General features: G+C 66.0%; 49 protein-coding genes (2 of these 49 only partly in view). 24 read left to right on the forward strand and 25 right to left on the reverse strand.

What is annotated here, in order from left to right:
* On the forward strand, positions 1-172 hold the 3' portion of the coding sequence (locus JFY56_RS12270) for a hypothetical protein (protein ID WP_208314033.1). 29 nt of this gene lie to the left of the window's left edge; the window shows 172 of its 201 coding nt (coding positions 30-201); its start codon lies off the left edge, out of view; it ends in the stop codon at positions 170-172.
* A gap of 46 nt (positions 173-218) precedes the next feature.
* Here the strand turns inward: JFY56_RS12270 and JFY56_RS12275 are convergent, their stop codons facing one another.
* Positions 219-500, reverse strand: a complete 282-nt coding sequence (locus JFY56_RS12275) for a hypothetical protein (protein WP_208314034.1) — start codon at positions 498-500, stop codon at positions 219-221.
* A 408-nt stretch (positions 501-908) separates the two neighbouring features.
* Here JFY56_RS12275 and JFY56_RS12280 point away from each other — a divergent pair, with 408 nt between their 5' ends.
* A complete protein-coding gene (locus JFY56_RS12280; RefSeq protein ID WP_208314035.1) occupies positions 909-1787 on the forward strand; it encodes an alpha/beta fold hydrolase in 879 nt (292 codons plus the stop codon).
* 226 nt (positions 1788-2013) lie between these two features.
* On the opposite strand, the gene JFY56_RS12285 is transcribed toward JFY56_RS12280, so the two are convergent.
* Positions 2014-2448 carry a DUF3301 domain-containing protein gene (locus tag JFY56_RS12285; protein WP_236032652.1) on the reverse strand — a complete coding sequence of 145 codons (435 nt, stop codon included), beginning with the start codon at positions 2446-2448 and terminating at the stop codon, positions 2014-2016.
* A gap of 152 nt (positions 2449-2600) precedes the next feature.
* Between JFY56_RS12285 and pdxY the strand changes: the two genes are divergently transcribed.
* Positions 2601-3467 (forward strand): pyridoxal kinase PdxY, encoded by an 867-nt coding sequence (pdxY, locus tag JFY56_RS12290; protein WP_208314037.1) that lies wholly within the window; start codon positions 2601-2603, stop codon positions 3465-3467.
* A gap of 75 nt (positions 3468-3542) precedes the next feature.
* Here pdxY and ybaL read toward each other — a convergent pair whose 3' ends face one another.
* From ybaL to JFY56_RS12330, 8 genes are all read right to left on the reverse strand, one after another.
* Positions 3543-5231, reverse strand: coding sequence for a YbaL family putative K(+) efflux transporter (ybaL, locus tag JFY56_RS12295; protein WP_208314038.1), 1689 nt, complete (start codon positions 5229-5231; stop codon positions 3543-3545).
* A gap of 431 nt (positions 5232-5662) precedes the next feature.
* On the reverse strand, positions 5663-6166 hold the full coding sequence (locus JFY56_RS12300) for an acyl-CoA thioesterase (protein ID WP_208314039.1): 504 nt from the start codon (positions 6164-6166) through the stop codon (positions 5663-5665).
* Between the two features lie 316 nt (positions 6167-6482).
* The gene (locus JFY56_RS12305) at positions 6483-7241 is read right to left on the reverse strand and encodes an SDR family NAD(P)-dependent oxidoreductase (protein ID WP_208314040.1); all 759 of its coding nucleotides are present in this window, start codon (positions 7239-7241) and stop codon (positions 6483-6485) included.
* A 263-nt stretch (positions 7242-7504) separates the two neighbouring features.
* The gene (locus JFY56_RS12310; protein WP_208314041.1) at positions 7505-8872 is read right to left on the reverse strand and encodes a glutamine synthetase family protein; all 1368 of its coding nucleotides are present in this window, start codon (positions 8870-8872) and stop codon (positions 7505-7507) included.
* A gap of 121 nt (positions 8873-8993) precedes the next feature.
* Positions 8994-10388, reverse strand: coding sequence for an aspartate aminotransferase family protein (locus JFY56_RS12315; RefSeq protein ID WP_208314042.1), 1395 nt, complete (start codon positions 10386-10388; stop codon positions 8994-8996).
* A 189-nt stretch (positions 10389-10577) separates the two neighbouring features.
* Positions 10578-10790 carry a YgdI/YgdR family lipoprotein gene (locus JFY56_RS12320; RefSeq protein ID WP_208314043.1) on the reverse strand — a complete coding sequence of 71 codons (213 nt, stop codon included), beginning with the start codon at positions 10788-10790 and terminating at the stop codon, positions 10578-10580.
* 99 nt (positions 10791-10889) lie between these two features.
* Positions 10890-11291 (reverse strand): SMI1/KNR4 family protein, encoded by a 402-nt coding sequence (locus tag JFY56_RS12325; protein ID WP_208314044.1) that lies wholly within the window; start codon positions 11289-11291, stop codon positions 10890-10892.
* Between the two features lie 420 nt (positions 11292-11711).
* The gene (locus JFY56_RS12330) at positions 11712-12569 is read right to left on the reverse strand and encodes a Tim44 domain-containing protein (RefSeq protein WP_208314045.1); all 858 of its coding nucleotides are present in this window, start codon (positions 12567-12569) and stop codon (positions 11712-11714) included.
* 180 nt (positions 12570-12749) lie between these two features.
* Between JFY56_RS12330 and JFY56_RS12335 the strand changes: the two genes are divergently transcribed.
* Together JFY56_RS12335 and JFY56_RS12340 are read left to right on the forward strand one after the other, a co-directional pair.
* Positions 12750-13385 carry an FMN-binding negative transcriptional regulator gene (locus JFY56_RS12335; RefSeq protein WP_208314046.1) on the forward strand — a complete coding sequence of 212 codons (636 nt, stop codon included), beginning with the start codon at positions 12750-12752 and terminating at the stop codon, positions 13383-13385.
* A gap of 141 nt (positions 13386-13526) precedes the next feature.
* On the forward strand, positions 13527-15284 hold the full coding sequence (locus JFY56_RS12340; protein WP_208314047.1) for a cation:proton antiporter: 1758 nt from the start codon (positions 13527-13529) through the stop codon (positions 15282-15284).
* Positions 15285-15492: 208 nt separating this feature from the next.
* Here the strand turns inward: JFY56_RS12340 and uvrD are convergent, their stop codons facing one another.
* On the reverse strand, positions 15493-17673 hold the full coding sequence (uvrD, locus tag JFY56_RS12345; RefSeq protein ID WP_208314048.1) for a DNA helicase II: 2181 nt from the start codon (positions 17671-17673) through the stop codon (positions 15493-15495).
* 172 nt (positions 17674-17845) lie between these two features.
* Between uvrD and JFY56_RS12350 the strand changes: the two genes are divergently transcribed.
* Complete coding sequence (locus JFY56_RS12350; RefSeq protein ID WP_208314049.1) at positions 17846-20020, forward strand: tetratricopeptide repeat protein; 2175 nt, start codon at positions 17846-17848, stop codon at positions 20018-20020.
* Positions 20021-20025: 5 nt separating this feature from the next.
* On the forward strand, positions 20026-20733 hold the full coding sequence (locus tag JFY56_RS12355; RefSeq protein ID WP_208314050.1) for a DUF3142 domain-containing protein: 708 nt from the start codon (positions 20026-20028) through the stop codon (positions 20731-20733).
* A 107-nt stretch (positions 20734-20840) separates the two neighbouring features.
* On the opposite strand, the gene trhP is transcribed toward JFY56_RS12355, so the two are convergent.
* On the reverse strand, positions 20841-22175 hold the full coding sequence (trhP, locus tag JFY56_RS12360; protein ID WP_208314051.1) for a prephenate-dependent tRNA uridine(34) hydroxylase TrhP: 1335 nt from the start codon (positions 22173-22175) through the stop codon (positions 20841-20843).
* Positions 22176-22541: 366 nt separating this feature from the next.
* Complete coding sequence (gene zwf, locus JFY56_RS12365; RefSeq protein ID WP_208314052.1) at positions 22542-24017, reverse strand: glucose-6-phosphate dehydrogenase; 1476 nt, start codon at positions 24015-24017, stop codon at positions 22542-22544.
* 100 nt (positions 24018-24117) lie between these two features.
* On the opposite strand from zwf, the gene hexR reads away from it, so the two are divergent.
* From hexR to JFY56_RS12380, 3 genes are all read left to right on the forward strand, one after another.
* A complete protein-coding gene (gene hexR / locus JFY56_RS12370; RefSeq protein ID WP_208314053.1) occupies positions 24118-25005 on the forward strand; it encodes a transcriptional regulator HexR in 888 nt (295 codons plus the stop codon).
* A 298-nt stretch (positions 25006-25303) separates the two neighbouring features.
* Complete coding sequence (locus tag JFY56_RS12375; protein ID WP_208314054.1) at positions 25304-25858, forward strand: DUF4240 domain-containing protein; 555 nt, start codon at positions 25304-25306, stop codon at positions 25856-25858.
* A gap of 70 nt (positions 25859-25928) precedes the next feature.
* The gene (locus JFY56_RS12380) at positions 25929-26141 is read left to right on the forward strand and encodes a PA3496 family putative envelope integrity protein (protein ID WP_208314055.1); all 213 of its coding nucleotides are present in this window, start codon (positions 25929-25931) and stop codon (positions 26139-26141) included.
* On the opposite strand, the gene JFY56_RS12385 is transcribed toward JFY56_RS12380, so the two are convergent.
* Positions 26086-27030 (reverse strand): LysR family transcriptional regulator, encoded by a 945-nt coding sequence (locus tag JFY56_RS12385; RefSeq protein ID WP_208314276.1) that lies wholly within the window; start codon positions 27028-27030, stop codon positions 26086-26088. The genes JFY56_RS12380 and JFY56_RS12385 overlap by 56 nt on opposite strands.
* Positions 27031-27268: 238 nt before the next feature.
* On the opposite strand from JFY56_RS12385, the gene JFY56_RS12390 reads away from it, so the two are divergent.
* The 4 genes from JFY56_RS12390 to JFY56_RS12405 all read left to right on the forward strand — a co-directional run bounded on the left by JFY56_RS12390 (position 27269) and on the right by JFY56_RS12405 (position 31682).
* The gene (locus tag JFY56_RS12390; protein ID WP_208314056.1) at positions 27269-28684 is read left to right on the forward strand and encodes an acetyl-CoA carboxylase biotin carboxylase subunit; all 1416 of its coding nucleotides are present in this window, start codon (positions 27269-27271) and stop codon (positions 28682-28684) included.
* 10 nt (positions 28685-28694) lie between these two features.
* Positions 28695-30503 (forward strand): sodium-extruding oxaloacetate decarboxylase subunit alpha, encoded by a 1809-nt coding sequence (oadA, locus tag JFY56_RS12395; protein WP_208314057.1) that lies wholly within the window; start codon positions 28695-28697, stop codon positions 30501-30503.
* 137 nt (positions 30504-30640) lie between these two features.
* On the forward strand, positions 30641-31264 hold the full coding sequence (locus tag JFY56_RS12400; RefSeq protein WP_208314058.1) for a c-type cytochrome: 624 nt from the start codon (positions 30641-30643) through the stop codon (positions 31262-31264).
* Between the two features lie 76 nt (positions 31265-31340).
* Entirely contained in the window at positions 31341-31682 is a 342-nt protein-coding gene (locus JFY56_RS12405) for a zinc ribbon domain-containing protein YjdM (protein ID WP_208314059.1), read from the forward strand.
* A 151-nt stretch (positions 31683-31833) separates the two neighbouring features.
* On the opposite strand, the gene JFY56_RS12410 is transcribed toward JFY56_RS12405, so the two are convergent.
* On the reverse strand, positions 31834-32862 hold the full coding sequence (locus JFY56_RS12410) for a DUF5924 family protein (RefSeq protein ID WP_208314060.1): 1029 nt from the start codon (positions 32860-32862) through the stop codon (positions 31834-31836).
* Between the two features lie 576 nt (positions 32863-33438).
* A complete protein-coding gene (gene aspA / locus JFY56_RS12415) occupies positions 33439-34863 on the reverse strand; it encodes an aspartate ammonia-lyase (RefSeq protein WP_208314061.1) in 1425 nt (474 codons plus the stop codon).
* A 179-nt stretch (positions 34864-35042) separates the two neighbouring features.
* Here aspA and JFY56_RS12420 point away from each other — a divergent pair, with 179 nt between their 5' ends.
* The 5 genes from JFY56_RS12420 (at position 35043) to JFY56_RS12440 (ending at position 38943) form a co-directional block, all read left to right on the forward strand.
* A complete protein-coding gene (locus JFY56_RS12420; RefSeq protein WP_208314062.1) occupies positions 35043-35948 on the forward strand; it encodes a LysR substrate-binding domain-containing protein in 906 nt (301 codons plus the stop codon).
* A gap of 401 nt (positions 35949-36349) precedes the next feature.
* The gene (gene purE / locus JFY56_RS12425; RefSeq protein ID WP_208314063.1) at positions 36350-36841 is read left to right on the forward strand and encodes a 5-(carboxyamino)imidazole ribonucleotide mutase; all 492 of its coding nucleotides are present in this window, start codon (positions 36350-36352) and stop codon (positions 36839-36841) included.
* An 8-nt stretch (positions 36842-36849) separates the two neighbouring features.
* A complete protein-coding gene (locus JFY56_RS12430) occupies positions 36850-37935 on the forward strand; it encodes a 5-(carboxyamino)imidazole ribonucleotide synthase (protein WP_208314064.1) in 1086 nt (361 codons plus the stop codon).
* Between the two features lie 98 nt (positions 37936-38033).
* Positions 38034-38279: a GlsB/YeaQ/YmgE family stress response membrane protein gene (locus JFY56_RS12435; protein WP_208314065.1), complete on the forward strand. Its 246-nt coding sequence runs from the start codon at positions 38034-38036 to the stop codon at positions 38277-38279.
* Positions 38280-38394: 115 nt separating this feature from the next.
* On the forward strand, positions 38395-38943 hold the full coding sequence (locus JFY56_RS12440) for a DUF3299 domain-containing protein (RefSeq protein WP_208314277.1): 549 nt from the start codon (positions 38395-38397) through the stop codon (positions 38941-38943).
* 88 nt (positions 38944-39031) lie between these two features.
* On the opposite strand, the gene JFY56_RS12445 is transcribed toward JFY56_RS12440, so the two are convergent.
* The gene (locus tag JFY56_RS12445) at positions 39032-39946 is read right to left on the reverse strand and encodes a LysR substrate-binding domain-containing protein (RefSeq protein ID WP_208314066.1); all 915 of its coding nucleotides are present in this window, start codon (positions 39944-39946) and stop codon (positions 39032-39034) included.
* A gap of 392 nt (positions 39947-40338) precedes the next feature.
* Here JFY56_RS12445 and JFY56_RS12450 point away from each other — a divergent pair, with 392 nt between their 5' ends.
* The 4 genes from JFY56_RS12450 (at position 40339) to JFY56_RS12465 (ending at position 45927) form a co-directional block, all read left to right on the forward strand.
* Positions 40339-41829, forward strand: coding sequence for an aldehyde dehydrogenase (locus JFY56_RS12450; protein WP_208314067.1), 1491 nt, complete (start codon positions 40339-40341; stop codon positions 41827-41829).
* Positions 41830-41870: 41 nt separating this feature from the next.
* Positions 41871-43289, forward strand: a complete 1419-nt coding sequence (locus JFY56_RS12455; protein WP_208314068.1) for an APC family permease — start codon at positions 41871-41873, stop codon at positions 43287-43289.
* Positions 43290-43318: 29 nt separating this feature from the next.
* Positions 43319-44701, forward strand: a complete 1383-nt coding sequence (locus JFY56_RS12460; protein ID WP_208314069.1) for an aspartate aminotransferase family protein — start codon at positions 43319-43321, stop codon at positions 44699-44701.
* Positions 44702-44886: 185 nt separating this feature from the next.
* Positions 44887-45927: an ABC transporter substrate-binding protein gene (locus tag JFY56_RS12465; RefSeq protein ID WP_208314070.1), complete on the forward strand. Its 1041-nt coding sequence runs from the start codon at positions 44887-44889 to the stop codon at positions 45925-45927.
* Between the two features lie 267 nt (positions 45928-46194).
* Here the strand turns inward: JFY56_RS12465 and fdhA are convergent, their stop codons facing one another.
* From fdhA to glyA, 7 genes are all read right to left on the reverse strand, one after another.
* Positions 46195-47394, reverse strand: a complete 1200-nt coding sequence (gene fdhA, locus JFY56_RS12470; protein ID WP_208314071.1) for a formaldehyde dehydrogenase, glutathione-independent — start codon at positions 47392-47394, stop codon at positions 46195-46197.
* A 272-nt stretch (positions 47395-47666) separates the two neighbouring features.
* Positions 47667-48524: a formyltetrahydrofolate deformylase gene (locus JFY56_RS12475; protein ID WP_208314072.1), complete on the reverse strand. Its 858-nt coding sequence runs from the start codon at positions 48522-48524 to the stop codon at positions 47667-47669.
* Between the two features lie 134 nt (positions 48525-48658).
* A complete protein-coding gene (locus JFY56_RS12480) occupies positions 48659-49294 on the reverse strand; it encodes a sarcosine oxidase subunit gamma (RefSeq protein ID WP_208314073.1) in 636 nt (211 codons plus the stop codon).
* 170 nt (positions 49295-49464) lie between these two features.
* Positions 49465-52485 (reverse strand): sarcosine oxidase subunit alpha, encoded by a 3021-nt coding sequence (locus tag JFY56_RS12485; protein ID WP_208314074.1) that lies wholly within the window; start codon positions 52483-52485, stop codon positions 49465-49467.
* 4 nt (positions 52486-52489) lie between these two features.
* Entirely contained in the window at positions 52490-52816 is a 327-nt protein-coding gene (locus JFY56_RS12490) for a sarcosine oxidase subunit delta (RefSeq protein WP_208314075.1), read from the reverse strand.
* A gap of 13 nt (positions 52817-52829) precedes the next feature.
* Positions 52830-54080, reverse strand: a complete 1251-nt coding sequence (locus tag JFY56_RS12495; protein WP_208314076.1) for a sarcosine oxidase subunit beta — start codon at positions 54078-54080, stop codon at positions 52830-52832.
* 115 nt (positions 54081-54195) lie between these two features.
* Positions 54196-55449: a serine hydroxymethyltransferase gene (gene glyA, locus JFY56_RS12500; RefSeq protein ID WP_208314077.1), complete on the reverse strand. Its 1254-nt coding sequence runs from the start codon at positions 55447-55449 to the stop codon at positions 54196-54198.
* 376 nt (positions 55450-55825) lie between these two features.
* Between glyA and JFY56_RS12505 the strand changes: the two genes are divergently transcribed.
* Positions 55826-56779, forward strand: a complete 954-nt coding sequence (locus tag JFY56_RS12505; RefSeq protein ID WP_208314278.1) for a GlxA family transcriptional regulator — start codon at positions 55826-55828, stop codon at positions 56777-56779.
* Positions 56780-56990: 211 nt separating this feature from the next.
* Here JFY56_RS12505 and gabP read toward each other — a convergent pair whose 3' ends face one another.
* Positions 56991-57400 carry the end of a GABA permease gene (gene gabP, locus JFY56_RS12510; protein WP_208314078.1) on the reverse strand. It continues 997 nt past the right edge of the window, so only the last 410 of its 1407 coding nucleotides appear in the window; the start codon falls outside the window, past its right edge; it ends in the stop codon at positions 56991-56993.

The raw sequence follows: 57400 nt of genomic DNA on the forward strand, positions 1-57400 counted from the left end.
GCTTGCCCTGTGCTCGTTTTCTTTCGCTCAACTGAGCTTCGCCGAAGAGTCGCCGCTGATGGCCGACAAGCTGGTCAAGGCCAACCACGAAGCCCTCGCCGCCCAGCAGACCGGCGCCGCCGCCGAACGCACCGCCGGCCAGACCGTTGGCGACAGCCGCGCCGATTCCTGATCGCTCCTGGTTCCCCCGGGAAGTCCGGAGCGTGAGCCGGATTTCCCTAGTCTTGCGCCGCACATGATCTGCGGCGCTTTTTTTGTGCGGGCGATTTTTGTCGGAAGATTATTGCGAACGATGAGATAGTGTTTCGCCAATAGGCGGCTTTATCGACATCGATATCATCAATACCATGAGAACCCTGCACTGATGTTGCTGCCGTAACAGCAAACGGCCAGTTTTTCACCAACTGTTCTGCTGAGTTATCCACAGCCCCCTCCCCGAATGCCGGCGCGGCATTCGCAACACCATCGATTTCTACGACGCCGATTCCCGATTGCTCCATATCGACGTCTTTCTCCGGCCGCTGTTACCTCCAGCGGCTTTTTTTTGAAAGGAGCTTTTGCAGGAGCGCGCCATGGGCGCGAATCGCGGGCATGGCCCGCTCCTACGGATACTCCGGCGTTGCGATCCCCTCACCCCAACCCTCTCCCGGAGGGAGAGGGGGCGCGACGGTGTGAGGTGGTACACCGTGCCAGCCGGCGACTCCGAACAGTCCCCTCTCCCTTGAGGGAGAGGGCTAGGGCTAGGGTGAGGGGGTAGCTTCGCGACAATGCAAAGACAGCTGCTCTTACCGTCCTTCCTGACTTCCCGATAATCCCCGAAGAGCCTTTTTTGCTCCTGGCGCAGCCTGCCGGACTGGTCCGGCATCGCCGCTGATCGCTACACTGCGCGGCCAACAAGGAGAAAATCGATGCACTTGCTGCCCTGGTCCCATGCGAGTTCCGCCGGCTTCACCCTGCGCGGCTGGCACAGCGAGCCGTCCGGCAAACCCCTGCTGCACTTCATCCACGGCAATGGTTTCTGCACCCGCGCCTACGAGCCGATGCTCAAGCGCCTGGCCGAAGAGTTCGACCTGTGGATGTGCGACATGCAGGGCCACGGCGAGAGCGACCACGGCGGCCGCTTCCACGGCTGGAACCGCAACGCGGAAATGGCGGTGGAGGCCTTCGAGGCCGGGCGCGGAATCTTTGGCGAGGTCCCGCGCATGGCCTGCGGGCACAGTTTCGGCGGGGTGCTGACCAGCCTGATCCTGTCCCGTCATCCGCAGCTGTTCCAGCGCGCCGTGCTGCTCGATCCGGTGTTGTTCACCCCGGCGATGATCGGCGTGATGGCGCTCTCCGAAGTGCTCGGCCTGCACAAGCGCCGCACCATGGTGCAGAAGGCGCGCGCCCGGCGCAGCCAGTGGCCGGACCGCGCCGCCGCCTACGCCGGCCTGCACGGGCGCGGCATCTTCAAGGGCTGGACCGATGCGGCGCTGTGGGCCTACGTGGAACACGCGATGAAGGCAGTGGACAGCGGCGTCGAACTGAAATGCCGGCCGAGCCGCGAAGCGGAAATCTTCAGTTCGTTCCCCAAGCGCCTGTGGCCGTCGCTGGGCAAGGTGGTGACGCCGACGCAGGTGCTGTTCGGCGAACACACCTACCCGTTCGTGCCCAAGGCGGTGGCGCGCTGGTGTGCGCAGAACTCGCAGATCAGCGCCCATTGCGTACCGGGCGGGCACTGCTTCATGCAGGAATTCCCGGACGACAGCGCCGAGCGCACCATGCGCTTCCTGCTCGGGCACGAGTGACTGGAGGATGGATCGGAGTTAACGGAAGTGGTGGATGGAAGAGCGCCATCCACCCTGCGCGGGGTGATATCGGAAGGTGGGTAGGGCGGAGCATCTTCCGTAGGATGGGTTGAGCGCAGCGATACCCATGAATGCCGCAAATGATGGGTATCGCAAGCTCAACCCATCCTACGCGGGCATCGGTGCCAGGAAATGGTGGATGGAAGGGTGCCATCCACCCTACGTGTCAGTCGCCGAACTTCTTTGTCTGGTGGGCGCGCCGCCATTCGTCGAGGTGCACCACTTCGGCGCTGCGCTGCGGCGGGCGCGGCTCGTCGAATACCGCATCCACTATCGTATCGTCGACCGGGGCCTGCGCCGGAGCCTGTGGTTGCGGCTCGAAGCGGAACGGCGCCAGTTCGATCCGCCCGGGTTGCTGGCCGAGCATGACGATGCTGCCGGCGTAGCGTTCCTGGCCGGTGGAGGTGAATTCGAATCCGTACTCCCGGGCCAGGCGCAACTGGCCGCGCTGGTCGCGGCGCAGGCGCAGCCGGCGCAGGGCGACGTTCTCATCCAGCAGCTCGACGCCCTGCCGCGTGCAATGCTGCTTCACCAGCATCAATGCGCGCTCGCGGATGCCATGGGCACGCCACCACCAGGCAGCGACTGTGGCCAGCAGCATGAATGCGAAAAGGTTGCCCAAAGTCACTTCCAAGGCTCCGCTCCGGGGTAGGCATTCCAGCTTACCCACTCTACCGACCCGCGGCGAGTGGCGGTTGTTTTCAGCGTGCGAATTGCGCCCCATACTGCGGCATTCTGCAGTAGGACACCGCCATGCCGCGCACTCCGCACATCCTCACCATCCAGTCCCACGTCGTCTTCGGCCATGCCGGCAACAGCGCCGCCGAGTTTCCCATGCGCCGCATCGGCGTGAATGTCTGGCCGCTGAACACCGTGCAGTTCTCCAATCACACCCAGTATGGCCACTGGACCGGACAGGTGCTGCCGCCGGAGCAGATTCCGGCGCTGGTGGACGGCATCGCCGCGATCGGCGAGCTGGGCAACTGCGATGCGGTGCTCTCCGGCTATCTCGGCAGCGCGGCGCAGGGGCGGGCGATTCTCGACGTGGTGGCGCGCATCCGCGAGGCCAATCCGCGGGCGGTGTACGTCTGCGACCCGGTGATGGGGCATCCGGAGAAGGGCTGCATCGTCGCCCCGGAGGTCAGCCAGTTCCTTCTCGACGAGGCCGCCGCGGTGGCCGACTACCTGTGTCCGAACCAGCTCGAACTGGACAGCTTCTGCGACCGCAATCCGACCTCCCTGGAAGACTGCGTGGAAATGGCGCGCGGCCTGCTGGCGTACGGACCGAAGGCGATCCTGGTGAAGCACCTGAACTACCCGGGCAAGCCGGCCGACGTGTTCGAGATGCTGCTGGTTTCGGCGAATGAGACCTGGCACCTGCGCCGCCCGCTGCTGGCCTTCCCGCGCCAGCCGGTGGGTGTCGGCGACCTCATGTCCGGCCTGTTCCTCGCCCGCCTGCTGCTCGGCGACACGCCGCGCGCGGCCTTCGAATTCAGCGCCGCGGCGGTGCATGAAGTGCTGCTGGAAACCCAGGCCTGCGGCAGCTACGAGCTGGAACTGGTCCGCGCCCAGGACCGCATTGCCCACCCGCGCATCAGGTTCGAAGCACAGCTCCTGTAGGTTGGTGCTGAGCGCAGCGAAGCCCAACGTTGCCATGCCCACCAGATGTTGGGCTTCACTGCGTTCAGCACCAACCTACGCGGCGGTGGCGCTGGCTCCTTGGTCTTCATCCAGCCCCAGGCGCTGGAACATTCCGCGGGCGATTTCGCGTTCGCCCATGATCACCAGGTCGGCGCCGTTCTGCTCCAGGTAGTCCACCTCGGCGTCGAAGTGCGCGCGGGCGATGATGTCCAGTTGCGGGTTGATCGCGCGGGCGTGGCTGGCGATCTGGCCGGCCTCGAAGCCGTTGGGGATGGCGATCAGCAGCCAGCGCGCCGAGGTGATGTTGGCGTAGGCCAGCACGTCCGGATTGGCGGCGTTGCCGACCACCACGCAGAGGCCCGTCTCGCGCAGCTCGGCGGCCTTCTCGCGCTTGTCCTCGATCACCACCAGCGGCACCCCGGCCTTGCGCAGCCGAGCGCTGACCAGGCTGCCGACGCGGCCGTGGCCGATGAGGATCGCGTGGTCGTGCTCGCGCACCGGCGGCGGCAGGTCCAGGTCCACCGGTGCTGCGGCTCCTGAAGCGGCCTCGGCCTTGCGCTCCTGGCGTGCCTCCAGGCGGCCGATGGCGATGAACAGCAGCGGGTTGACCAGGATCGACAGGATCGCCCCGGCCAGCACCAGGTCGCGGCCCTGTTCCGGCAGCAGTTCCAGGCTGACGCCCAGGCCGATCAGGATGAAGGAGAACTCGCCGATCTGCGCCAGGCTGGCGGCGATGGTCAGCGCGGTGTTGTTCGGATGGCCGAAGGCGCGAACGATGACATAGGCCGCCACCGACTTGCCGAACACGATGACCAGGAAGGTGGCCAGTACCGGCAGCGGCTCCTGGATCAGGATCGCCGGGTTGAACAGCATGCCCACCGAGACGAAGAACAGCACGGCGAAGGCATCGCGCAGCGGCAGCGAGTTTTCCGCCGCCTCATGGCTGAGTTCCGATTCGTTGAGAATCATCCCGGCGAAGAACGCGCCGAGGGCGAAGGACACGCCGAACAGCACCGCCGAGCCGTAGGCGATGCCGAGGGCGATGGCCAGCACGGCAAGGGTGAACAGCTCGCGCGAGCCGGTCGCGGCGATGCGCTCCAGCACCCAGGGCACCAGGCGCCGGCCGCCGAAGATCATCAGCGCTACGAAGGCGGCGACCTTGCCGAGGGTCAGCAGCAGCGGCAGCAGCAGGCCGCCGTCGCTGCCGTCGGACTTGCCGCCCAGCGAGCCGGCCAGCGCCGGCAGCAGCACGAGGGTGAGGACCATCGCCAGATCCTCGACGATCAGCCAGCCGATGGCGATGCGTCCGCGCTTGGTATCGATGATCCCGCGCTGTTCGAGGGCGCGCAGCAGCACCACGGTACTGGCTACCGACAGCGCCAGGCCGAACACCAGCCCGCCGCCGAGCTCCCAGTCCATGAACCAGGCGAGGCCCATGCCGAGCAGGGTGGCGACGCCGATCTGCACCACCGCGCCGGGAATGGCGATGGCCTTCACCGACAGCAGGTCTTTCAGGGAGAAGTGCAGGCCGACACCGAACATCAGCAAGATGACGCCAAGTTCGGCGATCTCCTGGGAAAGTGCCTGGTCAGCGACGTAGCCGGGGGTGAACGGGCCGGCCAGTACGCCGGCCAGCAGGTAGCCGACCAGCGGCGAGATACGCAGCCGGTTGGCCAGCGCGCCGAGGATGAAGGCCAGTACGAAGCCGGCGGCAAGGGTGGTCAGTAGCGGGGTGTGATGCATCTGGGCTCCGGGCTCACAGGGAGCGGCCGCCGGTGCTGCCGGCCGCTCGATGGTGGGTCACGGGGGATAACCCGCGCAGGGAAGGAGTGTAGGCGTCGATTCGCCAGAGATTAGGGTCTGTTGCCGTTTCGTTCGCGAGCCGCGTTGCTGCGCCAAATGGCGCCAGGCAAGGCGCGGGATGCAGGTAATGGTCATTCCCTTGCCAAGTCCCGCAACGCAGCATGGCGCCATTTGGCGCGCAACCCGGAGGGCCGGGCCGGTTTTTACGCGGTGCTGCGTTATTCGTCGTTCATTGGGAATGCCAAACTACTCTCCTCATGCCTTGCCCCGCGTAAAAACCGGCTCCGGCGCGGCCACGAACGAAACGGTAACAGACCCTAGGTTAACCTGTTGATGCGCGGTGTTTTTTCATCCGGTGCCAGGATTTCTTATCAAGACATGTCATCGCCGCTCAGATGCTCCTCGCGAATCGCCTGGTAGCGCTGTTCCAGCTCCTGGCGCAACTGCCGGCGGTGCTGGGCCTGCAGGTAGCGGCGCTTCTCCTCGCGGGTCTGCGGTTGCAGTGGCGGCACGGCGATGGGTGTGCGCTGGTCGTCCAGCGCGACCATGGTGAAGAAGCAGCTGTTGGTGTGGCGCACCGACTTCTCGCGGATGTTCTCGGTGATCACCTTCACGCCGATCTCCATCGAGGTGCGCCCGGTGTAGTTGACCGAGGCGAGGAAGGTGACCAGTTCGCCGACGTGGATCGGCTCGCGGAAGGTCACCTGGTCCACCGACAGGGTCACCACGTAGTGGCCGGCATAGCGGCTGGCGCAGGCGTAGGCGACTTCGTCGAGGTACTTGAGCAGGGTGCCGCCGTGGACATTGCCGGAGAAGTTGGCCATGTCCGGGGTCATCAGCACGGTCATGCTGAGCTGGTTGTTGCCGGGTTCCATAACTGCTGCCTCGCGATCACGGTTCAGGACTGTAGGTTGGTGCTGAGCGCAGCGAAGCCCAACATCCGCCGGGCAGCGGCACCGTTGGGCTTCGCAAGCTCAGCGCCAACCTACGTGGAGTCAGTTCGTAGGGTGGACAACGCGAAGCTTGTCCACCGCCCCGTCGCACCGCGCTTGATGGTGGAAAGGCGGGGCGGCCATCCGCTTCGCCGTTTTCCACCCTACGTTCTACAAGGCATTGCCCCGGCCGACCGTAGGAGCGGGCCATCGCGGCCATGGGCCGCTCCTACAACGGCAACCGTGCGGGGAGTCCTTTTCAGCGGCCGGCGGAGAGGCCGAAGTCGATGGCCAGGTCGGCGCCGGTGATCGCCTCGGACTGCGGGCTGCACAGGTACCAGACCAGTTCGGCGACCTCTTCCGGGCGGATGAAGCGCGATGCCTTGCCCTGTGGATAATCCTTCAGCAGGGCGCGCTTGTAGCTGTCCGGGTTGCCCTGGCCGTAGCGTTCGGCCTGGTAGTCGAGCATCGGCGTGGCGATGTCGGCCGGCGAGATGGCGTTGACCCGCACGCCCTGCTCGGCCAGTTCCAGCGCCAGGGTGCGGGTGAGCATGGTCAGCGCCGACTTGCTCGCGCAGTACGCCGCCGAGCCGCGATAGGCCTGGCGGCCGGAATCGCTGGAGATGTTGACGATGCAGCCGTGGTTTTCCTTCAGGTAGGGAATCGCCGCCTGGCACATGTAGAACGCCGCCTTCAGGTTGACCCCCAGCACGAGGTCGAAGTCGTCCTCGTTGAAGCTTTCCACCGGCCCTTCGCGCCACACCCCGGCGGCGTTGATCAGCGCATCCAGGCGTCCCGTTCGGGCGAGGATGTCGGATACCAGGCTCTGGCAATGGTCGGCGCGGCGCAGGTCGGCGACCGCGCTGGCGTCCAGCGGCACCTGCGCGTTGAGGGCGTGCAGCCCGCTCCTGTCGACATCGGTCGCGGCGATGCGCCAGTGGCTCTGGGCGAAACGCTGGGCGATGGCCTTGCCCAGGCCTCCGGCGGCGCCGGTGATCAGAACTACGGGGGTGCTCATTGTCTGTGCAGTCTCCCTGCCTGAGAGGGAACGGCAGGCCGGCAGGCAGTACCGGCGCGTTGCCGTCGTGACCGGGCGGAGCGGACGCGCCGCCCGTATTTACTGACCAAGCAAAGACCAGAAGTTTCGCTTTGCCAGCGGTTTTTTTTCATTGCCGATGGTCGGGCCGGACGTAGGTTGGCGCTGAGCTTGCGAAGCCCAACATCTGCTGAGCTGTGGCACCGTTGGGCTTCACTGCGTTCAGCGCCAACCTACGAAGAGCCTTATGCGTGGGTGAGATACCAGCGCCAGTCCTGCTCGCCGACCTCGCCCATGAACTGGCGGTATTCCTCCCACTTGATCGCCAGGAACACCTTGAGGAATTCCTCGCCCAGCGCATCGCGGGCCCATGCGGACTGTTCCAGCGCGCGCAGGGCGGTGAGCCAGTCGGTGGGCAGGAATTCCTTGGCCTGCTCGTAGCCGTTGCCGGTGATCGCCGCGCCCGGGTCGATCTGCTCGCGAATACCCTTGTGGATGCCGGCGAGGATCGCGGCGGCCGCCAGATAGGGGTTGGCGTCGGCGCCGCAGATGCGGTGCTCGATGTGCCGGCTCTTCGCCGGGCCGCCGGGCACGCGGAACGACACGGTGCGGTTGTTCACGCCCCAGCTCTTGGCCAGCGGCGCGTAGCTGTTGGCCTGGAAGCGGCGGAACGAGTTGGCGTTGGGGCAGAAGATCGCCAGCGAGTCGAGCAGGGTCGCCATCATGCCGCCGATGGAGTGGCGCAGCAGTGGCGTGCCCTGTGGGTCTTCGCTGGCATAGAGGTTGTTGCCGTCCGCATCGGCCAGGCTGACGTGCATGTGCAGCCCGCTGCCGGCGCGGTCGCCGAACGGCTTGGCCATGAAGCAGGCCTGCAGCCCGTGCCTGTTCGCCACGCCCTTGACCAGGCGCTTGTAGCGCACGCCCTCGTCGATGGCCTGGAGCACGTCGAAGCGGTGTTCCAGGGTCAGCTCGACCTGCCCCGGCGCGTATTCGGAGATCGCCGTGCGCACCGGCAGGCCCTGCACTTCGCAGGCGGCGTAGAGATCGTCGAGGAACGGCTGCAGCTGTTCCAGTTCGTAGACGCCGTAGACCTGCGGCGCTTCCGGGCGCACGCCGTTCATCTGCAGCGCCGGCTGCGGACGGCCATGGGCGTCGCGCTGCTTGTCCAGCAGGTAGAACTCCAGCTCGACGGCCATCACCGGATGGAAACCGTCGGCCTTCAGCCGGTCGACCACGCGTACCAGCGCCTGCCGGGGATCGGCCGGAGTGGCGGGCAGGCCCTGGGTCGGGTGCATGCTCACCTGCAACTGGCCGGTGGGCGTGGCGCGCCAGGGTTGCAGGGTCAGGCTGCCGGGCAGTGGATAAGTCCAGCAGTCGGCGTCGGCGACTTCCCAGACCAGCCCGGTGCCTTCGACGTCCTCGCCCTGGATGGTCAGCGCGAGGATCGAGCTCGGCAGCGGCCGGCCGGTGTCGTAGATGGCCAGCAGCTCGTCGCGGTGCAGCAGCTTGCCGCGCGGTACGCCATTGGCGTCGATGATGAACAGTTCGATGCTGCGCACTTCCGGGTGCGCGGCGAGGAAGGCTTCGGCTTCCTTTCTATCGGCGAATTGCATGGTGGTCCTCGATGGCGCACGGCGCCGGAATTTCTTTTGTAGGAGCGGGCCATGCCCGCGAACCGCCGCTTGCGGCGAAAGAAATCGCGGACATGGTCCGCCTACAGGTCAGGTGTTTCGATCAGGCTTCGCGGGCGCCGGGAATGGCCAGCAGCTCGGTCAATGCATCGTCGAGGGTGGCGATCAGGCGGTCGACGTCCGCGGCGCTGGTGTCCGGGCAGCACAGGGTCATGTTGTGGAACGGCGTTATCAGGATGCCGCGGTTGATCAGGTACAGGTGCAGGGCCATCTGCAGTTCGTCGTGGAACGCGGCCTCGGCTTCGGCGCCGGTGCGCGGTGAGACCAGGCAGAACTGGAATTCGCTGCGCGCGCCCAGCTCGGTCACCGACCATTTCAGGCCGTGCTTGTGGATAAGTCCGCGGAAGCCCTCAGCCAGACGCTTGGCCAGCGGCAGCATGTGGTCGTAGGCGGCCTGGGTCATCACCTGTTCCAGGTTGGCGCGCATGCAGTGCATGGCCAGGGCGTTGGCCGAGAGCGTGGTGCCCATGCCGCTGTGGCCGTGACCGTGGCTGTCTTCCTGGGCCTGCTTGCGCGAGGCGAGCATCTTTTCGGCCATCTCCGCGCTGCAGCCGAAGATGCCGCAGGGCACGCCGCCGGCGATCGGCTTGCCGACCACGAAGAAGTCCGGGTCGAGGTTCCACAGTTTCGTGCAGCCACCGATATCGGTGGAGATGGTGTGGGTTTCGTCGATGATCAGCAGCGTGCCGTACTTGCGCGTCAGTTCGCGGCATTTCTGCATGAAGCCCGGATCGGGCAGGACCATGCCGATGTTGGTCATCGCCGGCTCGCAGAGCAGGGCGCAGACGTCGCCCTTGGCGAGCGCGGCTTCCAGCGCCTCGATGTCGTTGAACGGGATGGAGCGGCTGTACTGGGTCAGGTCGTAGGCCTGGCCGACCAGCCCGGAGCGGTGCACGGTCTCGCCGTCGCGGCAGCGCACCATCACATCGTCCACGGTGCCGTGGTAGCAGCCGTCGAACACCAGCAGGGTCTTGCGTCCGGTAATGGCGCGTGCCCAGCGCAGCACGTAGCGGTTGGAGTCGGTGGCGGTGGCGGTCACCTGCCAGAACGGCAGGCCGAAGCGCGCGGCCAGCAGTTCGCCGCAGACCACGGCATCCTCGCCCGGCAGCATGGTGGTCAGGCCGTTGTTGGCCTGTTCGGCGATGGCGCGGGCGACCGGGTCCGGCGAGTGGCCGAACATGGTGCCGGTGTCGCCCAGGCAGAAGTCGATGTACTCGTGGCCGTCGACGTCATGGAAGCGCGCACCCTTGGCGCGTTCGACGAACAGCGGGCAGGGGGTCGACCAGTCGGCCATCCAGTGCATCGGCACGCCGGCGTACAGCGACTTGTGCGCGCGCTCGGCGAGGGCGACGGATTTCGGATTGCGCTCCAGGAAGCGCTGCCGCTCGCGGGCGGTGAAGGTTTCGACGGCCTGTTGGGCGATACCGCTGGCGGTCATGTTGCACACCTCGTTCGTTTTTTTGCACATCTTCCATTTGCGATCGCAAAACTGTCAATTGATCCGATGGACGCCGTGGGTTCTGGCGTAAACGAACGCTTGCGATCACAGAAGATGCCGCGGATGAACGGCGAGGATTTCGCGCTGCTGCGCGAGTGCACCGACACGCAGCAGGGCCGGGACAGGTTCTTACAGCGACTTGATGAAGCGCACGTTGTCCTTCTTGATCAGGATCGTGTCGCCGGTGAGCTGCTCGAACTCGTAGTAGTCGGTGTACTTGTCAAAATCGGCATGATCCTTCACCAGGACTTCGCTGCCGTCCTGCAGCGTCACCACCGCCTTGTCGGCGCAACCGGCAAGGCCGAGCAGCAGGGCGCTGAGGAAAAGGGCTTTCAACTTCATAGGGTCTCCACAAGACGTCGCGGCGGCCCTTGCCTGAGGCAAGGTTCGCCGGGTTGCCTGTCTGACCACCGAAGTACCGGGAAATTCCGAACCGTTCGCTCAGCTGTCCAGCCATACGTCGCGTGCCCAGGTCCACACCGAATCCCAGGTTTCGTCGGTGAGTTCGCCGTCCGCCCAGAGCACGACTTCGCCGTCGTCGGCTACCGCGTAGTAGTCGTCACCATCGGCGCAGAGCGGGATCAGCTCGCGCGGCAGGCCCTGCGACCAGGCCAGCGCGGCGACATCCGGAAGGTAGGTGTGCGAGTGCGAATCGGTCACCGTGACCGGCTCCAGGCGGCCATAAACCACGTCGCTGACCTTGAGCAGGAACTCGCGAAATTCCGACGGAATGCCTATCAGCAGCTCCTCCTCGATCTCCACCAGCAGTTCCTCGTCTGGCAGCTCCAGCGGGACCGGGATGTCTTCGTTGAGTTCACGGAGTTTTTCGATCACATCTTCCATGTCGGGGCCTCGTGCAGTGGATGCCGCGCTTTATACAGTAGTAGCCGGCCTTCTGCGCTAGACCACGGCTGGAGCGTTGTCCGGACGGGCGGCAGTGGGGTGTTGCGGTGGTGTAACACCCTCTCCCGGCCATCGTTCCCGCGCTCCCGCGTGGGAATGCATCCCTGGACGCTCCTGCGTCCGGACGCGGAGCGTCCCAGGCGGCGCTACCACGCGGGAGCGTGGGAGCGATGAACACCGTACCGCTCTTCGTAGGAGCCAGCTTGCTGGCGATCCCCAAATTACCGGCAACGCCAGAGCCGCCGGTTGCCACGGTTGATCGCCAGCAAGCTGGCTCCTACAGGTTCCGGCGCGCAGGTAATCCTTCGTGCAAAAAAAGAAGCCCGGCATCTCTGCCGGGCTTCTTCGTAACGCTGCGGATCAGTTCTGGCGGATACCGGCCACCAGCCACGGCTGGTTCTCGCCCGTCACGCGCTCCATGCGCCAGCTTTCGCTGAAGGCTTCGCCCTGGTCGAAGCGCGAGGTCTTCGACACACCACGGAAGGTCAGGGTGGCGACGGTCTTGTCGGTCTGGTCGTCGACGCCGTCGAGTTGTACGTCGAGGTTGTCGATATAGGTCGACTGGTACGCATCACCGATCTCGGCGCGCTCCTGCTTGAGGAACTGCAGCATCTGCGGAGTGACGAACTCGGCGATCTTGTCCATCTCGTTGGCGTCCCAGTGCTGCTGCAGGGACAGGAAGTGCTCGCGGGCAACGCCGACGAAGCGTTCTTCATTGAACCAGGACGGCGCGTTGATCACCGGACGAACCGCGGCCGCCTGGGCGGCGCCACCGAAGATCGACGGTTGGGCCGGCATTTCGCGCTGCATCGGTGCGTGACCGGCCATCGCCGGCTGGGCCTGCTGGCGGCGGCGCGAGGCGATGAAACGGAAGGCCACGAAGGCGATCAGCGCGATGATCAGGATGTCGAGGAACTGCATGCCATCGAAGCCGTCGCCCATGAACATCGAGGCGAGCAGGCCACCGGCGGCGAGGCCGGCCAGCGGGCCGAGCCAGCGCGAGGCGCCACTGGCGGGGGCGGCGGCACCCGGGCGGCCGGCCATCGGTGCGGCGGCATTGGCGCCGGGAGCGCCAGCGTTCGGTTGCATATCGCGGGTCTGGTGGCTGGGCGCCGAGCCCATGCTTTTTCCGCCACCGAATCGCTTGGCGGCGTTGACGTCAAGGCTGAGCGTCACGGCAACGCAGAAGGCCATGGCAAGGCTGAGAAAGCGCTTCATCGTGTGGTGTTCTCTTGGTTGGAATACGACGCGCGTCATCTTGCCACGCCCGGCGCGAGGGACCAGCCGGATTTTGTTTCCGGCTATTGCCCTCAGCGAAGTGTTTTCCGCGACTGTGTCTGGCGCGCCGGCGTGCGGCGGAGTAAACCGGGAGGACCGCCCATCGAGAGGACCACCGCCGTGTACCTGCCCAGCGCCTTCCGCCAGGACGATCCCGCCGAGATGCTGCGGCTGATCGCCGAAACCCGCCTGGCCACCCTGGTCACTTCTGGCGAGCAGGGCCTGCAGGCCAGCCACCTGCCGCTGTTGCTGGAGCCCGGCGAGGGCGAGCGCGGCACGCTCTATGGCCATCTGGCGCGCGGCAACCCGCAGTGGCGCGAGCTGGCCGCCAGCGCCGAGGCGCTGCTGATCTTCCAGGGCCCGGACGCCTACGTCAGTCCTGCCTTCTATCCGGCCAAGGCCGAGCACGGCAAGGTGGTGCCGACCTGGAACTACATCGCCGTGCATGCCTACGGCCAGGCCGAGGTGATCGAGGATGCGCCGCGCCTGCTGGACATCGTCAGCCGCCTGACCCGCCTGCACGAGGCGGATCGCGAGCAGCCCTGGGCGGTCAGCGATGCGCCGGACGACTATATTGCCGGGATGCTGCGTGCCATCGTCGGCTTCCGCCTGCCGATCGGGCGCCTGGAAGGCAAGTGGAAGCTCAGCCAGAATCGTTCCCAGGCCGATCTGCAAGGTGTGCGCCAGGGGCTTGCCGAGTCCGGGCGGGAGGGCGAGCGGCAACTGGCGGAGCGCATTCCGGAGGCCTCCTCCTGAGCGCGTCATTCCTTTGCCAATCAGTCTGTTACTGATTCTTTCAAAGCCACCGGGGCGTACGCTGCAGACTGTATAGTCTGCGCGGAGCGAGGCCCATGGCCGCGCGATCCCCCCAGACTGCACCGCGCGAGGACCGCCACCATGCACGCCATCGACTTTATCCAGGACCTCGCGGTGATCATGCTGGTGGCAGGGATGGTCACGATCCTCTGCCATCGCTTCAAGCAGCCGGTGGTGCTCGGCTACATCATCGCCGGGCTGATCATCGGCCCGCACACCCCGCCTTTTGGCCTGGTCCACGACGAACAGACGATCAAGACCCTGGCCGAGCTGGGGGTGATCTTCCTGATGTTCTGCCTGGGGCTGGAATTCAGCCTGCGCAAGCTGTTCCAGGTCGGCGCCACGGCGTTCCTCGCCGCGTTCCTGGAAATCACCCTGATGATCTGGGCCGGCTTCGAGATCGGCCGGCTGTTCGACTGGAACACCATGGATTCGCTGTTCCTCGGCGCGATCCTGGCGATGTCCTCGACCACCATCATCATCAAGGTCCTCACCGACCTGAAGATGAAGAACGAACACTTCGCCCAGCTGATCTTCGGTGTGCTGATCATCGAGGACATCCTCGGCATCGGCATCATCGCGCTGTTCTCCGGCATCGCCGTGAGCGGCACGGTGGAGACCGACCAGGTGTTCGCCACCGTCGGCAAGCTGAGCCTGTTCATGATCGTCGCGCTGGTCATCGGCATCCTGCTGGTGCCGCGCCTGCTGGCCTACGTGGCGAAGTTCGAAAGCAACGAGATGCTGCTGGTCACGGTGCTCGGCCTGTGTTTCGGCTTCTGCCTGCTGGTGGTCAAGCTGGAGTACAGCATGATCCTCGGCGCCTTCCTGATCGGCGCGATCATGGCCGAGTCGCGCCAGTTGCTGCAGATCGAGCGGCTGATGGAGCCGGTGCGCGACATGTTCAGCGCGATCTTCTTCGTCGCCATCGGCCTGACCATCGACCCGCGCGTGCTGGTGGACTACGCCGTGCCGATCCTGGTGATCACCGCCGTGGTGGTGCTCGGCAAGCTGGTGTCGTGCGGCACCGGCGCCTTCATCGCCGGCAACGACGGGCGTACCTCGATGCGCGTCGGCATGGGGCTTTCGCAGATCGGCGAGTTCTCCTTCATCATCGCCGCGCTGGGCATGAGCCTCGGCGTGACCAGCGACTTCCTCTATCCGGTGGTGGTCGGCGTGTCGGCGATCACCACGCTGCTGACGCCGTACCTGATCCGCTCCGCCGACCCGCTGGCGGTGCGCCTGTCGACCAGCATGCCGCCGCGCGTGGTGTCGGTGTTCGGCATGTACGGCGAGTGGCTGCGCAGCATCAAGCCGCGCGGCGACAAGGCGATGCTGGCGAAGATGATCCGGCGCATCCTGCTGCAGGTGGGGGTCAACCTGGCGCTGGTGATCGCCATCTTCTTCGGCCTGGCCTACTTCGCCACGCCGCTGTCGAAATGGCTGGCCAACTGGGTCGACCGGCAGGCGCTGCACCACGCCATCATCTGGGGCGCCGCGCTGCTGCTCTCGCTACCGTGCCTGATCGCCGCCTACCGCAAGCTCAAGGCGCTGGCGATGCTGCTGGCGGAAATGGGCGTCAAGGCGGAAACCGCCGGCCGCCACACCGCGCGCGTACGCCGGGTGATCTCGGAGCTGATCCCGCTGCTGTCGCTGGGCGGCATCCTGCTGCTGGTCGCGGCGCTCAGTTCGAGCATCCTGCCGACCATGGAGCTGCTGGTGGTGGTGGGACTGGTGGCGGCACTGGTGATCGCAGTGCTCTGGCGCTGGTTCATCCGCGTGCACTCGCGCATCCAGATCGCCCTGATGGAAACGCTGGAGCAGGACAAGGGCGGGCATTGAACCGCATGAGGTACACGTAGGTTGGTGCTGAACGCAGTGAAGCCCAACATCCGGTGGGCTTCACGCCATTGTCGTTGGGCTTCGCGTTGCTCAGCGCCAACCTACGGCGCATGACGCTGCGTTCTACGCCGGCAGCTACGTAGGGCGGGTGCAACCCGCCACATGCATGGCCCGGGAATGGCGGGTTGCACCCGCCCTACCGCAAGCCTTACACCGCCTCCAGCTTCGCATACCCCAACATCAGCCACTTGCTGCCTTCGCTGTCGAAGTTCACCTGCACCCGTGCCTGGGCGCCGGAGCCTTCGAAGTTGAGGATCACGCCGTCGCCGAACAGCGGGTGGCGCACCGACTGGCCGAGGTTGAACGGCGTATCCGGCACGCTGGCGCCGCCGAACAGGCTGCTGCTGCGCTGGCCGCCGCCGAGCGGGCGGCTCACCGAGTTGGACAGGCGCACTTCCTGGATCAGCCCCGGCGGGATTTCGCGGACGAAGCGCGACACCTTGTTGTAGGTCTCGCTGCCATACAGCCGGCGGGTTTCCGCGTAGGTCATGACCAGCCGCTGCATGGCGCGGGTGATGCCGACGTAGGCCAGGCGGCGTTCCTCTTCCAGGCGGCCGGGTTCTTCCAGGCTCATCTTGTGCGGGAACAGGCCTTCCTCCATGCCGGCGAGGAACACCAGCGGGAACTCCAGGCCCTTGGCGCTGTGCAGGGTCATCAGCTGGATGCTGTCCTCGAAGGCGTCGGCCTGGGTGTCGCCGGACTCCAGCGCGGTGTGGTCGAGGAAGGCCACCAGCGGCGGCACGTCCTCATCCTCCGGACTCTCGAAGGCGCGGGCGGCGCTGACCAGTTCCTCCAGGTTCTCCACCCGTGCCTGGCCTTTCTCGCCCTTTTCTTCCTTGTGATAGGTGATCAGCCCGGACTGCTCGATGACGGTCTGGGTCATCAGGTGCAGCGGCATTTCCTCGACCTTCTGCGCCAGCAGGTCGATGGTTTCGAGGAAGCCCTGCAGGGCGCTGGCGGCGCGGCCGGCCACGGCTTTCGCGGCGATCACGTCGTTGATCGCACGCCACATCGAGGTGCCGTTCAGGCGCGCGGCGTTGCGGATCGCCTCGACGGTCTTCTCGCCGATGCCGCGCGGCGGCACGTTGACCACCCGCTCCAGCGCTGCGTCGTCGTCGCGCAGGCGGATCAGGCGCAGGTAGGCCAGGGCGTTCTTGATTTCGGCGCGTTCGAAGAAGCGCTGGCCGCCGTAGATGCGGTAGGGAATCTTCTCGCGCAGCAGCGCCTCTTCCAGCACCCGCGACTGGGCGTTGGAGCGGTAGAGGATGGCGATCTCGCTGCGCTTGAGGCCGTCCTTGCGCAGGGCGTCCTCGATGGTCTCGACGATGTAGCGCGCCTCGTCGTGCTCGTTGAAGCCGGAGTACAGCGTGATCGGGTCGCCGTCGGAACCGTCGGTCCACAGCTCCTTGCCGAGACGCCCCTGGTTGTTGGCGATCAGCGCGTTGGCGGCGTTGAGGATGGTGCCGGTGGAGCGGTAATTCTGCTCCAGGCGGATGTCCTCGGTGTTGGCGAAATCGTCGGAGAAGCGCTGGATGTTCTCGATCTTCGCCCCGCGCCAGCCGTAGATCGACTGGTCGTCGTCGCCCACCACCATCAGGCTCTCGCCACCCTTGGCGATGAAGCGCAGCCAGGCGTACTGCACGGCGTTGGTGTCCTGGAACTCGTCCACCAGCACGTGACGGAAGCGCCGCTGGTAGTGCTCCAGCAGGCTCGGGCGGTCGCGCCAGAGTTCCAGCGAGCGCAGCAGCAGTTCGGCGAAGTCGACCACGCCGGCGCGCTGGCAGGCGGCCTCGTAGGCTTCGTAGATCTTCAGGTTGGTGGCGAGGAACAGGTCGCCGCCGGCCTGGATGTTCTGCGGGCGCAGGCCCTCGTCCTTCTGGCTGTTGATGAACCACTGCGCCTGGCGCGGCGGCCAGCGCTGCTCGTCCAGCCCCAGCTCGCGGATCACCCGCTTGACCAGGCGCAGCTGGTCGTCGCTGTCGAGGATCTGGAAGCCCTCCGGCAACCCCGCCTCCTGCCAGTGCGCGCGCAGCAGGCGGTGGGCGAGGCCGTGGAAGGTGCCGACCCACATGCCCATCGGGTTGATCCCGAGGAGCTGCTCGATGCGCGCGCGCATCTCGGCGGCGGCCTTGTTGGTGAAGGTCACGGCCAGGATGCTGTGCGGCGAGGCGTGCTCGACCTGGATCAGCCAGGCGATGCGGTGCACCAGCACGCGGGTCTTGCCGGAGCCGGCGCCGGCAAGCACGCGCTGGCGCCCCAGCGGCGCGGCGACGGCCTGGCGCTGGGGATCGTTGAGGGAGTTCAGCAGGAGGGAGAGATCGTCATTCATGGGCGGCATTCTACCGGGGGGCGGAAAACCCCGGCAAACCGGTCCGCCATCCGGCGCGGACGCTCCGGCGACATTCGGCAGCGGAGCGAAGCACGCACTTTGCCGCCTGCGCAGGCTAAGATCGTTTTCCATGAGCCCGATATACGGCGGCATCACTGGACAAGGAAACGCCATGCGTCTGTACGGACTACCCCTTCTGGCCCTGCTGATCGGCAGCTTCGGCGTGCAGGATGCGCGCGCGAGCAGCGACGACGCCTGCTACCCGACCTGGAACCTCAAGCGCGATACGCTGGATATCTGCAACAGCCTGCCGTTCCTCAGCCCGGGCAACGACAGCCGGGTCAACCTGCAACTGCTGCTGGCCGACGCCGGACAGGCATCGCTTGACGGACATCCGCTGCCCGAAGACGAAAAGCAGGTGGGCTACGGGCTGGTGCCGTTCCCGCTGTCCCGCCTGTTCGACAGCGTGCCGGCGGAGGAAACCGCCGTTGCCCCGAGCGCCGATGCGGCACTGGCGGAACTGGTGGCGCGCCTCGGTTTGCCGGCCGACGCCATTCCGGCTGCCGGCGAGAGCTTCGCCAGCGGCGAGGGCAGCCGTTGCCGCAGCAACAACACGGCGACCGCCCGCGAGTTCCTCGGCCAGTTGCTGCTCACCGCCGATTTGCCGGCCAGCGAGCGGCAGGCGCTGGCGCGCGGCCGCCTGGCGCTGCTGCAGGGTTGCCAGTGGGACGAGGCGCAGCTCGCCGGAATGCTGCCGGGCGACATCAGCTCCGCCGCGGGACGCGACTTCGCCGGCTATCTGCGCGGCGTGGCGGCTTTCTACAGCGGTCATTTCGCCGAGGCGCTGCAGGCCTTCCGCGCCCTGCAGGACAGCAAGCAGGCCTGGCTGCAGGAAACCGCGCGCTACATGCTCGGCCGCAACCAGCTCAACGCCGCACAACAGCATGCCTTCGACGACATGGGCTATCCCGACCTGCGCAAGGTCGACAAGGCGCCGCTGAAGTCCGCCGAAGAAGCCTTCGATGCCTACCTGAAACGTTATCCACAGGGACGCTACGCGGCATCGGCCAAGGGCCTGCAGCGGCGCATCTACTGGCTGATGAGCGACCAGCAGCGGCTGGCCGGCGAGTATGCCGGGCTGTTTGCCAGTAAGGATGCGGCGCCGCGCGGCGAGCTGATCCAGGAGGTCGACAACAAGCTGCTGACCACCGCCCACCCGGCGGACGTGCGCGATCCGCACCTGCTGGCGGTGCTCGACCTGATGCAGATGCGTCACCACGAGCCGAACGAGGAACGCGCCCTGGATTCAGCCGCTCTGCAGCGGCAGAAGACGCTGTTCTCCGCGCGTCCGGCGCTGCACGACTACCTGCTGGCGGCCTGGGCCTTCTACGTCTCGGAAGACCCCGCAGCGACCCTGCGCCTGCTGCCGCAGGACGTGCCGGACAAGCTCGACTACCTCGCCTTCAGCCAGCAGACCCTGCGCGGCTTCGCCCTGGAAGCCGGCAACGACTGGCTCGGAGCCGAGAAGCTCTATCTGCAACTGCTGCCCAAGGCCCAGTTGCCGCTGCAGCGCGAGCAGCTGGAACTGGCGCTGGCCTTCAACTACGAGCGCAGCGATCGGCTGGTGAAGGTCTTCGCGGCGAACTCGCCGGTGAGCACTCCGGCCATCCGCGAAATCCTCCTGCGCCATATCGCCGGTCCGGACCTGCTGCGCCTCCAGGTGGCGGCGCCGGCGATACCCGCCGAGGAGCGCGACGCCGCGCTGTTCACCCTGCTGTACAAGGACCTGCTGCGCGGGCACTACCAGAACTTCATCGACGATCTCGCCCTGCTGCCCACCGAGCCATCTGACAAGCCGCTGACCGCGAGCATCGGCTACCTGTACGGCAACGGCATGCCGCTCACCCTGTTCCAGTGGCCGGGCGGCAAGGGCACCTCGGGCTACGACTGCCCGCCGATCCGCGACGTGGCGCTGGCCATGCAGCAGGACCCGCAGCCGCCGCAGGCGCTGAACTGCCTCGGCGAATTCATCCTGCGCAACGGCCTCGACGGCTTCCCCCTCGACCGCCAGCCCGGCGAGCGCGAGCTGGGCGGCAGCGCCTCGCTGTTCGAAGGCCCGCTGTATTCGCGGCTGGACGGCTACCTGAAGGTCATCGGCGACGCCAATGCGGCGGACGATGACCGCGCCTATGCGCTGTACCGGGCGATCAACTGCTACGCGCCGAGCGGCTACAACGGCTGCGGCAGCCAGGACATCCCGCCGAACCAGCGCAAGCAGTGGTTCCGCACCCTCAAGTCGAAATATGCCGCGACGCCCTGGGCGAAGTCGCTGAAGTACTACTGGTAGGCGCGATGCGCTGGCTGCTGGCGTTGTGGCTGCTGCATGGCGCGGCGGCGCAGGCGGATACGGTACGCGCGGAGGACTACGACGCCTTCTGGCTGTGGAGCGGCGTGGCCGCGCAACCGGTGCTGGCGCAGGCGCGCAGCCTCTATGTATTGCAGGGGCAGATCAGCGCGAGCCGGCATGGCGGGGTGCGGCTGATCGCCCAGGGCATCGCCATTCCCCGGCTCACCCGGGGCGAGGTGTGGGTGGTCTATCGGGCGCACACCCTGCGCTGGAGCGAAGATATCCACAGGACCCTGCTGGCCCAGCTGCGGCGCTGGCGCCGGGCAGGGAATCCGGTGGTCGGTGTGCAGATCGACTTCGATGCGCGTACGCGATACCTCGGCGAATATGCCGCCTTCCTCCGCGACTTTCGGCAAAAGCTGCCGCCTGATTACAAACTGAGCATCACCGGCCTGCTCGACTGGAGCAGCAACGCCGAGCCGGAGGCGATCAACCAGCTCAGGGGCGTGGTCGACGAGGTGGTGGTGCAGACCTACCAGGGCCGCCACAGCATCCCCGACTACGCCGCCTACCTGCCACGGGTGAGCCGCCTGCAGCTGCCGTTCCGCATCGGCCTGGCGCAGTACGGCCAATGGCAGGCACCGGACTACCTGGCGCGCAGCCCGTGGTTCCGGGGGTATGTGGTGTTTCTGCAGAACCCCGCGCGCCCGTAGGTTGGCGCTGAGCGAAGCGAAGCCCAACATCTGCTGAGCCTGGCACCGTTGGGCTTCACTGCGTTCAGCACCAACCTGCGCCATCACCCTATGGTTCCCACGCCCCTCTAAGCCTTGAAGAACGGCTGGCGCGTATCGCCGCCGGCGAGATTGCGCATCAGCAGGGCGTATTGCAGGTCGAGGCCATCCGGCAGCGGCAGCCAGACTACATGGCCGTCGCCCGGCGCGCAGGCGATGGCTTCGCCGCGGGCGTTTTCCAGTGCCTCGACACGCAGGATGAGGTTGCCGCCCGGGGTCATCACCTCGACGCTGTCGCCGACCTCGAAGCGGTTCTTCACCCGCACCTCGGCCAGCCCGTTGCGCCGCTCGCCGGTGAATTCGCCGACGAACTGCTGGCGCTCCGAAACCGAGTTGCCACGCTGGTAGTTCTGGTACTCGTCGTGCACATGGCGGCGCAGGAAGCCTTCCGTGTAGCCGCGGTGGGCGAGGGATTCCAGGGTGTCCATCAGCGTGCGGTCGAAAGGCCGGCCGGCGGCGGCATCGTCGATGGCCTTGCGATACGCCTGGGCGGTGCGTGCCACGTAGTAGTGCGACTTGGTCCGCCCCTCGATCTTCAGCGAATGCACGCCGATCTGCGTCAAACGCTCGACATGCTGCACGGCGCGCAGGTCCCTGGAGTTCATGATGTAGGTGCCGTGCTCGTCCTCGAAGGCGGCGAGCAGTTCGCCGGGACGGCTGCTGTCCTCCAGCATCAGCGCCTCGCTGGTCGGTGCGCCGATGCCAAGGGTCGGGACGATCTGGCCCAGTTCGTCCTCGCGGGCGGCGTGGGTCTGGTACTGCCAGCGGCAGGCGTTGGTGCAGGTGCCCTGGTTGGGGTCGCGGCGGTTGATGTAGCCGGACAGCAGGCAGCGGCCGGAGTAGGCCATGCACAGCGCGCCGTGGACGAACACCTCCAGCTCCATGCCCGGCACCCGTTCGCGGATTTCGCTGATCTCTTCCAGCGACAGCTCGCGGGACAGGATCACCCGGCTCAGGCCCTGCTGGCGCCAGAACTCCACGCTGGCCCAGTTCACGGCATTGGCCTGTACCGACAGGTGGATGGCGACTTCCGGGAAATGCTGGCGAACCAGCATGATCAGGCCGGGATCGGACATGATCAGCGCATCCGGGCCCATCGCCAGCACCGGTTCCAGGTCGCTGAGGAAGGTCTTCAGCTTGGCGTTGTGCGGGGCGATGTTCACCACCACGTAGAGCTGCTTGCCCAGGGCGTGGGCTTCGGCGATGCCGGTGGCGAGGTTGGCGTGGTCGAATTCGTTGTTGCGCACCCGCAGGCTGTAGCGCGGCTGGCCGGCATAGACGGCGTCGGCGCCATAGGCGAAGGCGTGGCGCAGGCTTTTCAGCGAGCCGGCGGGGGAGAGCAGTTCGGGTTTGAAGTGGGACATGGCTGAGCGGGCTGTGGGAAAAATGCCGGACTCTAGCTGTCATACGTTGGGGAGGTAGTGAGTCGGGTCAATGCCAAGCCATTCCGGCCTACACGGACCTTGTAGGAGCCAGCTTGCTGGCGATCCGAGGTCACCGGCAACTGCTGAATGGCCGGTAAGGCTGATCGCCAGCAAGCTGGCTCCTACAAAAAGCAAAAAAAAGCCGGACTCATCCCGGAACGTAGGGTGGACAACGCGAAGCTTGTCCACCTTTTCTCATCGACGCTCCCGCGTCGATTGGGACGCGGAGCGTCCCCGGATGGGTTCCCACGCGGGAGCGTGGGAGCCATGGAACGTTGGGCTTCGCAAGCTCAGCGCCAACCTACGTCATTCCATCCACTTCCGGCCCTGCCGCTCCAGCAGCATCTGCGCCTGCTCCGGTCCGTTGCTTCCGGCGGCGTAGGGGCGCGGGCTCTGGTAGTGCTCGCGCCAGCCGGCGAGGATCGGGTCGACCCAGCGCCAGGCGGCTTCCACCTCGTCGCGGCGCATGAACAGCGTCGAGTCGCCCTCGATCACGTCCAGCAGCAGGCGCTCGTAGGCGTCCCAGCGGCGCTTGTGGCCGCTGAAGGCCTGGGCCAGGTTGAGGTCCAGCTCCACCGGCTCCAGCAGCATGCCCTTGCCGGGCGTCTTGGCCATCAGTTGCAGGCTGATGCCTTCCTCCGGCTGCAGTCTTATCCACAGGCGGTTGGCCGGGCCGCCGCTGCCGTCGATCAACGGGTGCGGCACCGGCTTGAACTGGATGACGATCTCCGAGCACTTCTTCGCCATGCGCTTGCCGGTGCGCAGGTAGAACGGCACGCCGGCCCAGCGCCAGTTGTCGATATGCACCTGAACGGCGACGAAGGTCTCGGTATCGCTGTCGTTGTCGACATGTTTCTCGAACCAGTAGGCCGGCACCTCCTGCCCGCCGATGCGCCCGGCGGCGTACTGGCCGCGCACGGTCTTGTCCTGCACGTCCTGCCCGGCGATCGGCCGCAGCGCCTGCAGCACCTTGAGCTTCTCGTTGCGCACCGCCTCGGCGTCGTAGTGCACCGGTGGTTCCATGGCCACCAGGCAGAGCAGCTGCAGCAGGTGGTTCTGCACCATGTCGCGCATCGCCCCGGCCTGGTCGTAGTAGGCGCCACGGTTCTCCACGCCGAGGGTTTCGTTGACGCTGATCTGCACGTGCTCGATATGCCCGGCGCGCCACAGCGGTTCGAACAGGGCGTTGGCGAAGCGCAGCGCCATCAGGTTCTGCACGGTCTCCTTGCCGAGGTAGTGGTCGATGCGGAACACCCGCGATTCGTCGAACACCTGGCCGATCGCCTGGTTGATCGCCCGTGCGGAGTCCAGCGAGTGGCCGAGCGGCTTTTCCAGCACGATGCGGGTTTCCGGACCGGCCAGGCCGGCGATGGAAAGGTTCTGCGCGATGGGTGCGAACAGTGCCGGCGCGGTCGCCAGGTAGTGCACCAGCACGCGTCCTTCACTGCTCTTCAGTGCGCGTCGCAGGCGGCCGAAGTCGGCGCTCTGGCTGGCATCCATGGCGAAGTAGGTGAGGCGGGCGGCGAAACTGCGCCAGCTTTCCGTGGAGAAATCGCTGCGCGCCACCTGCGCCCGGCAATGGCGTTCGGCCAGGGCGAGGAAGGCGCCGTTCTCCAGGTCGCGCCGGGCCAGGGCGAAGATCCGCGTATCGGCCGGCAGGCGCTCCTCGCGATGCAGGTGGTAGAGCGCCGGCAGCAGCTTGTGCAGGGCCAGATCGCCGGTGCCGCCGAACACCAGGATGTCGCAGGAACGCGGTAGTTTGGGGCTGTACTGGCTGGTCAATGCTGGCTCCGTCACGGATTCTCTGGGCGCGAGGGGCTGTTTTGTAGTATAACTACAAGCCGACTACATCCCTTTCGCCGATCATAGACGAGTCCAGCCAGTGAATCTGTTGCAGCACATTGCCCAGTCCCGTCATCTGCTTCGCAAGTCGGAGCTCAAGGTCGCCGATCATGTGCTGCAGGACCCCACTTCGGTCATGCACAGCTCCATGGCCGACCTCGCCCACGGCGTCGGTGTCAGCGAGCCGACCATCGTGCGCTTTTGCCGGGCCATCGGCTGCAGCGGTTTTCAGGACCTCAAGCTGAAGCTGGCGCAGAGCCTCGCCGCCGGCGCCAGCTTCGGCCAGTTCTCGATCAATGAAAGCGACTCGGTGGCGGACTTCAGCCTGAAGATCTTCGACACCACCCTGCATTCGCTGATGGAAGTGCGCGAGAACCTCGACACCCAGGCGCTGGAGCGCGCCATCGCCGCCATCGCCCATGCGCAGCGCGTCGAGTTCTACGGCTTCGGCGCTTCCGGCGCGGTGGCGGCGGATGCCCAGCACAAGTTCTTCCGCCTGCTGCTGTCGGCCGCGGCCTATTCCGATCCGCACATGCAGGCGATGTCGGCGGTGACCCTGAAGCCGTCCGACGTGGCGATCTGCATCTCGCAGTCCGGCCGCTCCAAGGACCTGCTGGTGACCGCCAACCTGGTCCGCGAAGCCGGCGCCACCCTGATCACCCTCTGCCCGAGCCAGACCCCGCTGGCCGACCTGGCGACGGTCAACCTGGCCGTCGACGTGCACGAGGACACCGACATCTACACCCCGCTGACCTCGCGCATCGCCCACCTGGTGGTGATCGACGTGCTGGCGATGGGCGTGGCCATGGCCCGCGGCCCGGATCTGGTCAACCACCTGAAGAGCGTCAAACGCAGCCTGCGCAGCCTGCGTCTGTCGCCGAAGGTGGTGAAGAGCCACGAAGAGCCGCGCCCCGACGAGACGCACTGAATATAGGTTGGGCCGGGCCGCGTAGGTTGAGCCTGCGAAGCCCAACATTGCCATGCCGGGCCCATGTTGGGCTTCACTGCGTTCAGCGCCAACCTACGCCGAGTCGGCAACGCAAAAGCTTCGCGAGCAGAGCTCGCTCCTACAGGTGTGTGCCTGTGCCGCGGAATTCGCATCGTGCGCACGGCGCGCTCCTGCAAGAGCGCCACGTCCCGCACTCTTCATCTTCCCGCCGTCAAGCGGTCATCATGGATCATCGGTTTTTCGCTGCGGTATTCGTGCTTTTCTGAAGGAGGCATCAATGGACCAGGTGCAATTCTGGAGGCTGATCGACGAGGCACGTGCACGCGCCGCATCGCCCTATGACGTCGCCGATCAGCTTGTGGAGATGCTGTCGCTGCGCGACGAGCGCGAGATCATGCAGTGGGATCAGATTTTCCGGGAGTACCAGCATCTCTCCTGCAAGAACAAGTTGTGGGCGGCGGCCTACGTGATCAACGGCGGTTGCAGCGACGATGGCTTCGATTACTTCCGTGGCTGGCTGACGGCGCAAGGCAAGCGCGTGTTTCTCGATGCCCTGGCCGACCCCGACAGCTTGGTCGCTGTCGAGGTCGAAGCTGACGATGCATTCGACCAGGAAATGCTGGCGGTTGGCTACTCGGCCTATTTCAGGAAGCTCGGCATGTTGGAGCGCGACTACGACAAGGCAGCCGCAGCCCGTGCGGCCCATCCGCTGGACGAGCGGGTGAAGGCGGCGATGCTGGCCGAGATCCGCTATTCGGAGGACATCGATTGCGAGTGGGCCGAGGACGACCTGGAGTCCCTCGTGCCGCGGCTCTGTGAGAAGTTCTACTGAGGCATCGTCAAACCGTCATCTTCCAGGGCCACTCTGGCCTCTCCAGCCCTTCGGCCATGGGAGATGCGAGATGCAACGCCATATCGACGACACCCAGCAACTGGACAGCAAGACCCGCCGCAAGCTCGAAGACCAGCGGCGCATGCAGTTCCGCCGCGCCATCGAGGAACGCCTCGAAGCCCGGCGCCTCGATCAGGAAATCGACGATTATCCCGACCTGATCGCCCTCAACTACCTGGCTTCGGCTCGCTCGGCGCGGAGAAGCGCTCGGCCAGTTGGCTGATCATCGCGCGGCCGTCACGGATGAAGGCGACGAACGCCTGGGCCACCGGGCTCAGGCGTTTGCCGCGGGCGTGCACCAGACACCAGCTGCGGTAGAGCGGCAGTTCCTCCACCGGCAGTTCGCGCAGCAGGCCGGCGTTCAGTTCGCGGTTCACCGCATGGCGCGGCAGCAGGGCCAGGCCGAGTCCGGCGAGAACGCCCTCGCGGGAGCCTTCCAGCGAGGAAAACTCCAGAGTCTGCGGGAAATGTGCGCGCTTCTGCTGGAAATGTTCCTCGATCGCCTTGCGCGTGCCCGATCCCGGCTCGCGGATCAGCAGCGGCCAGGGTTCCAGATCCTTCAATGACAGCTTGGCGGCCGAACACAGCGGGTGATCCGGCGGCGCCACGGCGATGATCGGGTTGTTGAGGAACGGCAGGAACTCCAGCGCCATGTCCTGCGGCACCAGGGACATGATCACCAGGTCGTCGCGATTGTCCGACAGGCGTTTGATCACCTGCGCGCGGTTGACTACCGTGAGATGCAGGTTCACTTCCGGGTGCTGTTCCTGGAAGCGCGCGAACAGGTGCGGGGTGATGTACTTGGCGCTGGATTCCACCGCCAGGCGCAGCTGGCCCTGCAGCGAGCCCTTCAGGTCGGAGAGCTGCATGTCGAGGTTTTCCAGGCGCTGGAAGATGTCGTTGCTGGCGCGCAGCAGGGCGTCGGCGGCATCGGTCTGGTAGAGCTTCTTGCCGATGTACTCGAACAGCGGCTGGCCGACCAGCTCTTCCAACTGGCGAATCTGCAGGCTGACCGCCGGTTGGGTCAGTGCCATTTCTTCCGCTGCGCGGCTGTAGGAGCGGCTCTCGCACACCGCGCGGAATACTTGCAGCTGGCGCAATGTCATGCGCATCAACGACTTACGCACCTTTATCGACTCCAGATAACGCCCGTTTCATCAACTATAAGTCAAAATTAATGGATACCCCAATAATTATTGATTTTGGTTAATCCTCCTTCCCGCGGTAGGGTAAATCAACGCCGGAACCCTGATCCGGCCTTGCGTCCAGCCGGCCGGGAAATGCTTCCGGACCGGATTGCCGATTGGTTCAAACACCGGGCCCAGCAAACCCGGTCGAGGGAAACCCGAAGTGATCAAGAAAATCCTGATCGCCAACCGTGGGGAAATCGCTGTCCGTATCGTGCGCGCTTGCGCCGAGATGGGCATCCGCTCGGTAGCCATTTATTCCGAGGCCGACCGCCACGCCCTGCACGTCAAGCGTGCCGACGAAGCGCACAACATCGGCGCCGATCCGCTGTCCGGCTACCTGAATCCGCGCGCGCTGGTGAACCTGGCGGTGGAAACCGGCTGCGACGCACTGCACCCCGGCTACGGCTTCCTCTCCGAGAATGCCGAGCTGGCGGAAATCTGCGCCGAGCGCGGGATCAAGTTCATCGGCCCGTCCGCCGAAGTGATCCGCCGCATGGGCGACAAGACCGAGGCGCGCCGCAGCATGATCGCCGCCGGCGTGCCCTGCACCCCCGGCACCGAAGGCAACGTCGCCGACCTCGAAGAGGCACTGCGCGAAGGTGACCGCATCGGTTATCCGGTGATGCTCAAGGCCACTTCCGGTGGCGGCGGCCGCGGCATCCGTCGCTGCAACAGCCGCGAGGAACTGGAACAGGCCTACCCGCGCGTGATCTCCGAAGCCACCAAGGCCTTCGGCAGCGCGGAAGTCTTCCTCGAGAAGTGCATCATCAATCCGAAGCACATCGAGGCCCAGGTGCTGGCCGACTCCTTCGGCAACACCGTGCACCTGTTCGAGCGCGACTGCTCGATCCAGCGTCGCAACCAGAAGCTCATCGAGATCGCCCCGAGCCCGCAGCTCACCCCCGAGCAGCGCGCCTACATCGGCGACCTCTCGGTGCGCGCCGCCAAGGCGGTGGGCTACGAGAACGCCGGTACCGTGGAGTTCCTCCTTGCCGATGGCGAGGTGTACTTCATGGAGATGAACACCCGCGTGCAGGTGGAACACACCATCACCGAGGAAATCACCGGCATCGACATCGTCCGCGAGCAGATCCGCATCGCGTCCGGCCTGCCGCTGTCGGTCAAGCAGGACGACATCCAGCACCGCGGATTCGCCCTGCAGTTCCGGATCAACGCCGAGGACCCGAAGAACAACTTCCTGCCCTCGTTCGGCAAGATCACCCGTTACTACGCGCCCGGCGGCCCCGGCGTGCGTACCGATACGGCGATCTACACCGGCTACACCATTCCGCCGTACTACGACTCGATGTGCCTGAAGCTGATCGTCTGGGCACTGACCTGGGAAGAGGCGATGGACCGCGGCCTGCGCGCGCTGGACGACATGCGCCTGCAGGGCGTGAAGACCACCGCGCCGTATTACCAGGAAATCCTCAAGGACCCGGGATTCCGTACCGGCCAGTTCAACACCAGCTTCGTTGAAAGCCACCCGGAACTGACCAACTACTCGATCAAGCGCAAACCAGAAGAGCTGGCCCTGGCCATCGCTGCCGCCATCGCTGCACACGCCGGCCTGTGAGGACTATCGAATGAGCAAGAAAGTTACTATCACCGATACCATCCTGCGCGACGCCCACCAGTCGCTGCTGGCCACCCGCATGCGCACCGAGGACATGCTCCCCATCTGCGACAAGCTCGACAAGGTCGGCTACTGGTCGCTGGAAGTCTGGGGTGGCGCGACCTTCGACTCCTGCGTGCGCTTCCTCAAGGAAGACCCGTGGGAGCGTCTGCGCAAACTGAAAGCCGCGCTGCCGAACACCCGCCTGCAGATGCTGCTGCGCGGCCAGAACCTGCTCGGCTACCGCCACTACAGCGACGACGTGGTCCGTGCCTTCGTCGCCAAGGCCGCGGTCAACGGCATCGACGTGTTCCGCATCTTCGACGCGATGAACGACGTGCGTAACCTGCGCGTTTCCATCGAAGCCGTGAAGGCCGCCGGCAAGCACGCCCAGGGCACCATCTGCTACACCACCAGCCCGGTGCACACCATCGAGGCGTTCGTCGCCCAGGGTCGCGAGATGGCCAACATGGGTGTCGACTCCATCGCCATCAAGGACATGGCCGGCCTGCTGACCCCGTACGCCACCGGCGAACTGGTCAAGGCGCTGAAGGACGCGCTGCCGCTGGACGTGGTCGTGCACTCCCATGACACCGCCGGTGTCGCCAGCATGTGCCAGCTGAAAGCCATCGAGAACGGTGCCAACCGCATCGATACCGCCATCTCCAGCATGGCCTGGGGCACCAGCCACCCGGGCACCGAGTCGATGGTCGCAGCGCTGCGCGGCACCGAATTCGACACCGGCCTGGATCTGGAGCTGATCCAGGAGATCGGCCTGTACTTCTACGCCGTACGCAAGAAGTACCACCAGTTCGAAAGCGAATTTACCGGCGTCGACACCCGCGTACAGGTCAACCAGGTGCCGGGCGGGATGATTTCCAACCTCGCCAACCAGCTCAAGGAGCAGGGTGCGCTGAACCGCATGGACGAAGTCCTCGCGGAAATCCCGAAAGTGCGCGCCGACCTCGGCTACCCGCCCCTGGTTACTCCGACCTCGCAGATCGTCGGCACCCAGGCGTTCTTCAACGTGCTGGCCGGCGAGCGCTACAAGACCATCACCAACGAGGTGAAGCTGTACCTGCAGGGCCGCTACGGCAAGGCGCCGGGCGATGTGAGCGAGAAACTGCGCCGCCAGGCCATCGGCAGCGAGGACGTGATCGACGTGCGTCCGGCCGACCTGATCAAGCCGGAGCTGAACAAGCTGCGCGACGAGATCGGCGCGCTGGCCAAGTCGGAAGAAGACGTGCTGACCTACGCCATGTTCCCGGACATTGGCCGCAAGTTCCTCGAAGAACGCGCCGCCGGCACCCTGAAGCCGGAAGAGCTGCTGCCGATCCCGAGCGGCAATGGCGTCGCTGCTGCCGGTAGCGAGGGCACTCCGACCGAGTTCGTCATCGACGTGCACGGCGAGACCTACCGTGTGGACATCACCGGCGTCGGCGTGAAGGGCGAGAACAAGCGCCACTTCTACCTCTCCATCGACGGCATGCCGGAAGAAGTGGTGTTCGAGCCGCTCAACGAGTTCGTCGCCGGCGGCACCAGCAAGCGCAAGCAGGCCAGCGCACCGGGTCACGTCACCACCACCATGCCGGGCAACATCGTCGACGTGCTGGTGAAGGAAGGCGACAGCGTGAAAGCCGGCCAGGCCGTGCTGATCACCGAAGCGATGAAGATGGAAACCGAAGTGCAGGCAGGCATCGCCGGCACCGTGAAGGCCATCCACGTCGCCAAGGGTGACCGCGTCAATCCGGGCGAGATCCTGATCGAAATCGAAGGCTGAGAGCCTGCTGAGGTTCAAGTCCCTGGGGGAGCATGATGCTCCCCTTTTTTTATTCAGCCGGCTTCCTTGACCTGCGTCCGAATCGCCGGTGGCTGCGCTTTTTATATTCACGCATCGACAACAAAGGAATGACCTCGATGCGGATCGTCCCCCTGCTTCTCGCCATTCTCGCCCCCTTCGCCCTCGCCGGGGAAACGGCGCTGGAGCGCTTCAACACCGTCATGGCCGACCCCCAGCAGCGCGAGCAGGCCTACGCCGCCGGGCAGGAGCGGATCACCCTCTGCGGCCATTGCCACGGCGAGGATGGCAACAGCAAGCGCGACTACATCCCCAACCTGGCCGCGCAGAACCCGCGCTACCTGTTCAATGCCTTCGAGAAATATGCCAATGGCGAGCGCAGCGACTACGTGATGTCGCGGCTGGCGAAGACCCTGAGCCAGGAGGAGCGGGTCGACATCGCCGTCTACTTCAGCCAGCAGGAGGTGCGCCCGGTTGCCGGGGCGGTCGATGAGACCCTGCGCGGGGAGGGCGCGGTGCTGTTCCAGCAGGTCTGCGTGGCATGCCATGGACAGCAGGCGCTGGGCCTGGAAAACGCGCCGCGACTGGCCGGGCAGCCTGCCGAATATCTGCGGCGAACGCTGACGCGCTACCGCGACAAGGACCCGCGCCGCGCCGGCTCGGTCATGCTGGGCGTTGCCGGCCAGCTCGCCGATCGGCAGATCGCCGCGCTGGCCGACTATCTGCAGCAACTGCAGCCTTAGGGCAGGCAAAACCCCAAAGGATGGCAAGACCTTATATAATCTGCGGTCTTTGTCCCACCAGAAGCGAGAGACCCCAGTGAGCAATCTGCCGCCCTGCCCGAAATGCAATTCCGAATACACCTATGAAGACGGCGCAATGCTGGTCTGCCCGGAATGCGCCCATGAGTGGTCGGCCGATGCCGCCGCCGAAGCGTCCAGCGACGCCAAGGTGATCAAGGATTCCGTCGGCAATGTGCTGCAGGACGGCGACACCATCACCGTGATCAAGGACCTCAAGGTCAAGGGCTCTTCCCTGGTGGTGAAGGTCGGCACCAAGGTGAAGAACATCCGCCTGGTCGACGGCGACCACGACATCGACTGCAAGATCGACGGCATCGGCGCCATGAAGCTGAAGTCGGAGTTCGTGAAGAAGGTCTGAGCCTTCGCACTCCCCGAGAAGCCCGGCCACTGCGCCGGGCTTTTTCATTGTTGGGGACATCGTAGGAGCGGGCCATGCCCGCGAATCGCGGCCATGGGCCGCTCCTACAATGGCCGGTTACGCACGATGGGCCGCGCGCATCGTGTTTCGATCAGGGCGTCACTTCGAATCGCAGGGTGCCGATCACCTGTCCTGCCTCCGTGAGCACCTGCACCTGCCACTTGCCGACCGGGTCCGGCGGGAAGTTCTGCTTGTGGGTCCAGGCGCGGTAGCCGGCTTCGCGGCCGCCGCGAATGTCCAGGGCGATGCGGTCGAACACCCGGCCCTTGTGCCGCCAGACGTGGTAGATGCGCTCGTCCAGCCCGCGCGGCGCGCTGATCGCGGTATAGGCGTAGAGCCCCTGGCTGCGGATCTGCGCGGCGGAGATCGTCTCCAGGCTGTCGCCCGGGGTGCGCTGGCTGTTGTCGAACTCGGCGGTCACCGCCATCTCGGTCATCCACAGGGTCGACGGCGGCACCCAGGCGCGGGCGAACCAGCCGGCCGTGCCGATCACCGCGGTGAGCCCGAGCAGCGCCAGCCAGCGCCACCACTTCTGGATCGACACCGACACCGCCAGGCTGGGGAAGGACAGCAGCACGGCGATGCCCAGCGCCCATTCGTAGCTCTGCGGCGTGGTCAGGTGGAGGATGATCGGCAGCGCCGTCAGCAGCACGGCGAACAGCGTCAGGGTGTGGTAGCCGAGGAAGGTCCAGCGCCGCGGCGCCAGCCACTTGTAGTAGACCGGATCGACGATGGCGATCAGCCCGGCCAGCGCCAGGGCGCCGGTGAACAGCGCCTGCCCGCTGTTCCAGGTGGTGGTGACGAAGAAGAACGGCAGGCAGAAGAACAGGCTTTCCTGGTGGATCAGCTGGGTGGCGTAGCGCAGCAGCGGCGGCGGCAGTTCCCAGCCGAAGCGCTTCTTGATGCGCTTGGTGAGCAGGTTCTCCAGCATCAGCCAGATCCAGCTGACCAGCATGACGATCGCCATGACCCGGGCGAAGCCGGCGCGGTGGCGGTCGACCATGATGAAGCTGAACACCCCCGAGCAGAAGCCGAACACGGCAACCAGATGGGGATAGCGGGCCATGAGGGCGACGACGAAAGTGCTCAGGCGCTGGAGACGGGCCTTCCAGATAAGCATTGGATCGGTGGAGTGCGGCAGGGAAAGGAGTGCTGATTGTATCGTCCGGACAGGCCGGCGGACCATGCTGCTCGGCAGGGCGTTCGCCACCGTCTTGCCGCCGATGGCGTTTTTGTAGGAGCGAGCTCTGCTCGCGAAGCTTTTGCTTTGCCGGCGTTCGCGAGCAGAGCTCGCTCCTACGAAGATGCTCTCGCGTTGCTGATTCCCTCACCCCAGCCCTCTCCCAGAGGGAGAGGGGGCATGTTTGGCGTGGGGTGGCATGCCGTGCCAGCCGGCAACTCCGAATAGTCCCCTCTCCCTTGAGGGAGAGGGTTAGGGTGAGGGGGCACCTCGCGACGAAGCAAAGACAGTTGCTCCTGCGGAGGCCGATTTGCGGGCAAAAAAAAGGGACGCTGCAAGCTGCAGCGCCCCGTAGTGGAGAGAGTCTGACTGACCTCTCAGCCGGTGAGCGTGGCGCGCGGAGTGTTCCGCGGCGCCGGGTATAAAAGCAGGGATGGTAGCCATCCCTGAAAGGGTGGGAGGAATCATTCCTCCGCAACCGGTGAGTCTTGGGCCGGCGCTATCCCGGCCCGGCGATCAGGCGCGCAGCGGAATCAGGCGCGGGGCGATCATGTTTTCCGGGAGCAGGATGTCGGCGAGTGTCGCCTCGTCCAGCAGCTTCTCTTCACGTACCAGCTCCAGCACGCCGCGGCCGGTTTCCAGCGCGGTCTTGGCGATGCGCGTGGAGTTCTCGTAGCCGATGTACGGGTTCAGCGCGGTCACCAGGCCGATGCTGTGCTCCACCAGCTTGTGGCAGTGCTCGACGTTGGCGGTGATGCCGGTGATGCAGTGCTCGCGGAGCATGTCCATGGCGCGCTGGAGCAGGCGGATCGAGTCGAAGATCTTGTAGGCGATCAGCGGCTCCATCACGTTCAGCTGCAGCTGGCCGCCTTCGGCCGCCAGGGTCAGGGCGAGGTCGTTGCCGATCACTTCGAAGGCGACCTGGTTGACCGCTTCCGGGATCACCGGGTTGACCTTGCCAGGCATGATCGAGCTGCCCGGCTGGCGCGGCGGCAGGTTGATCTCGTTGATGCCGGTGCGCGGGCCGCTGGAGAGCAGGCGCAGGTCGTTGCAGATCTTCGACAGCTTGACCGCGGTGCGCTTGAGCATGCCGGAGAACAGCACGAAGGCGCCCATGTCCGAGGTGGCTTCGATCAGGTCGGCGGCCGGGACGACCGGTTGGCCGCTGATCGCTGCCAGGCGCTCGACGGCGAGCTTCTGGTAGCCGGGGTCGGCGTTGATGCCGGTGCCGATGGCGGTGCCGCCGAGGTTCACTTCGGTGAGCAGCTCGGGCGCCAGGCGACGCAGGCGGTCGAGGTCTTCGCCGAGGGTGGTGGCGAAGGCCTGGAATTCCTGGCCGAGGGTCATCGGCACGGCGTCCTGCAACTGGGTGCGGCCCATCTTCAGCACGTTGGCGAACTCGACGCCCTTGGCGGCGAAGGCCTGGATCAGGCTGTCGAGGCTGGCCAGCAGGGTGTCGTGGCCGAGCAGCAGGCCCAGGCGGATGGCAGTCGGATACGCGTCGTTGGTCGACTGCGCCATGTTCACGTCGTTGTTCGGGTGCAGGTACTTGTACTCGCCCTTGGCGTGGCCCATCGCTTCCAGCGCGATGTTGGCGATCACCTCGTTGGCGTTCATGTTGGTGGAAGTACCGGCGCCACCCTGGATCATGTCGACCACGAACTGCTCGTGGTAATCACCGCGGATCAGGCGGGCGCAGGCCTCGCTGATCGCCGCATGCTTCTCGGCGGGCAGGTGGCCCAGTTGCTGGTTCGCATCGGCTGCAGCCTGTTTGACCATCGCCAGGGCGACGACCAGTTTAGGGTAGTGCGACAGCGGCACACCGGACAGGCGGAAGTTGTTCACGGCACGCAGGGTCTGGATGCCGTAGTAGGCGTCGGACGGTACTTCGAGGGTGCCGAGCAGGTCTTTCTCGATGCGGAACGATGCAACAGGGGACATGACGAGATTCTTCTCAGGGAAACACGGCAACCGCCGCGATGCCCAGTAGACTAGGGATTTCGCCGATCGTCGGCCAATGCTGTTAAGCGCTGCCTCATGCACAAACGGCATAATGTACGCTGTGACCAGTTGATGACGACGAGCGTGAGACGTGTTATGCGCGGTCCGGAGGAAAGCTTGTGAATCTCGAACTGAAATGGCTGGAAGACTTCAGCGCGCTGGCGGCGACCCGCAGCTTCTCGCAGGCGGCGGAGAAGCGCTTCGTTACCCAGCCGGCCTTCAGCCGGCGCATCCGCAGCCTGGAGGACGCCCTCGGCCTGACCCTGGTGAACCGCCAGCGCACGCCGATCGAGCTGACCGAAGCCGGGCAATTGTTCCTGGTCACCGCGCGCACGGTGGTCGAGCAGCTCGGCGAGGTGGTGAGGCACCTGCACCACCTGGAAGGCGGGCAGGGCGAAGTCCTGCAGTTCGCCGCCGCGCACTCGCTGGCGCTGGGTTTCTTCCCCTCGTGGATCGCGCGCCTGCGTGCCGAGGGCCTGAACATCGCCAGCCGGCTGGTGGCGACCAACGTCGGCGAAGCGGTGCACCTGCTGCGCGAAGGCGGCTGCGACCTGATGCTGGCGTTCTACGATCCGGATGCGGCGCTGCAGATGGACCCGGAAATCTTCCCCTCGCTGCACCTCGGGCGCACCGAGATGCTGCCGGTCTGCGCGGTGAACTCCGCCGGGGTGCCGCTCTACGATCTCGACAGCGGCCAGAGCGTGCCGCTGCTCGCCTACAGCGCCGGCGCCTTCCTCGGCCGCGGCGTCAATCTGCTGCTGCGCCAGCGCAACCTGCGCTACACCACGGTGTACGAGACGGCGATGGCCGACAGCCTGAAGAGCATGGCCCTGCAGGGCATGGGCGTGGCCTGGGTGCCGCGCCTGAGCGCCGCCGCCGAACTGGCGCGCGGCGAACTGGCGATCTGCGGCGGCCCGCACTGGGTGGTGCCACAGGAAATCCGCCTGTACCGCTGCGCGCTGGTGCGCAAGGCGGCGGTGCGCTTGCTGTGGCGCAAGCTGGAGGGGGGAATGGGGGCTTCGTAGCCGGCTGATGCGCTCTCGCCGTCGTAGGTTGGTGCTGAACGCAGTGAAGCCCAACGTCTGCCGAGCCTGGCACCGTTGGGCTTCGCAAGCTCAGCGCCAACCTACGAGAGGCCTGCATCTCGACGAGGAGCCGCCGATGTTGCGCTGGATCACCGTGACCGGGTCATCTTGAGTTGAGGCAAGCTTTTTCCTGCCGATTCGCGGCAGCTCCCTGCAACCGGCCCGGGAAATCGGGACGGACGGTCGAGTGAGGTGCACGTCAGACGCGGCTTTGCGGTATACTGCGGCGCCTTCGAACCGGCACAGCCCGCCGGTTCGGCCACGTACAAGCCACGCCCCTCCCTGAAGCGTGGCTTGTTGGTTTTTGACGCGCCGCCCGGCGCATACAGAGAGGCACGACGATGAGCGCACTGGTTGGCGTGATCATGGGCTCCAAATCCGACTGGAGCACCCTCAGCCACACCGCTGACATGCTGGAAAAGCTGGGGATTCCCTACGAAGTGAAGGTGGTTTCCGCCCACCGCACTCCCGACCTGCTCTTCCAGTACGCCGAAGAGGCCGAAGGCCGCGGCATCGAAGTGATCATCGCCGGCGCCGGCGGTGCCGCCCACCTGCCGGGCATGTGCGCCGCCAAGACCCACCTGCCGGTGCTCGGCGTGCCGGTGCAGTCGTCCATGCTCTCCGGCGTCGATTCGCTGCTGTCCATCGTGCAGATGCCCGCCGGCATTCCGGTCGGCACCCTGGCCATCGGCAAGGCTGGCGCGGTCAACGCGGCGCTGCTGGCGGCGAGCATCCTCGGCGGCAAGTACCCGAAATATCACGTCGCACTGAAAGTGTTCCGTTCCGAACAGACGGAAACCGTGCTGGACAACCCGGACCCCCGAGAAGCCTGAGTACATCCATGAAAATCGGTGTCATTGGTGGCGGCCAGCTCGGCCGCATGCTGTCCCTGGCGGGCACTCCGCTGGGCATGAACTTCGCCTTCCTCGACCCGGCGCCGGACGCCTGCGCCGCCGCACTCGGCGAGCACATCCGCGCCGACTACGGCGACCAGGACCACCTGCGCCAACTGGCCGACGAGGTCGATCTGGTGACCTTCGAGTTCGAGAGCGTGCCGGCCGAGACCGTGGCCTTCCTCTCGCAGTTCGTGCCGGTCTACCCCTGCGCCGAATCCCTGCGCATCGCCCGCGACCGCTGGTTCGAGAAGTCGATGTTCAAGGAGCTGGGCATCCCCACTCCGGCCTTCGCCGACGTCCAGTCGCAGGCCGACCTCGATGCCGCGGTGGCCAGCATCGGCCTGCCGGGCGTGCTGAAGACCCGCACCCTCGGCTACGACGGCAAGGGCCAGAAGGTCCTGCGCAGTGCCGAGGACGTCGCCGGCGCCTTCGCCGAACTGGGCAGCGTGCCATGCATCCTCGAAGGCTTCGTGTCCTTCACCGGCGAAGTGTCGCTGGTGGCGGTGCGCGGCCGCGACGGCGAGACGCGCTTCTATCCGCTGGTGCACAACACCCACGAGAGCGGCATCCTGCGCCTGTCGGTGGCCAGCTCGAACCATCCGCTGCAGGCGCTGGCCGAGGACTACGCCGGCCGCGTGATGCAGAAGCTCGACTACGTCGGCGTGCTGGCCTTCGAGTTCTTCGAGGTGGACGGCGGCCTGAAGGCCAACGAGATCGCCCCGCGCGTGCACAACTCCGGGCACTGGACCATCGAAGGCGCCGAGTGCAGCCAGTTCGAGAACCACCTGCGCGCCGTCGCCGGCCTGCCGCTGGGCTCGACCGCCAAGGTGGGCGAGAGCGCGATGCTCAACTTCATCGGCGAAGTGCCGCCGGTGGACAAGGTCGTCGCCATCGCCGACTGCCACCTGCACCACTACGGCAAGGCCTTCAAGGACGGGCGCAAGGTCGGCCATGCGACCATCCGCAGCGCCGATCTGCCGACGCTGAAGGCGAGGATCGCCGACGTCGAGGCCCTGATCGCCAAGGCGTGACGCCAGTGCGGCCGTTCTCCTGCAGGGCGGCCGCGTGCTTCTACACTGTCCGATGACAGGCGCGTGCAATGCGCTCAAACCCACAAGGAGGGACTGTCATGGGACTTATCGCAACCATCGTAATCGGCCTGATCGTCGGCCTCGTCGCGCGTTTCCTCAAGCCCGGCGATGACAGCATGGGCTGGATCATGACCATTCTGATCGGCATCGGCGGCTCGCTGCTGGCCACCTATGGCGGCCAGGCGCTGGGCATCTACGCCGCCGGCCAGGTGGCGGGCTTCATCGGCGCGGTGATCGGCGCCGTGATCCTGCTGGTCATCTACAACATGGTGAAGAAAAGCTGAGCACAGCCGTTCCGGGACCGCAGGCGGTTCGTTGTCCGGGCCGCTGTGCCTGCTGGTCATTCGCCTGCCGATGCAGAACAATGCGCGGCGTTCGCCCGCCACCATCGGAACGCCCATGCGCCGTACCCTGTTCGCCTGCAGCCTGTTGCTGCTGACCTCCCTGGCCCACGCTGCCACCCACGAACTCCCCGAAACCGACTGGCTGTCCCTGATGCCGCCGAGCGACCGCCAGGCGCTGGAAGACATGCCGGAAATCGACCACGCCGGCCCCGAGGCCAACGGCACCTTCACCGACAAGGGCGGCCTGAAGCAGAAGGACAAGGGCCTGCCGGCGGTGATGTTCTCGACCAGGACCGTCGCCGCGCTGAACGGCAAGGCGATCCGCCTCGGCGGCTACCCGGTGCCGCTGGAGAACGACGCGAAGGGGCGGGTGACCGAGTTCTTCCTGGTCCCCTATCCGGGCGCCTGCATCCACGTGCCGCCACCGCCGCCGAACCAGATCGTGCTGGTGCGCTACCCCAAGGGCCTGAAGCTCGACGACATCTACAACCCGCTGTGGGTCAGCGGCACGCTGAAGGTGGAGCAGGTCAGCAACCAGATGGCCGATGCGGCGTATGCGATGGACGATGCCAAGGTCCGCCCGGTCGAGGAAAGCGATCTCTGAGGGCCGATGGCTTTTCGTAACCGCGTAGGTTGGTGCTGAACGTAGTGAAGCCCAACGAAAGCTGTTGGGCTTCGTGCCTCAGCCCAACCTACGACGCCACTCCGCCGCTCAATTGCTCCCGCGCGTAATCGACGAACAGCTGCGCCGGTTTGGTCAGTTGTGCGCGTTTCAGCCAGGCGGCGACCAGTCCGGAGGCGCTGACCGGTTCGGCGATGTCCACCATCACCACCTTCTTGCCGTCGTAGGTGCACTCCGAGTGCGGCCGGGTGACCAGCACGGAGAAACCGAAACCCTGGCCGACCATGCCGCGCACCATCTCGATGGAGGGCGAACTGAAGGCGATGTGCGGGTTAAGCCCCAATTCCTCGAAGATGCTTACGAAATACGTACGACTTGGCTGCACATCGAGCAGGATCATCGGCTCCAGCGCCAGGTCGCGCAGCGATACCTGTGCCTGCTGGGCGAAGCGGTGGTTTTCCGGGAGCAGGGCGTAGGGGCGCTGTGCCGGCATCAGCGGCTGGGTCTCGATGGTGCCGTCGAGGTCGTGCTCGTAGAGGAAGGCGAGATCGAAGCGGCCGGCGGTGAGGCCCTGCACCAGTTCCTGCTGCTCGCCGTCGCGGATGCGGATTTCCACTCCCGGATAACGCTCGCGGAAGCCGGCGATCAGGCGCGGCAGGTAGAGCGGGGCTACCGTCTCGAAGCAGCCGATATCGATCTGCCCGGCCACCACGTCGTTGTCGGCCAGGGCGTTCTGTTCGAACTCGTGGGCCATGCGCAGCAGCTCCTGCGCCTTGCGATAGAAGCGCGCGCCGCTGGGCGTCAGCGATACGCCCTGGGCATGGTGGCGAATGAACAGCTGGACGCCGAAGCTTTCCTCCAGCCCCTTGATCGCCGTGGAGATCGACGGCTGCGCGATGTACAGCTTGCGTGACGCCTCGGCCACGCTGCCGCATTCCACGGTCGTCACGAAATACCTGAGTTGCCGCAAGGTATAGGAAGCCACTGCAAGACCTCTGCTCGGCGACGCATCCGGTGGTGCGTGCCTGATTGTTGTGGGTGGTTCTGTGGAGCGTTGGGGGAAAGCAAGGAGTGGGCCTGCTTTTCCCTCACCCTAGCCCTCTCCCAAGGGGAGAGGGGACTGGTTCGGTGATGGGGGATGCATTGGCGTTCTGCCGGACAACCCCCTCTCCCTCCGGGAGAGGGCAGGGGTGAGGGCGTGCCAGCTCGGTCCCCATGCCCTGCACAATAACCCAGCACAACGCACTTTGCCGGTGCACGGCTACCCAGCTTTTTCGTATACCCCGAAGACATATTTAATATTTTTCCTACGCCGGCCCTTGCGCGACCATCTGATCCCATCTCAGAACAATAACGCTCGTGAGCGGGAGTGCCGTGGTGTACCAACTCAACGACTGGCAACAGCGTGCCGCACGTCAGACCTTCATCGATAGCGCCCTGATCGACGGCCGCCGCGTGGCCGCCGCCGATGGCGCCACCTTCGATTCCATCGATCCGGCCACCAACCGCCTGCTGGCGAAAGTCGCAGCCTGCGGCGAGGCGGAAATCGACGCCGCCGTGCGCAGCGCGCGCCGGGCCTTCGAGAGCGGCCCCTGGGCGCGCATGGCGCCGCGCGAGCGCAAGGCCGTGCTGCTCAGGCTCAGCGAACTGATGATGGCCAACCGCGAGGAACTGGCGCTGCTCGACTCGCTGAACATGGGCAAGCCGGTGAATGACGCCTGGAACATCGACGTCCCCGGCGCCGCCGGCGTGTTCGCCTGGTACGCGGAAAGCCTCGACAAGCTCTACGACCAGGTCGCACCGACCGCCCAGGACGCCCTCGCCACCATCACCCGCGTGCCGCTGGGCGTGATCGGCGCTGTGGTGCCGTGGAACTTCCCGCTCGACATGGCCGCCTGGAAGCTCGCCCCGGCGCTGGCCGCCGGCAACTCGGTGGTGCTCAAGCCGGCCGAGCAGTCGCCGTTCTCCGCCCTGCGCCTGGCCGAACTGGCGCTGGAAGCCGGCCTTCCGGAAGGCGTGCTGAACGTCGTGCCGGGCCTCGGTGAAACCGCCGGCAAGGCCCTCGGCCTGCACATGGATGTGGACTCGCTGGTGTTCACCGGCTCGACCCAGGTGGGCAAGTACTTCATGCAGTACGCCGCGCAGTCCAACCTCAAGCAGGTCTGGCTGGAGTGCGGCGGCAAGAGCCCGAATCTCGTGTTTGCCGATTGCCGCGACCTCGATCTTGCGGCAGAAAAAGCGGCCTTCGGCATTTTCTTCAACCAGGGCGAAGTCTGCTCGGCCAACTCACGACTGCTGGTGGAGCGCTCGATCCATGACGAATTCGTCGAACGCCTGATCGCCAGGTCCCGCGACTGGCTGCCCGGCGACCCGCTCGACCCGGCCAGCCGTGCCGGCGCCATCGTCGATGGCAAGCAGACCGCCGGCATCCTGCGCTTCATCGACGAGACGCAGAGTAGCGGCGCGAAACTCGCCTGCGGCGGTCGCCAGCTGAGCTTCAACGGCTCGGACAACTTCATCGAGCCGACCATCTTTACCGGCGTCGATCCGCAACAGCGCCTGGCCCGCGACGAAGTGTTCGGCCCGGTGCTTGCAGTCACCGCGTTCGACAGCGAGGACGAGGCCGTCCGGCTGGCCAACGACAGCGTCTACGGCCTGGCCGCCTCGCTGTGGAGCGACGACCTCAACCGTGCGCACCGCGTGGCGCGCCGGCTGAATGCCGGCACCGTGTCGGTCAACACGGTGGATGCCCTCGACCCCTGCGTGCCCTTCGGCGGCGGCAAGCAGTCCGGCTTCGGCCGCGACCTGTCGCTGCACTCGTTCGACAAGTACACGCAGCTGAAGACCACCTGGTTCCAGCTGCGCTGAGTGCCATCCGGACCCGATAAAGACAACAAGAGAACATCCGCATGAGCGTGCAACAACCAACCCTGCGTCGCGTACTGGGCCTCGGCCCGCTGCTGGCCGTGGCCATCGGCCTGGTGGTTTCCCAGGGCGTGATGGTGCTGATGCTGCAGGGCGCCGGCAGCGCCGGCCTCGGCTTCATCGTGCCGCTCGGGGTGGCCTACCTGCTGGCCCTGAGCTACGCCTTCTCCTTCTCCGAACTGGCGCTGATGATCCCCCGCGCCGGCGGCCTGAGCAGCTACACCGAGGTCGCCATCGGGCATTTCCCGGCGATCCTGGCGACCTTCTCCGGCTACGTGGTGGTGGCGATGTTCGCCCTCTCCGCCGAACTGCTGCTGCTCGACATGATCATCGGCAAGGTCTACCCGGGCAGCGTGCCGCCGATGTTCATCGCCTATGGCGTGCTCGGCCTGTTCACGGTGCTCAACCTGCTCGGCATCGACATCTTCGCGCGCCTGCAGAGCGTGCTGGCGCTGGTGATGATGATCGTCCTGCTGCTGCTCGGGCTGGGCGCGGTGAGCCATGACGGGGCTGCCGTGTCGACCGCCGTGGCCAGTGGCTGGAACCCGCTGGGCGTCGGCGTGCTGGCGCTGACCGCACTGGCCGTGTGGGGCTTCGTCGGTGCCGAGTTCGTCTGCCCGCTGGTGGAGGAAACCCGGCGTCCGGAGCGCAACATCCCGCGCTCGATGATCCTCGGCCTGACCATCATCTTCCTCACCATCGCCCTGTACTGCCTCGGCGCGCTGATGCTGATTCCCGGCGAGGAACTGGCCGGCGACCTGCTGCCGCACTTCACCTTCGCCAACAAGGTGTTCGGCGACTACGGCCAGCTGTTCCTGGTGATCGCCGCGATCACCGCCACCTGCAGCACGCTGAACTCGTCGCTGGCGGCCATCCCGCGCATGCTCTACGGCATGGCGCAGAACGGCCAGGCCTTCCCGCAGTTCAAGTGGCTCAGCAAGGCGCGCACCCCGTGGGTGGCCGTGCTGTTCGTCGCCGCCATCACCGGCATGCCGATCGTCCTGCTCGGCGACAACCCGGACGCGATCAACATCCTGCTGCTGGCCGCCGCGCTGTCCTGGCTGCTCGCCTACATCATCGCCCACGTCGACGTGCTGGCCCTGCGCCGCCGCTACCCGCAGATCGCGCGGCCGTTCCGCACGCCGTTCTACCCGTGGCCGCAGGTGTTCGGCATCGCCGGCATGATCTACGCCGTGGTTCACGTGTCCCCGACCCCGGAAATGACCGGCCGCATCTTCGCCAGCGCAGGCGTGGTGCTGGGCGTGGTCTCGCTGGTGGCGGTGGTGTGGATCAAGCTGGTGATGCGCAAACCCCTTTTCGTACCCGAACCGCTCGAGACGGCCGGTGAGACTGCCCAGGGCAAGTCCGTCGCCCTCGATCCCCTGCAATCCCCTCTGGCCTGAAACTCGCCGAGGGAACTAGGAGAAAGTCGATGACTGACAAGACCACTCAACAGCGTGAAACCCGCGACTACCAGGCGGCGGACGCGGCCCACCACATCCATGCGTTCCTCGACCAGAAGGCGCTGAACGAGGAAGGCCCGCGCGTGATGGTGCGCGGCGAGGGCCTGTACCTCTGGGACAACGACGGCAAGCGCTACCTCGACGGCATGTCCGGCCTGTGGTGCACCCAGCTCGGTTATGGCCGCAAGGACCTGGCCGCCGCCGCCACCCGCCAGCTGGAACAGCTGCCGTACTACAACATGTTCTTCCACACCACCCACCCGGCGGTGGTGGAACTGTCCGAGCTGCTCTTCAGCCTGCTGCCCGGCCACTACAGCCACGCGATCTACACCAACTCCGGCTCCGAGGCCAACGAGGTGCTGATCCGCACCGTGCGCCGCTACTGGCAGATCCTCGGCAAGCCGCAGAAGAAGATCATGATCGGCCGCTGGAACGGCTACCACGGCTCGACCCTGGGCAGCACCGCGCTCGGCGGCATGAAGTTCATGCACGAGATGGGCGGCATGCTGCCGGACATCGCGCACATCGACGAACCCTACTGGTTCGCCCACGAAGGCAACCTGACCCCGGCGGAATTCGGCCTGCGCGCCGCACGCCAGTTGGAAGAGAAGATCCTCGAACTGGGCGCCGACAACGTCGCCGCGTTCGTCGCTGAGCCGTTCCAGGGCGCCGGCGGCATGATCTTCCCGCCGGAAAGCTACTGGCCGGAAATCCAGCGCATCTGCCGCAAGTACGACGTGCTGCTGTGCGCCGACGAAGTGATCGGCGGCTTCGGCCGTACCGGCGAATGGATGGCTCACCAGCACTTCGGTTTCGAGCCGGACACCCTGTCCATCGCCAAGGGCCTGACCAGCGGCTACATCCCCATGGGCGGCCTGGTGCTGAGCAAGCGCATGGCCGAGGTGCTGGTCGAGCAGGGCGGCGTGTTCGCCCACGGCCTGACCTACTCCGGACACCCGGTAGCCGCCGCAGTCGCCATCGCCAACCTGAAGGCGCTGCGCGACGAAGGCGTGGTCACCCAGGTGAAGAGCGACACCGGCCCGTACCTGCAGCAATGCCTGCGCGAAGTGTTCGGCGAGCATCCGCTGGTGGGCGACATCCAGGGCGCCGGCCTGGTCGCCGCGCTGCAGTTCGCCGAAGACAAGGCCAGCCGCAAGCGCTTCGCCAACGAAAACGACATCGCCTGGCGCTGCCGCACCATCGGTTTCGAGGAGGGCGTGATCATCCGCTCGACCTTGGGCCGCATGATCATGGCCCCGGCCCTGGTGGCGACCCGCGCGGAGATCGACGAACTGATCGACAAGACCCGCATCGCGGTCGACCGCACGGCGCAGGAGATCGGGGTGCTGTAAGCCCCGGTCGACGTAGGGCGGGTGCAACCCGCCTTGCGCGCCGATGGCGGGTTTCACCCGCCCTACCTCCACAACAACGCCGCGGGTCCAACGAGGCCCGCGCGATGGAACCCCTTTGTCCGGCTCCTGGCCGGTAACTGCCCCGCAACACACAACAACGCCAATCGGCTGTGGGAGTTCGTTCCATGAAAGTGTCCTTGCCAACCCTCACCTGCGCGGTCTTCGCCGCGTTCACCGGCGCCGCCCAGGCGCAATCGCAGAGCATCACCGTCATCTCCTTCGGCGGCGCCACCAAGGCGGCCCAGGAGCAGGCCTACTTCAAACCCTTCAACCAGTCCGGCGCCGGCACCGTGGTCGCTGGCGAATACAACGGCGAGATGGCCAAGGTGAAAGCCATGGTCGATGTCGGCCAGGTCAGCTGGGACGTGGTCGAGGTGGAAAGCCCCGAACTGCTGCGCGGCTGCGAGGAAGGCCTGTTCGAGCGCCTCGACCCGGCGGCCTTCGGCGACGAGGCGCAGTTCGTCCCCGGCACCCTCAGCGAGTGCGGCGTGGCCACCTACGTCTGGTCGATGGTGATGGCCTACAACGGCGAGAAGCTGGCCAAGGCGCCGACCTCCTGGGCGGACTTCTGGAACGTCAAGGACTTCCCCGGCAAGCGTGGCCTGCGCAAGGGCGCCAAGTACACCCTGGAAGTCGCCCTGCTGGCCGACGGGGTGAAGTCGGAAGACATCTACAAGGTGCTCGCCACGCCGGAAGGCGTCACCCGCGCCTTCGCCAAGCTCGACCAGATCAAGCCGAACATCCAGTGGTGGGAAGCCGGCGCCCAGCCGCCGCAGTGGCTCGCCGCCGGCGACGTGGTGATGAGCGCCGCCTACAACGGCCGCATCGCCGCCGCGCAGAAGGAAGGCGTGAAGCTCGGCATCGTATGGCCCGGCAGCCTCTACGACCCGGAATACTGGGCGGTGGTGAAGGGCACCAAGAACAAGGCGCTGGCGGAGAAATTCATCGCCTTCGCCAGCCAGCCGCAGACGCAGAAGGTGTTCGCCGAGAACATCCCCTACGGGCCGGTGCACAAGGATGCGTTGGGCCTGCTGCCGGCCGATGTACAGGCCAACCTGCCCACCGCCCCGGCCAACCTGGAAGGTGCGCGTTCGGTTGATTCGGAGTTCTGGGTCGACCACGGCGAGGAGCTGGAACAGCGCTTCAACGCGTGGGCGGCGCGGTAAGACCGCGGTATTGATGGATTGGCGGGTTGCACCCGCCCTACGCCGGCTCCACGTCTATCGGGGCTTTTCGTAGGATGGGTTGAGCGCAGCGATACCCATGCGGTCGTGGATGATGGGTATCGCAAGCTCAACCCATCCTACATGGCGTCGCATTTGCGGTAGGGCGGGTGCAACCCGCCAATCACGGCACAAAAAAAGGGAGCCCTAAGGCTCCCTCGGAGAGAGACCGCAGCGGGGACGCCGCAGCCGGGGTTGGATGCTGCGTGGTTACGCGGCGCGGAACAGGTTGTGCGGGTCGATGACGAATTTCTTCGGCACGCCGGCATCGAACTCGCCGTAGCCTTTCGGCGCGTCGTCGAGGGTGATGACTTCCACCCCGACGATGTCGGCGATCTTGATGCGGTCCCACATGATGGCCTGCATCAGCTGGCGGTTGTACTTCATCACCGGGGTCTGGCCGGTGTGGAAGGTGTGGGATTTCGCCCAGCCGAGACCGAAGCGGATGCTCAGGCTGCCGTGCTTGGCGGCGTCGTCCACCGCGCCCGGGTCTTCGGTGACGTAGAGGCCGGGGATGCCGATCTTGCCGGCGACGCGGACCACGCCCATCAGCGAGTTCAATACGGTAGCCGGTGCTTCATGCTGCGAGCCGCTGTGGCCGTGGCCGCGCGCTTCGAAGCCCACGGCGTCGACGGCGCAGTCGACTTCCGGTTCGCCCAGCAGGTCGGCGATCTGCTCGTGCAGCGGGGTGTCTTTCGACAGGTCGGCGATTTCGAAGCCCTGGGCCTTGGCGTGGGCCAGGCGGGTCGGGTTGACGTCGCCGACGATCACCACGGCCGCACCGAGCAGGCGGGCGGAAGCGGCGGCAGCCAGGCCGACCGGACCGGCGCCAGCGATGTATACCGTGCTGCCCGGGCCGACACCGGCGGTGACCGCGCCGTGGTAGCCGGTGGGCAGGATGTCCGAGAGGCAGGTCAGGTCGCGGATCTTCTCCATCGCCATCTCGCGGTTCGGCAGTTTCAGCAGGTTGAAATCGGCGTAGGGGACCAGCACGTATTCGGCCTGGCCACCGACCCAGCCGCCCATGTCGACGTAGCCGTAGGCGCCGCCGGCGCGGGCCGGGTTGACGGTCAGGCAGACGCCGGTGTGCTGTTCCTTGCAGGTGCGGCAGTGGCCACAGGCGACGTTGAAGGGTACTGAGACCAGGTCGCCGATCTTCATGGTCTCGACGCCACGGCCGATTTCCACGACTTCGCCGGTGATCTCGTGACCAAGCACCAGGCCGACCGGCGCGGTGGTACGGCCGCGCACCATGTGCTGGTCGGAACCGCAGATGTTGGTGGAAACCACGCGCAGGATCACGCCGTGGTCGATCTGCTTGCCTTGGGGGTCCTGCATCTTCGGATAGGGAATGTTCTGCACCTCGACCTTTCCGGCTCCGAGATACACGACACCACGATTACCAGACATAGCTATTCCTCATTGTCGTTGTGGGTACGAATGCGCGGCACCGAGGCCGAGCGGCATTGCACTGGGAATTCGTCTGTTGCTGTTGCGCGACAGGCGCCGGAAAAGCTGGCAGTCCGGTGGCTGTCGGTGTTGCTTGGGCGAAGGCTTCCCCTCACCCCAACCCTCTCCCGGAGGGAGAGGGGGCGTTCCGGTGTTCGTTGAAACTTCGTGCTACCCGGCCACTCCGTGAAACCCCCTCTCCCTCTGGGAGAGGGCAGGGGTGAGGGTTGGTTCTACAACACCACCGTCCGATTGGCGTTAAGGAACACCCTTCGCTCGATGTGATACCCAACCGCCCTTGCCAGGGTCAGGCACTCGATATCGCGGCCCTTGGCGATCAGGTCTTCCGGGTAGTGCGAGTGGTCCACCGACTCGACGCCCTGGGCGATGATCGGCCCCTCGTCGAGGTCGTTGTTGATGTAGTGGGCGGTGGCGCCGACCAGCTTGACGCCCTTCTGGTACGCCTGGTGGTACGGCTTGGCGCCCTTGAAGCCGGGCAGCAGCGAGTGGTGGATGTTGATCGCCCAGCCGTCCAGCTTGCGGCACAGCTCGGGGGAGAGCACCTGCATGTAGCGGGCGAGGATCACCAGTTCCGCGCCGGTTTCCTCCAGCACCTGCCACACCTTGGCCTCCTGCGCAGCCTTGTCGCGCGGGTCGAGGGGGAAGTGGTGGTAGGGGATGCCGTGCCAGCGGGCCAGCGGTTCCAGGTCCGGATGGTTGGAGATCACCGCCACCACGTCCATCGGCAACTGGCCGATGCGCTGGCGGTAGAGCAGGTCGTTCAGGCAGTGGTCGGCCTTGGAGACCATGATCGCCACCTTGCTGCGATAACCCGGCGGGGTCAGCGCGACGTTCATCTGGAACGGCGCGGTGCGCTCGACCAGTCCGGCGCGGAACACCGCCTCGTCGAAGCCATCACCGGCATGGAACTCGATGCGGATGAAGAAGCGCTGCGCCAGGCGGTCGTCGAACGAGTGGTGCTCGGTGACGTAGCAGCGCTGCTCGTAGAGATAGCGCGTGACCACGTCCACGGTGCCCAGCAGGCTCGGACTGTCGGCGGTGAGAATCCAGGTATCGGGGGTGCGGCTCATCTCGGTCTCCCGGTTTCGGTTGGCGCTGGACGTAGGTTGGTGCTGAGCGCAGCGAAGCCCAACGGTGGGCGGGGTGGGCAATGTTGGGCTTCGCAAGCTCAGCGCCAACCTACGCTCCCGCCAACCAATGGCGTTTACGCAGCTACCTTCAGGCCGTACTCGGCACTTGCATCCTGCAGCCAGAGCCAGAAGTAGTCGGAGAAGCTGCGGCGCACGATCAGTTCCCAGGTGTCCTCGCCGGTGTGGCGGATCACGCAGGTGGCCTTGGCGAACACGGTGCCGACGGCCTTGCCCACCGGGAAGTTGCTCGGGTGCACGTCGTAGCTGGTGGACTTCATCAGCAGTTCGCGGACTTTCGGGCCGGAGAGTTCCAGCACGGTCTGCCCGCCGCTGATGTTGACCACCGAGTAGTGCAGTTCCTCGCCGAGGGCCTTGCGCAGCTTCTGCTCGACGGCCAGTTCCTCGCCGCTCGGGACGATCAGCAGCCACTCGTCCGGGGCCATCCATTGCAGGGAGATATCGCCCTTGGCAGCCAGGGTCAGGGCCACCGGCAGCTCCAGGCCGAGCGCCTTGTGCACGCCGCCGGCGAAGGCCGGGTCCTTGGCGTCGCCGCGCAGGGTCAGGTGGCCGAGCAGTTTCTTCTCGCGCAGGACGATCCCGGACTGCGGATTGCCGCGGCCGGCGAGCTTGTACAGCTCGGCGTGATGGAGCGGGGATTCGGCGTGTACGCCGGCTTCCGGGCGTTGCTGGTAGACGTTTGCTTTGGTCATGTTCTGTTCACCTCAGGCTCTGTGTGGCCTTGGCCCTCACCCCAACCCTCTCCCAGGGGGAGAGGGGGCTGGTTCGAGTGGGTTGTGAGTGATGTGCTTCCCGGTCGGCGCGGTCTACCCCCTCTCCCTCCGGGAGAGGGTTGGGGTGAGGGAACAGTCCGGCGCCGATCTCAATCCACGTTCTGCCGTTCCCCTTTCGGGTCGTAGAACACCGAGCTGCAGATCTCCGCCTCGATCACCCGGCCGTCGGCCAGCGGTGCGTAGACCTTCTCGCCCATGCGCTTGAGCCCGCCTTTCACCACGGCCATGGCGAAGCTGTAGCCGAGGGTGGAGCTCATGTAGCTGGAGGTGACGTGGCCGACCATGTTCATCGGGATCGCCTGCTGGGTGGTGAACACCAGTTGCGCGCCCTCTGGCAGCACGTCCGACGGGTTGGTGGGCTTGAGGCCGACCAGTTGCTTGCGGTCGCTGCGCAGGGTGTCGCTGCGGTTCATGCCGCGCCAGCCGATCCAGGAGAACGGCTTGGTGCGACCCACGGCCCAACCCATGTTCAGGTCGTCCGGGGTGACCGAGGCGTCGGTGTCCTGGCCGATGATGATGAAGCCCTTCTCGGCGCGCAGGACGTGCATGGTCTCGGTGCCGTACGGGGTCAGGCCGTACTTCTCGCCGTGCTCGACCAGCTTCTCCAGCACACCCATGGCGTAGTCGGCCTGGATGTTCACCTCGTAGCTCAGCTCGCCGGTGAAGGAGATGCGGAACACGCGGGCCGGTACGCCGGCGACCTTGCCTTCCTTCCAGGTCATGAACGGGAAGGCGTCCTTGCCGAGGTCGATGTCGGTGACTTCGGCGAGCAGCTTGCGGCTGTTCGGGCCGGACAGGGTCAGGGTCGCGTAGTGGTCGGTGACCGAGGTGAAGTACACCTTCAGCTCCGGCCATTCGGTCTGGTGGTACAGCTCCAGCCACTCCAGCACGCGGGCGGCGCCGCCGGTGGTGGTGGTCATGACGAAATGGTTGTCGGCGAGGCAGGCGGTCACGCCGTCGTCGAAGACCATGCCGTCTTCCTTGCACATCAGGCCGTAGCGGGCCTTGCCCACGTCCAGCTTGGTCCAGGCGTTGGTGTAGACGCGGTTGAGGAACTCGCGCGCGTCCGGGCCCTGGATGTCGATCTTGCCGAGGGTGGAGGCGTCCAGCAGGCCGACCTTCTCACGCACGGCGCGGCATTCGCGGGCCACGGCGGCGTGCATGTCTTCGCCGCGCTTGGGGAAGTACCACGGGCGCTTCCACTGGCCGACGTCCTCGAACTCGGCGCCGTTCTTCACGTGCCAGGCGTGCAGGGCGGTGAAGCGCACCGGTTCGAACAGGTGGCCGCAGTGACGGCCGGCGACGGCGCCGAAGGTCACCGGGGTGTAGTTCGGGCGGAACATGGTGGTGCCGGTGTCGGCGATGCTCTTGCCCTGGGCGCGCGCGGCGATGGCCAGGCCGTTGATGTTGCCGAGCTTGCCCTGGTCGGTGCCGAAGCCGAGCGCGGTGTAGCGCTTGACGTGCTCGATGGACTCGAAGCCCTCGCGGCAGGCCAGTTCGATGGCGGCGGCGGTCACATCGTTCTGCGGATCGACGAACTGCTTGGGCGCCCGCGCGGTGGATTTCTCGTGGGGCACCTGGAACAGCGCCAGGGTGTCTTCCTCGCGGCGTTCCGGGGCTTTCGGCAGGTCGCCTTCGACGGCCTTGAAGCCGCTTTCCAGCGCTGCCTGGGTGCCGGCCTGGTAGCCGTCGACGAGGGCGTCGGCGAGACGGAACACGCCATTCACCGCGCCGGCGCAGATGCGCTTCTGGAAGGCCAGGCCGGGGACGAAGGCGAGGATGTCTTCACGCCATTCCGGCTTGCCGCCCAGGTGCGAGGCCAGGTGCACCACCGGGCTGTAGCCGCCGGAACTGGCGATCAGGTCGCAGTCCAGCCAGTCGCCGGGGGCGGTGACCTTCATGCGGAAGCTGTCGATCGGCGCGACCTTGGCGCCGCTCACGCGCTTGCTGCCGCGCGCTTCGATCACGGCGCTGCCGGTGATCACGCGCATGCCGCGCTTGCGGGCTTCCTCGACCCACTCGCCGCGCGGATTCGGACGCGCATCGGCGATGGCGACCACCTGCAGGCCGGCTTCCTGCCAGTCCAGGGCGACGCGGTAGGCGTAGTCGTTGTTGGTCGACAGCACCAGCTTCTTGCCGGGCGCCACGCCGTAGCGGCGCACGTAGGTGGAAACCGCGCCGGCGAGCATGTTGCCGGGCAGGTCGTTGTTCGAATAGACCAGCGGACGCTCGTGGGCGCCGGCGGCCAGCACCACGCGCTTGGCGCGCACGCGGTGGACGCGCTGGCGCACCTGGCCAAGCGGAGCGGTCTCGCCCAGATGGTCGGTGCGCCGCTCGTGGATGGTGAGGAAGTTGTGGTCGTGGTAGCCGTTGACCGTGGAGCGCGGCAGCAGGGTGACTTCGCGCATGCTCTGCAGCTCGGCGATGACCTGTGCGACCCACTCGTCGGCGGGCTTGCCGTCGAGGGTTTCGCGGCTGTCCAGCAGGCTGCCGCCGAACTCTTCCTGTTCGTCAGCGATGATCACCCGCGCACCGCTGCGCGCGGCGGCGAGGGCTGCGGCCAGACCAGCGGGGCCGGCGCCGACCACCAGCACGTCGCAGTGATGGTTCAGCCAGTCGTAGCTGTCCGGATCGACTTCAGTCGGAGCACGTCCCAGGCCGGCGGCCTTGCGGATGTACTTCTCGTAGGTCGGCCACATCGACTGCGGGTACATGAAGGTCTTGTAGTAGAAGCCGGGCGGCATCATCTTGCCGCCGACCTTGCCGAACACGCCCATCAGGTCGTTCTGCACGTTCGGCCAGCCGTTGGTGCTGCTCGCCACCAGGCCGTCGTACAGCGCCTGCTGGGTGGCGCGCACGTTGGGGATCTGGGTGGCTTCGCGGGAACCGATCTGCAGGATCGCATTCGGCTCCTCGGGGCCGGCGGCGACGATGCCGCGCGGGCGCGAGTACTTGAAGCTGCGGCCGACGATATCGACGCCGTTGGCCAGCAGCGCGGCGGCCAGGCTGTCGCCGGCGTAACCCTGGTATTGCTGGCCGTTGAAGTTGAAGGTCAGCGACTTGCTGCGGTCGATGCGACCGCCACGGGAAAGACGATTGATCTGGCTCATGGTCTCAGGCCTTCTCGACTGCGGGCTGTGCGGCGGCTTTCTTCTCGGCTTCGGTGGTGACGCTGGGTTTCTCGCCGATCTTGTAGGTTTCGAGGATTTCGTAGGTCACCGTGTGGCGGGTGACGTTGAAATACTTGCGGCAGCCGGTGGCGTGCACCCACAGCTCGTGGTGCAGGCCGCGCGGGTTGTCGCGGAAGAACATGTAGTCGCCCCATTCCTCGTCGCTGACGGCGTTGGGGTCGAGCGGGCGCGGAATGTGCGCCTGGCCCTTGGCGTGGAATTCCTCTTCGGAACGCAGCTCGCCGCAGTGGGGGCAGAAGATGTGCAACATGATGTGGGCCCTCTTAGTGTGCGACGGCAGCGGCGCCGTGCTCGTCGATCAGCGCGCCGGAGTGGAATCGGTCGATGGAGAAGGGCGCGGCCAGCGGATGCGGCTCGCCCTTGGCGAGGGTGGCGGCGAAGACGTTGCCCGAGCCGGGAGTCGCCTTGAAGCCGCCGGTGCCCCAGCCGCAGTTGAAGAACAGGTTCTTCACCGGGGTCTTGCCGATGATCGGGCAGGCGTCCGGCGTGGTGTCGACGATGCCGCCCCACTGGCGGTTCATGCGTACGCGCGAGAGCACCGGGAACATCTCGACGATGGCCTGCAGGGTGTGCTCGATCACCGGGTAGGAACCGCGCTGGCCGTAGCCGTTGTAGCCGTCGATGCCGGCGCCGATGACCAGGTCGCCCTTGTCCGACTGGCTGATGTAGCCGTGCACGGCGTTGGACATGATCACGCTGTCGATGATCGGCTTCAGCGGCTCGGATACCAACGCCTGCAGCGGGTGCGATTCGATCGGCAGGCGGAAGCCGGCGAGCTTGGCCATGTGCCCGGAGTTACCGGCGGTGACCACGCCGACACGTTTCGCGCCGATGAAGCCGCGATTGGTCTCGACGCCGATGACCACGCCGTCCTGCTTGCGGAAGCCGATCACTTCGGTCTGCTGGATCAGGTCCACGCCGAGGGCGTCGGCCGCGCGGGCGAAGCCCCAGGCCACCGCATCGTGACGGGCCACGCCGCCGCGACGCTGCACGGTGGAACCCATGATCGGATAGCGGGCGCTCTTGGTGCAGTTCAGGTAGGGGATTTCCTCGGCCACCTGCTGCGCGTTGAGCAGCTCGCCGTCCACGCCGTTGAGGCGGTTGGCGCTCACGCGGCGCTCGCCGTCGCGCATGTCCTGCAGGGTGTGGCAGAGGTTGTAGACGCCGCGCTGGGAGAACATGACGTTGTAGTTCAGGTCCTGGGACAGGCCTTCCCACAGCTTCATCGCGTGCTCGTAGAGCTGCGCGGATTCGTCCCACAGGTAGTTGGAGCGGACGATGGTGGTGTTGCGCGCGGTGTTGCCGCCGCCCAGCCAGCCCTTCTCGACCACCGCGACATTGGTGATGCCGTGTTCCTTGGCCAGGTAATAGGCAGTCGCCAGGCCGTGCCCGCCACCGCCGACGATGACCACGTCGTAGACCTGCTTCGGCGTCGGCGTGCGCCACATGCGCTGCCAGTTCTCGTGGTGGCTCAGGGAATGCTTGAACAGGCCGAAGCCGGAGTAGCGTTGCATGTGGGTGCTCCTAATCTTTGCTCCCTCTCCCTTTGGGAGAGGGCTGGGGTGAGGGGTTTTGCCGGCCCCTCATCCGCCCTTCGGGCACCTTCTCCCGGAGGGAGAAGGGGGATCTTCAACGATAAACCGGGAAATCCGCGCACAGCCCGGCGACCTGGCTGGCCACCTTGGCCTCTACGTCCGCATCACCCAGGTGATCCAGCACGTCGCAGATCCAGCCGGCCAGCTCGCGGCTCTGCTCTTCCTTCAGCCCGCGGGTGGTGATGGCCGGGGTGCCGATGCGGATGCCGGAGGTGACGAACGGGCTCTGCGGATCGTTCGGCACGGCGTTCTTGTTCACCGTGATGCCAACGCGACCAAGGGCGGCGTCGGCGTCCTTGCCGGTCAGGCCCTGCTTGATCAGCGAGAGCAGGAACAGGTGGTTGTCGGTACCGCCGGAGACCACGTCGTAGCCACGGTCGATGAACACGCTGGCCATGGCCTGGGCGTTCCGGATCACCTGGGCCTGGTAGTCCTTGAAGCCCGGCTCCAGCGCTTCCTTGAAGCACACCGCCTTGGCCGCGATCACGTGCATCAGCGGGCCGCCCTGGGCGCCGGGGAAGACGGCGGAGTTGAGCTTCTTCTCGATCTCCTCGTTGCCGCGCGCCAGGATCAGGCCGCCGCGCGGGCCGCGCAGGGTCTTGTGGGTGGTGGTGGTGACCACGTCGGCGTAGGGCAGCGGGTTCGGGTACAGGCCGGCGGCCACGAGACCAGCGACGTGGGCCATGTCGACGAACAGGTAGGCACCCACCTTGTCGGCGATCTCGCGGAAGCGCGGGAAGTCGAGGGTTTTCGAGTAGGCGGAGAAGCCGGCGACGATCATCTTCGGCTTGTGCTCCAGCGCCAGGCGCTCCACTTCGTCGTAGTCGATCAGCCCGGTGTCGGTGTTCAGGCCGTACTGCACGGCGTTGTACAGCTTGCCGGAGGACGACACCTTGGCGCCGTGGGTCAGGTGGCCGCCGTGGGCCAGGCTCATGCCGAGGATGGTGTCGCCGGCCTGCAGCAGCGCCAGGTAGACCGCCGAGTTGGCCTGCGAACCGGAGTGCGGCTGGACGTTGGCATAGTCGGCGCCGAACAGCTGCCTGGCGCGGTCGATGGCCAACTGCTCGACCTTGTCCACGTGCTCGCAGCCGCCGTAGTAGCGCTTGGCCGGATACCCTTCGGCGTACTTGTTGGTCAGCCCGCTGCCCTGGGCCTGCATGACGCGCTTGCTGGTGTAGTTCTCCGAGGCGATCAGTTCGAGGTGGTCTTCCTGACGGGCATCCTCGGCCTGCATCGCGGCGAACAGTTCATCGTCATAGCCCTGGATCTGGTCGTGCTTGCTGAACATCGCGGGGTCTCCGTGCGACAAGCCTGTGTCGCCTTGTTGGGTGGCGGCTTTCCGGGACGCTGGATGCAGCGGTCGGTATGAGCCAGTTGCAATCGATTGTGCGTAAGCGCCATGACCTCCGTTTGCCTGTTTACGACCTCAAAATGCCCAAACCGACCCGGCCTACTACCTGCCGTCACCCGTGCCGCGCGGCGACTGCCGGGAAGGGCGGCCGGGTGTAGACTGGGCGTCGACCTCGTGTCGCAGAAAAACAAGAAACACGGACTGCATTTGACTGCCCTCACCCGGTCATCGCAGTGGAGGAATTTTCCAGATGGCTAGCACTTCCCAGGCAGCCGCCAGCGAGCGGACGCCTGTCGCCAACCCGACACCCGGCATGAAGACCTACGGCTTCCTGCTGATCCCCAACTTCACCACCATCGGCTTCGCCTCGGCGGTGGAAACCCTGCGCATGGCCAACCTGGCCGCGCACCGCACGCTGTACCGAACCCTGCTGATCGCCCGCGACCTCGAACCGGTCCAGGCGAGCAACGGCATGCGCGTGCTGCCCGACCATTCCGTGGACGACGCGCCGAAGCTGGACGCACTGTTCGTGGTCGGCTCCAACCCGATCCCGGCGAAAAACGACCGCCACCTGATCGACTGGCTGCGCAAGCTCGCCCGCCACGGCGTGCCGCTCGGCGGCATCTGCACCGGCAGCCACCTGCTGGCCAGCGCCGACCTGCTGCGCGGCTACCGCTGCACCATCCACTGGGAAGACATCGAACAGCTGAAGGACAGGTTCCCCGGCATCGTCATCTCCAACCAGCTGTTCGAACTGGACCGCGACCGCTACACCTGCTCCGGCGGCACGGCGGCGATGGACATGACCCTGCAACTGATCGCCCGCGAACCGAAAGGCGTGGAAATCGCCACCCGCGCCGCCGAACTGCTGCTCTGCGACCGCATGCGCGGCTCCCGCGAACAGCAGCGCGTACCGCTGCGGCAGAAGCTCGGCACCGCGCAGCCGAAGCTGAGCCAGATCGTCGCGATCATGGAGGCCAACCTGGAGGAACCGCTGGAGCTGGAAGAACTGGCGCAGCTCAACGAGGTGTCGGTGCGCCAGCTGGAGCGGCTGTTCAGCAAGTACCTGGAACGCACGCCCAGCCAGTACTACCTCGAACTCCGCCTCAACCGCGCCCGCGACCTGCTGCTGCGCAGCGAAGCGCAGATCCGCGAAGTCGCCCTCTCCTGCGGCTTCACCTCGCCGGCGCACTTCTCCAAGTGCTACAGCCGCTTCTTTGGCTGCTCGCCAAGGGGGCAGAGGAAGCAGAGTCCGTTGGGGGCGTAGACGCGGAAGATCGCGTCCGGGCTTTTTGTAGGAGCCAGCTTGCTGGCGATTGCCTTGCTTACCGGTAACTCCTTCGCTGCGAGGAACACCGGATCGCCAGCAAGAACTGGGCGTCCCCCTGGCTCCTACAGGTACGGCGCGCGATTCAGCCACGCACCGTAGGGCGGGTGCAACCCGCCATCTCGTGGTGTTGTGGCGGGCTTCACCCGCCCTACGAATCCGTCCTTGCCAGGGGCATCGGCTGCCGTGCCTTACTCTTGCGGCTGTCGATCAGGCCCAGGCAGACGATCACCACCGTCAGCATCCCGGTCGCCAGCACTTCCGTGCGGTGGTCCGGCATCGCCAGCATGATGCCCAGCACCGTGACGATGAACAGGATCACCAGCCAGGTCAGCCACGGATACAGCCACATGCTGAACTCCAGCGGCTTGCCCGAGGCGAGCAGTTGGCGACGCATGCGCAGCTGCGAGATGGCGATCACCAGATACACCAGCAACGCGACGGCGCCGGAGCTGGCGAGGAGGAAGGCGAAGACCTTCTCCGGGGCGAAGTAGTTGATGATGGTGGTGAGGAAGCCCACGGCGGTGCTGGCCATCACGGCGGCGTAGGGCACCGCTTTGG

The organism is Pseudomonas schmalbachii (assembly GCF_017589465.1).
Taxonomy (GTDB): Bacteria; Pseudomonadota; Gammaproteobacteria; order Pseudomonadales; family Pseudomonadaceae; genus Pseudomonas; species Pseudomonas schmalbachii.

Excerpts from the sequence above, each read along its gene's own strand:
- uvrD (WP_208314048.1), bottom strand. The coding sequence starts at position 17,673 with ATGAATGACGATCTCTCCCTCCTGCTGAACTCCCTCAACGATCCCCAG.
- JFY56_RS12380 (WP_208314055.1), top strand. The coding sequence starts at position 25,929 with ATGCAACGCCATATCGACGACACCCAGCAACTGGACAGCAAGACCCGC.
- JFY56_RS12465 (WP_208314070.1), top strand. The coding sequence starts at position 44,887 with ATGAAAGTGTCCTTGCCAACCCTCACCTGCGCGGTCTTCGCCGCGTTC.
- JFY56_RS12315 (WP_208314042.1), bottom strand. The coding sequence starts at position 10,388 with ATGACCGCCAGCGGTATCGCCCAACAGGCCGTCGAAACCTTCACCGCC.
- JFY56_RS12275 (WP_208314034.1), bottom strand. The coding sequence starts at position 500 with ATGGAGCAATCGGGAATCGGCGTCGTAGAAATCGATGGTGTTGCGAAT.
- JFY56_RS12475 (WP_208314072.1), bottom strand. The coding sequence starts at position 48,524 with ATGAGCCGCACCCCCGATACCTGGATTCTCACCGCCGACAGTCCGAGC.
- JFY56_RS12350 (WP_208314049.1), top strand. The coding sequence starts at position 17,846 with ATGCGTCTGTACGGACTACCCCTTCTGGCCCTGCTGATCGGCAGCTTC.
- JFY56_RS12330 (WP_208314045.1), bottom strand. The coding sequence starts at position 12,569 with ATGAAGCGCTTTCTCAGCCTTGCCATGGCCTTCTGCGTTGCCGTGACG.
- JFY56_RS12490 (WP_208314075.1), bottom strand. The coding sequence starts at position 52,816 with ATGTTGCACATCTTCTGCCCCCACTGCGGCGAGCTGCGTTCCGAAGAG.
- JFY56_RS12280 (WP_208314035.1), top strand. The coding sequence starts at position 909 with ATGCACTTGCTGCCCTGGTCCCATGCGAGTTCCGCCGGCTTCACCCTG.
- JFY56_RS12440 (WP_208314277.1), top strand. The coding sequence starts at position 38,395 with ATGCGCCGTACCCTGTTCGCCTGCAGCCTGTTGCTGCTGACCTCCCTG.
- JFY56_RS12340 (WP_208314047.1), top strand. The coding sequence starts at position 13,527 with ATGCACGCCATCGACTTTATCCAGGACCTCGCGGTGATCATGCTGGTG.
- JFY56_RS12325 (WP_208314044.1), bottom strand. The coding sequence starts at position 11,291 with ATGGAAGATGTGATCGAAAAACTCCGTGAACTCAACGAAGACATCCCG.
- JFY56_RS12505 (WP_208314278.1), top strand. The coding sequence starts at position 55,826 with ATGAAGACCTACGGCTTCCTGCTGATCCCCAACTTCACCACCATCGGC.
- aspA (WP_208314061.1), bottom strand. The coding sequence starts at position 34,863 with ATGTCCCCTGTTGCATCGTTCCGCATCGAGAAAGACCTGCTCGGCACC.
- JFY56_RS12375 (WP_208314054.1), top strand. The coding sequence starts at position 25,304 with ATGGACCAGGTGCAATTCTGGAGGCTGATCGACGAGGCACGTGCACGC.
- JFY56_RS12400 (WP_208314058.1), top strand. The coding sequence starts at position 30,641 with ATGCGGATCGTCCCCCTGCTTCTCGCCATTCTCGCCCCCTTCGCCCTC.
- JFY56_RS12460 (WP_208314069.1), top strand. The coding sequence starts at position 43,319 with ATGACTGACAAGACCACTCAACAGCGTGAAACCCGCGACTACCAGGCG.
- JFY56_RS12430 (WP_208314064.1), top strand. The coding sequence starts at position 36,850 with ATGAAAATCGGTGTCATTGGTGGCGGCCAGCTCGGCCGCATGCTGTCC.
- JFY56_RS12285 (WP_236032652.1), bottom strand. The coding sequence starts at position 2,448 with ATGCTGCTGGCCACAGTCGCTGCCTGGTGGTGGCGTGCCCATGGCATC.
- oadA (WP_208314057.1), top strand. The coding sequence starts at position 28,695 with ATGAGCAAGAAAGTTACTATCACCGATACCATCCTGCGCGACGCCCAC.
- JFY56_RS12320 (WP_208314043.1), bottom strand. The coding sequence starts at position 10,790 with ATGAAGTTGAAAGCCCTTTTCCTCAGCGCCCTGCTGCTCGGCCTTGCC.
- JFY56_RS12495 (WP_208314076.1), bottom strand. The coding sequence starts at position 54,080 with ATGCAACGCTACTCCGGCTTCGGCCTGTTCAAGCATTCCCTGAGCCAC.
- JFY56_RS12455 (WP_208314068.1), top strand. The coding sequence starts at position 41,871 with ATGAGCGTGCAACAACCAACCCTGCGTCGCGTACTGGGCCTCGGCCCG.
- ybaL (WP_208314038.1), bottom strand. The coding sequence starts at position 5,231 with ATGCATCACACCCCGCTACTGACCACCCTTGCCGCCGGCTTCGTACTG.
- JFY56_RS12435 (WP_208314065.1), top strand. The coding sequence starts at position 38,034 with ATGGGACTTATCGCAACCATCGTAATCGGCCTGATCGTCGGCCTCGTC.
- JFY56_RS12385 (WP_208314276.1), bottom strand. The coding sequence starts at position 27,030 with ATGCGCATGACATTGCGCCAGCTGCAAGTATTCCGCGCGGTGTGCGAG.
- glyA (WP_208314077.1), bottom strand. The coding sequence starts at position 55,449 with ATGTTCAGCAAGCACGACCAGATCCAGGGCTATGACGATGAACTGTTC.
- trhP (WP_208314051.1), bottom strand. The coding sequence starts at position 22,175 with ATGTCCCACTTCAAACCCGAACTGCTCTCCCCCGCCGGCTCGCTGAAA.
- JFY56_RS12305 (WP_208314040.1), bottom strand. The coding sequence starts at position 7,241 with ATGAGCACCCCCGTAGTTCTGATCACCGGCGCCGCCGGAGGCCTGGGC.
- JFY56_RS12300 (WP_208314039.1), bottom strand. The coding sequence starts at position 6,166 with ATGGAACCCGGCAACAACCAGCTCAGCATGACCGTGCTGATGACCCCG.
- JFY56_RS12485 (WP_208314074.1), bottom strand. The coding sequence starts at position 52,485 with ATGAGCCAGATCAATCGTCTTTCCCGTGGCGGTCGCATCGACCGCAGC.
- JFY56_RS12480 (WP_208314073.1), bottom strand. The coding sequence starts at position 49,294 with ATGACCAAAGCAAACGTCTACCAGCAACGCCCGGAAGCCGGCGTACAC.
- pdxY (WP_208314037.1), top strand. The coding sequence starts at position 2,601 with ATGCCGCGCACTCCGCACATCCTCACCATCCAGTCCCACGTCGTCTTC.
- JFY56_RS12310 (WP_208314041.1), bottom strand. The coding sequence starts at position 8,872 with ATGCAATTCGCCGATAGAAAGGAAGCCGAAGCCTTCCTCGCCGCGCAC.
- JFY56_RS12355 (WP_208314050.1), top strand. The coding sequence starts at position 20,026 with ATGCGCTGGCTGCTGGCGTTGTGGCTGCTGCATGGCGCGGCGGCGCAG.
- JFY56_RS12410 (WP_208314060.1), bottom strand. The coding sequence starts at position 32,862 with ATGCTTATCTGGAAGGCCCGTCTCCAGCGCCTGAGCACTTTCGTCGTC.
- purE (WP_208314063.1), top strand. The coding sequence starts at position 36,350 with ATGAGCGCACTGGTTGGCGTGATCATGGGCTCCAAATCCGACTGGAGC.
- fdhA (WP_208314071.1), bottom strand. The coding sequence starts at position 47,394 with ATGTCTGGTAATCGTGGTGTCGTGTATCTCGGAGCCGGAAAGGTCGAG.